The sequence below is a fragment of the Actinoplanes missouriensis 431 genome (assembly GCF_000284295.1).
Taxonomy (GTDB): Bacteria; Actinomycetota; Actinomycetes; order Mycobacteriales; family Micromonosporaceae; genus Actinoplanes; species Actinoplanes missouriensis.
On the sequence record NC_017093.1, the window covers coordinates 8,703,965 to 8,761,635 of the forward strand.

Here is a 57,671-nt window from a genome sequence, read left to right on the forward strand (position 1 = left end):
GTGATCCGGGCCGGAGGCCCGAAACCGACCAGGACCACCGACGGCGACGCCTGGCGTGCCACCGTCACGGCGACCGACCGGGCGGCGACGTGCGGATCCTCGTCCGGCGGTGGCAGCTCGTAACAGGCGCCGAAGTCGACCTCAGGGCCGGAGAGACCGACCACGGCCACGCTGTTCGCCGGGTGATAGCCCAGCAGGAACGGCAGGACCGCGACGAGTTCGGAAGGGGAGCGGACGATGACGGGACAGTCGGTTGTCATGCCGGGCAGCGTCGCCGTGCGCGGATCGCCGCCGAGTGCCAATCACCGGCCTGTGGATGAGTTGTCCACAGGGCTGGCTTCCTCCACAGGGCGCTGGCTTTTTCAGCTGCGGAACGGCAACTCGTGCAACTGCAGGCCTTCCTGCTGCCATGCGTGCTCGTGCCGGTTGAGATCCATGGTCAGCTCGATCGAGGAGACCACGTCGTAGCCGGCGGCGTGCAGACTGCGGATCGCGTCGACGTTGCGCGACTCGGGGGAGATGGTCAGCGACGTCATGTTCCGGTTCTTCGCCTCGGCGGCGACGTGCTGCAGGAGCAGACGGCCGACGCCCTTGTGCCGGTGCGTGATCGTGACGACGACCGGGTCCACCTCACCGGCCCGGCCGCGCATGATCAGCCCGACCATCCCGATCACCCCGTCGTCGGCGTGGTCGGCCACCCAGAGTCCGGAGAGGTCCAGCCGCGTCAGGTACTCCTCGAAGCCGGCCCCGTTGTCGTCGGTGTGTTCCCCATACATCTCGTTGTGCTGCCGGGTGAGCTCCGCCCACAGGTTCCGGCCCGCGGAGTGATCGCTCGGGCGATAAGAACGCACAGCGACAGGGGTCATGTCGTCATCATGCCTTCGAATTGGGATGTTCGTCACCAGAAGCGCAAGATAAGCGGGTGGACATGGTGTACCTGCGCGCGCACCCCCAGCACCTTCCGGCATTTCTCACCCACCAGCGGATCCGGGAGACGCCTGTCGCGGCCGGGGTGTGCACGGCCCGCAGGCTGACCCTCGACGACGGGACGTCACTGTTCGCGAAGAGCTGGCCCAGCGACCCGGCGCCGGACGGCATGTTCGCCGCGGAGGCCGCCTCACTGCGCTGGTTGCGGTCGGCGGGCGCGGTGCCCGTACCGGAAGTGATCGTCGCCCTTCCCGACCTGCTCGCCCTGGAATGGATCACGCCCGGCTCGCCGACCCGCGCTTCCGCTGAAGAGTTCGGCCGGTCGCTGGCGTCGCTGCACCGCGCCGGGGCCGACTCCTTCGGCGCCGCCTGGCCGGGATGGATCGGCCCGCTGCCACTGGACAACACCGTCGGCGACAGGCCGTGGGGCGCCTGGTTCGCGACCCGGCGCCTGCTTCCCTACCTGCGACTCTCCGCTGATCGCGGCGCGCTCTCCGGAGATGACGTCACGGCCGTCGAGCTCATCCTTTCCACCATCGACGAGTACGGGGGTGAGGAGCGTCCCGCCCGCATCCACGGCGACCTGTGGCCGGGCAATCTGCTGTGGGGCGCTGACGGGCGGGGGTGGCTCGTCGATCCCGCCGCCCATGGAGGTCACCGGGAGACCGATCTCGCGACCCTCGCGCTCTTCGGCGGGGTCCCGCATCTCGACGTGATCATCGGGGCGTACCGGGAGGTGTGGCCGTTGCATGACGGGTGGGAGGCTCGGGTGCCGTTGCACCAGCTGCACCTGCTGCTCGTGCACACGGCCGCGTTCGGAAGCGGATATCGCTCGGCGGTGCGGGCGACCGCGGACGCGGTGTTGCGGGCGTGATCCCGCCTCAGTTGCCCATACAGCGATCTGCGTAACGGCAATGCGGCTCCGGAACGGCTAGATTCGATCCGTGAGCCTCTTCGAGAGATCAGCCGAGCGGTGGCTTCCGTGACCGTGCTCGCCGACCGGTTCGGCCGCATCGCGACCGACCTGCGCGTCTCCCTCACCGACCGGTGCAACCTGCGGTGCACCTACTGCATGCCCGCCGAGGTCCTGGCCTGGATGCCGCAGCCCGACCAGCTCACCGACGACGAGGTGAGCAGGCTGGTCCGGATCGCGGTCGAGCAGCTCGGTGTCACCGAGGTCCGCTTCACCGGAGGCGAGCCGCTGATCCGGCGCGGGCTCGTCGGCATCATCGCCGCGGCGGCGAAACTCACGCCCCGCCCCCAGCTCTCCGTGACGACGAACGGCATCGGCCTCGACCGCACCGCCGCCGCGCTCAAGGAGGCCGGGCTCGATCGGGTGAACGTCTCGCTCGACACCCTCGACCCGGCTCGCTTCCACACTCTGACCCGCCGCGACCGGCATGCCGACGTGCTCGCCGGACTCCGCGCGGCAGCCGACGCCGGCCTGACCCCCGTGAAGATCAATACGGTCCTCATGCGCGGCGTCAACGACGACGAGGCGCCGGCGCTGCTGCGATTCGCGTTGGACCATGGGTACCAGTTGCGCTTCATCGAGCAGATGCCACTCGATGCGCAACACCAGTGGGACCGGCACGAGATGGTCACCGCCGAGGAGATCCTCGCCGCGCTCCAGCCGTTCGATCTCCGTCCCGACGATGTTTCACGTGGAACGGCGCCGGCCGAGACGTGGCTCATCCCCGGGTTCGTCGATGCCGCCGGCCAGCCCGCCCGCGTCGGCGTGATCGCCAGCGTGACCCGGCCGTTCTGCGGTGACTGTGACCGGACGCGCCTCACCGCCGACGGCCAGGTCCGCAACTGTCTCTTCGCCACCGACGAGAGCGACCTGCGCAGGCTGCTCCGCGGCGGGGCGAGCGACGCGGAGATCGTCGAGGCGTGGCAGGTGGCGATGCGAGGCAAGCGCGCCGGCCACGGCATCGACGACCCGGCCTTCCTCCAGCCCGCACGTCCCATGTCCGCAATCGGAGGCTGAACAGTGCTGACCGTGCGTTACTTCGCCGGAGCCCGGGCTGCGGCGGGCGGCCTCTCGTCGGAGCCGGTGGAGGCCGAGACGCTGGAGGAGCTCACCTCGTTGCTGGCGGAGCGCCACGGGGAGCGGCTCGCCATGGTGATGAAGGCGGCGAGCTTCCTGGTGGACGGTTTGACGTGTCACGACCGGGCGGCTCCCCTCCCGGCGAACGCCACGATCGACGTCCTTCCGCCCTTCGCCGGCGGCTGAGCAGGGCACCGTTCGCGCGCGCAAGATCGAGGCAGCCCTCGGCCTCGGCCGGTACGGGCGCCACCTGCCAAGATCCGGCCGTGACGGAGCCCGTGACCGCGACTGCGACTGCGACTGCGACTTCGACCATGGCCGTGCCTGCGGCGACGGGCGGGACGGGTCCCAACTGCGCACCCCCGGCCGGATCGCAAGCTGGCTGTCTGTGACGGATCGCTGCGCCTGAGTGGTTGCGACCGGCTGGGAGGCTGGCCGGGTGGAACGGATGTTGAGCCGGAGCGAGGCCTCGGACGCGGTCGGCAAGCAAGGGTGGCGGTTCCTGCTGGGGACGCTGCGAACGTCGGTACGGGTCACCTCACTCACCGACGCCACCACCCTGGCCACCCGAGCCGTCGACACCTGCGGCGCCGACGCCGACGATCACCTCCGGATCGACGTCAGGCCGGATCGTGTCGAGTTCGTGCTGCAGACCCGCAAGTCCGCCGCAGTGACCGACCGAGACGTCGAGCTCGCCCACCGGATCACGGCCGTGACCGAGGACCGCACGACCCCGGCCGTCGACGCCGACCCCCGATCGGTGCAGGAGCTGGAGCTGGCGATCGATGCGATGGACATCGCCGCGATCCGCCCGTTCTGGAAGGCGGTGCTGGGTTACACCGACGAGCCGGGCCGCACCGGACCGACCGACCCGCTCGTGGACCCGGTCGGGCAGGGGCCGGCGATCTGGTTCCAGCAGATGACCGAGCCGCGCCAGCAGCGGAACCGGATCCACCTCGACCTCTGTGTCCCGCACGACGAGGCGTCCGCCCGGATCGCGGAGGCCCTGGTCGTCGGCGGCCGGCTGCTGTCGGACCGGCGTGCCCCGTCGTTCTGGGTTCTCGCCGACGCCGAGGGCAACGAGATCTGCGTAACCACCTGGCAGGGCCGCGACTGAGCAGGGCTGTCGGCCACCCTGCTCAGTCGCGTCAGGGACACTGGTTGCGGCAAGCTGTTGCGGGGGAGGGTTCCGGTTGTTGTTCGTCGCGGTGATCCTGCTGGTCATCGGCCTGATCCACCTGTACCTCTGGAAGCGCCTGGTCCACGACACGCTCCGTCCCGGCACGGCCCGCCGGATCGGGACGGCGATCATCGTCGCGCTGGGTGTGCTGGTTCCGGTCACGCTGATCGGGGTGCGTAACGGGTACGTCCAGTGGCTCTCCTGGCCCGGCTACCTGTGGGTCGCGCTGATGTTCTACCTGCTGGTGACGCTGGCAGCCCTGGAGATCCCGCGCCTGCTGGCCACCCGCCTGTGGGCCCGCCCGAAAGAACCGGAGCCGGAACAGGGACCCGGGACGCAACCGGAGCCGAAGCCGGAACGGGCGCCCGGGACGCAACCGGAGCCGGCACCCGAAACCCCCGCCATCGAGAGGCGGCTCGTTCTGGCCAGGGGCGCCGCCATCTTCGCGGGCCTCACGGCCGCAGGCATCACCGGGTACGGGGTCCGAACCGCAACCGGCCCACCCCGGATCGACCGCTTCACGATGCCGATGCGGAAGCTGCCCCGCGCGATGGACGGCACCCGCATCGCGGTCGTCTCGGACATCCACATCGGCCCGCTGACCGGTGTCGACCACGCCCGCCGCATCACCCGCGTGATCAACTCGGTGAACGCGGATCTGGTCTGCGTCGTCGGTGACATGGTCGACGGCACGGTGGCCCAGCTGGGCCGGTTCGCCGCCCCGCTCGCGGAGATCGAGTCGCGACGGGGCACGTTCTTCGTGACCGGCAACCACGAGTACTACTCCGGGTACGCGGAATGGATCGACGAGGTGGCCGAGCTCGGCATGCGCCCGCTGCGCAACGAACGGGTGGAGATCGCCGGCCTGGACCTCGCCGGTGTGAACGATCTGGGCGGCGCGGAGCACGGTGACGCCCCGGATTTCGCCCGCGCCCTCGGCGACCGGGACCCCGCCCGTCCCGTCGTGCTGATGGCGCACCAGCCGGTGGCCGCGCGGGACGCCGCCCCCTTCGGGGTGGACCTGCAGATCTCCGGGCACACCCACGGCGGCCAGATGGCGCCGTTCAACCTGCTCGTCCGGCTGGAGCAGCCGGTAGTCTCCGGCTTCGGGAACGTGGACGGCGTACCGGTCTACGTGACCAACGGCGCCGGTTACTGGGGTCCGCCGGTCCGGGTCGGCGCTCCTCCGCAAGTCACCGTCATCGAACTGCGGGCAGAGAACTAATCAAGATCGGTAAGTGTGTTTGAGCGTGGCGATTCGTGGCGGCACCGACGGCCGTGACAGGATGCGGGACGTGGAGAGCACCGCGGGAACGTATGTCGCGGACCTTCACATTCACTCGCGATACTCGCGGGCCTGCAGCCGTGACCTGACCCTGCCGAACCTGGCGTGGTGGGCCCGGCGCAAGGGGATCGCCCTGCTCGGCACCGGCGACTTCACCCATCCGGCCTGGTTCGAGCATCTGAAGGAGAGCCTGAAACCGGCCGAGCCGGGCCTGTTCCGCCTGGCCGAGGCCGAGGAGCAGGCGGTGACCAGGCGGCTGCCCGGATCGCTGAGCGGCACCGCGCCGGCCCGCTTCATGCTGAGCGTCGAGATCTCCACGATCTACAAGCGCGACGACCGGACCCGCAAGGTCCACCACCTTTTGTACGCCCCCGACTTCGCCAGCGTGCAGAAGATCAACACGGCGCTGGCCCGGATCGGCAACCTGACCGCGGACGGCCGCCCGATCCTCGGCCTGGACTCCCGCGACCTGCTGGAGATCACCCTCGAGTCCGGCGGCTACCTGATCCCCGCGCACATCTGGACGCCCTGGTTCTCGGCGCTCGGCTCCAAGTCCGGCTTCGACGCGATCGCCGACTGCTACGCCGACCTGGCCGACCACGTCACGGCGGTGGAGACCGGACTCTCCTCGGACCCGGAGATGAACTGGCGGGTCTCCAGCCTCGACCGCTACCGCCTCGTGTCGAACTCCGACGCGCACTCGCCGGCCGCGCTGGCCCGGGAGGCGACGCTCTTCTCCGGTACGCCCGACTACTTCGCGGTGAAGGATGGGGTCGGCCTGGCCGGCACGATCGAGTTCTTCCCGGAGGAGGGCAAGTACCACGCCGACGGGCACCGCGCCTGCGGCGTGAACTGGGAGCCGTCGCGGACCCGCGAGGCGGCCGGCCGCTGCCCCGAGTGCGGCCGCCCGCTGACCATCGGCGTGCAGAGCCGGGTCGAGGACCTGGCGGACCGTCCGGTGGGCTTCCGCAAGGAGCAGCACGTCGAGCACCTGATCCAGCTGCACGAGATCCTCGGCGAGATCAACGGTGTCGGCCCGAAGTCGAAGACCGTCGAGGCCCAGCTGAACCATCTGGTCGCGACGCTCGGCCCGGAACTGGAGATCCTGCGTCACGTGCCGGTCGACGAGATCGGCAAGGCCGGCGGCGAGGAGCTGCGCGAGGCGATCACCCGGCTGCGGCGCGGCGACGTGCGACGCGTCCCCGGGTACGACGGCGAGTACGGCGTGATCACCCTGTTCGAGCCCGGTGAGCTGCGCAACCGCAACAGTGCTCCGCAGGTGGAGACGCTCTTCGACATGCTGCCGGCGTCGGTGCCGAACCCGCCGAAGCCGAAGGCCGCCCCGGAGAAGCCGAAGCCCAAGGCCGCGAAGAAGCCCGCGGAGAAGCCCGCGCCGCCCCCGCTGGCGCCGCCGCCCAGCCCGCACGAGCCGTTCGAGCCGATGCTGGCCGGGATGGAGGAGGTCGGCACCGGCCTGCTGGACCGCCTCGACGCGATGCAGCGCGTGGCCGCGTCCGCGCCCGGCGGCCCGCTGCTGATCGTGGCCGGGCCGGGCACCGGCAAGACCCGCACGCTGACGCACCGGATCGCGTACCTCTGCGCCGAGCTGGGTGTCTTCCCGGAGCGGTGCCTGGCCATCACGTTCACCCGGCGTGCCGCCACCGAGCTGAAGGAGCGGCTGGACGCGCTTCTCGGGGACGTGGCCGAGGACATCACGGTCGGCACGTTCCACTCGCTGGGCCTGACCGTGCTGAAGGAGAACGCCAAGGCGGCCGGGCTCGGCGCCAACTGGCGGATCGCCGACGAGCACGAGCAGGCGCAGGCCCGCGAGCAGGCCGGCACGGACGACGCCGGGTACCGCAAGCTGCTCCGCCAGCAGGATCTGGTCGACCTGGACGATCTGATCAGCCTGCCGGTGACGCTGCTGCGCGAGGACCCCGCGCTTGTCGAGAGGTACCGCCGGCGCTGGCAGTGGATCTTCGTGGACGAGTACCAGGACGTCGACGAGCTGCAGTACGAGCTGCTGCGCCTGCTCAGCCCGCCGGACGGCAACCTGTGCGCGATCGGCGACCCGGACCAGGCGATCTACTCGTTCCGCGGCGCCGACGTCCGGTACTTCCTGCGCTTCAACACCGACTTCGTGGACGCCCGGCTGGTCCGGCTGACCCGCAACTACCGGTCGTCGGCACCGATCCTGGCCGCCGCGGTGCAGGCCATCGCGCCGTCCACGCTCGTCAGCGGCCGCCGGCTGGACCCGGCCCGGCTCGACCCGGAAGCCCCGCTGGTCGGCCGCTATCCGGCGCGCAGCGTCTCCGACGAGGCCGACTTCGTGGTGCGGACCATCGACGAGCTGGTCGGTGGCCTCTCCCACCGTTCGCTGGACTCGGGCCGGGTCGACTCCCGCGCCGCGGTGGCCGGGACCCTGTCCTTCTCGGACGTCGCGGTGCTGTACCGCACCGACGCCCAGTCCGGTCCGATCCTGGACGCGCTGTCCCGCGCCGGCGTGCCGGTCCAGAAGCGCTCGCACAACCGGCTGCGCCACCGGCCGGGCGTCCAGGTGATCGCCCGCGAGCTGCGGCACGCGGACGGCTCTGGCGGACCGCTCGCGGCACGGGTCCGGCTCGCTGCCCAGACGCTCGCCCAGCGGTACGCGACACCGACGCTCGACGGCGACCAGCTGGCCCCCGAGGACGTGTGGTCGGCGGCCGACCTGCTGGCGCCGCTGGCCGAGCGGGTCGGTGACGACCTGCCCCAGTTCCTGCAGCAGCTGGAGACCGGCGCCGAGGTGGACGCGCTGGACCCGCGTGCCGAGGCGGTCAACCTGCTCACCCTGCACGCCGCGAAGGGCCTGGAGTTCCCGGTGGTCTTCCTGGTCGGCTGCGAGGACGGCCTGCTGCCGCTGCGCTGGCCCGGCTCGACGCCGACCGACGACGAGATCGCCGAGGAGCGGCGGCTCTTCTTCGTCGGCCTCACCCGGGCGCAGGACCGGCTCTACGTGAGCTACTCGGCGAAGCGGTCCCGGCACGGCAGCGAGCGGGAGCAGGCGCCCACGCCGTTCCTCGACGTGATCGACTCGGGCCTGTTCGAACGGCTCGGTGAGGCAGCACCGGCAAAACCGAAGGACCGCCAGCTCAGACTGCTGTGAACGGGTCAGGCCCGGGGCGCCGGCTCAGACCGCTGTGATCCCGATCAGGGCGCCGGCCAGCAGCGCCGGGCCGAACGGGAGCGCCCGCTCGCCGCCGGCCCGCCGGGTGATCAGCAGCCAGGCCGCGATCCCGCCGTTGATCGCATGGGCGGCCGCGAAGCCGACGGCCACGGCCGTCCAGCCGCCGAAGCCCAGGACGAACCCGAGGACCGCGCCCAGCTTCACGTCGCCGAGGCCGAGTCCCCGGCCGGGAAGCAGGGCCAGGAACAGGTAGAACGCGCCGACCACCGCGCCCGCGGCGAGCGCCACCGGGAGCCGGGCCGGCACGGCGAGACCCGCACCGGCGACGACCGCGAAGAGAGCCACCAGCGGATCGGGGAGGCGCAGGCAGCGCCGGTCGACGGCGGCCAGCAGCACGCCGAGGACCGTCGCGACGAGCAGGAGCGGGAGTCGCGCAGCCGGACCGGACGTGACGGCCAGCAGACCGGCGGCCGCAGCGCTCACGACGACCGTACCCGGAACTGGATGATCGACCCGACGCCCGGCGTGCGGGCAGACCGCACCGGCCCGGCACCAGCCGGGGAAGCCGGCGGCGAACCGCCTGCCGCACGCGACGCAGGCCGCGCGTGGCGGAACGCCTGCGGCGACCGACAGCCGGTACGCGACGCGGGGCACGAACGCCGCTGAGGCGCCGCCGAAGACGATTGCCATGATCACTAATGGTGATGACACGATCGGGGACGGTAATGTCTGGTCCGCCCCGACGGGGATCGGGTTGCCGACAAAGCCCGCGATTCCGGCAAGGTCCCGATACGTGCCGCACGCTACCGTGTCAGGCAGCCGAGTCCGCTTTCTGGAGGAACCCCGATGTCGCAGAACGGGCCGTTCCCCGGTCAGCCGTGGCCGGGCAAGAACGACGGCCAGAACACCGACGAGCCTTACGCGGAACCGTCCGACCCCTGGAGTGAGCACGAGCAGCCCTGGAGCCCGGCGCCCGCGCCACCGCTTCCGGCCCAGCCGGCGTACGCGCCACAGTGGAACCAGCGGCCGGCCCGGCGAGGCTTTCCGACGACCGTCGTGGTCGCACTGGTGTGCCTGCTGGTCGGGGCCGGGGTCGGGATCGGCGTCTGGTTCCTGGTGGGACGCGACGACCCGCCGCCGCCGATCGCCGCCGAGCCCACCACTCCGGGTGGCACCGGTCCGCGGCCGCAGACCAGCGAGGACGCCCGGTTCGCGACGAAAGGCCAGTGCGTCCGCAACGACGGCAGCAACCTGGAGCCGAAACTTCGCGTGGTGGCGTGTGCCGCGAACACCTATGAGGTGCTGAAACGCATCGACGGGCGGACGACCGGCGACAAGGACGCGATGGGCAAGTGCGCGAAGGTCGAGGGGTACACCAAGTGGTACTACTACGACACCGAATACGACGACGTCGACGTGGTTCTCTGTCTCCGCGAGTATGGGAAGGTCTAGCGATTTTGCTAGACAGCGTTAGACGACTGTCGAGAGTGGTTTCTCGCGGACTCTAGCTTTCTCGCTAGACAGCCCGATACTGTGCTACGGCATGGATCCCGTGCGGAACCCGTACGCTCCGGGTGCCGGCCAGCGCCCACCCGAGCTCGCCGGTCGCGACCGTGAGCTGGACGTCTTCGACGTCGTGCTGGAACGGGTGGCCCGTGGCCGCCCGGAGCGCAGCCTGGTCCTGACCGGCCTGCGTGGCGTCGGCAAGACGGTTCTGCTCAACACGTTGCGCTCCGCGGCGATCGGCCGGCTCTGGGGCACCGGCAAGATCGAGGCCCGGCCGGATCAGTCGCTGCGCCGCCCGGTCTCCGGCGCGCTGCACATGGCGATCCGCGAGCTGGCGCCGCACCACCGTGATCCGGACCGGGTCGACGAGGTGCTCGGCGTGCTCAAGGCGTTCGCGCTGCGGGCCAACGACGGCAACGCCAAGCTGCGAGACCGCTGGGCGCCCGGCATCGACGTGCCACCGGCCCGCGGCCGCGCCGACTCCGGCGACATCGAGATCGACCTGGTCGAGCTCTTCACCGACGCGGCCTCGCTCGCCACCGACGTCGGCACCGGGATCGCCCTGTTCATCGACGAGATGCAGGACCTCAGCGCCACCGACGTGTCGGCGCTCTGCGCGGCCTGCCACGAGCTGTCCCAGCTCGGCGCGCCGCTGATCGTGGTCGGTGCCGGCCTGCCTCACCTGCCGGCCGTGCTCTCGGCCGCCAAGTCGTACTCGGAGCGGCTCTTCCGGTACGCGCGGATCGACCGGCTGGACCGCGACGCCGCCGACCTGGCGCTGGGTGTGCCGGCCGAGCGGGAGGGCGTGGAGTACGAGCAGGACGCGCTCGACCTGCTCTACGAGAAGTCCGGCGGCTATCCGTACTTCGTGCAGGCGTACGGGAAGGCGACCTGGGACCACGCGCCGCAGACCCCGATCACTGCGAACGACGTGCAGGTGGCGGCGCCGGAGGCGGAGGGCGAGCTGGCGGTCGGCTTCTTCGGCTCCCGGTTCGAGCGGGCCACCCCGGCCGAGCGGGAGTACATGCGGGCCATGGCGGTGCTCTCCGGCGACCCCGGCAACGACATGGATGCGGCGGTCCCGACGTCGGACATCGCCACGTCGCTGGGCCGCAAGCCGGCCAGCCTCTCCCCGGCCCGCGACGCGCTGATCAAAAAGGGACTCATCTACTCGGGTGAACGGGGCACTGTCGCGTTCACCGTCCCGCACTTCGGTCGCTACCTCAGAACGCAGCCGGTATGACTCGGTCGCTACGGGTATAACGAAGTTCATGAAGCCCGTACGCACCGCTGCCCGAGCCATGCTCGCCTCGATCTTCGTGATCAGCGGGGTCCGCGTGCTTCTCCAGCCCGGTGAGGATCGGGTCGCGGCGGCCCGGCGTTTCACCCCGCTGCTGGAGAAGGCGGATCCGCGCCTGCCCACCGACCCCGCGACCCTGGTCCGGGCGAAGGCCGCCACCGATGTGGTGGCCGGCCTCGCCCTCGCGACAGGTCGTTTCACCCGCCCGGCCGCCGCGGTTCTCGCCGCCGGTCTGCTGCCGACCACGTTCGCCGGCCACCCGTTCTGGACCGCGCCCAAGGAGGAGCGGGCCAACCAGCAGAACCACTTCCTCAAGAACCTGGGTCTGCTCGGCGGTCTGCTGCTCGCGGCCGCGGACACCGAGGGCAAGCCGGGTCTGCTCTACCGCACGTCGCACGCCGTCGATCGCGGCCAGCGCTCGATGAGCCACGCGGTCGGCCGGTCGCGGCGCGAGGTCCGGCGAGCCATGCGCACCGCGAAGCGGGAGGCCCGCATCGCCGCCCTCTCCGCGACCGCCGCGCGCAAGCTGCCCGGCTGAGCGCGATCCACTCGTCCGGCTGAACGTCACACGTAGTGTGCGCGGGAGGCCGGACTAGTTTGTCCGGATAACAACCTCTACGCGGCCTTTGCGTTAAAGCCGACGAGGGGCCGCACGGTCGGTCTGCGCACTCTGAGCTCACTTCCGCCCGGCTACACACTGCCGCCCGCACTCCTCCAGTCTGCCCTGCTCACGGGCGTGGAAGAGGCGGGCGACAGCTGTGCCGTGCCCGGAGGACGAGACGGGGGTCGCCACCATGCCGGCAATCGAGATGGCGGAACGCTGCGCTGCGCGCCGAAGGTCCGTGCGGCTTGCGCTGGGCGGTCTGGCGACGCTTCTGCTGCTCACCCTCTGTTTTCAGAGGTACGGCCTGAGCACCCTCGACGTCGAACTGGCGGCGATCCGCTCGTGGATCGTCGGGGACGGGCTCTACGCGTACCGGGAAAGTGGCACCCAAGCCGGCGCCGCGCTCTCCCCGGCCCTGGCCCTGCTGATCGCGCCCCTTGCCGTCGTCCCGCTGCCGGTCGCCGGCTGGCTGCTCGCGCTCGCCGGCCTCGGCGCGCTGCTCGTGTCACTGATGGTGCTGACCGGTCCGATCGCCCGTCGCTTCGGCCGGGCACGCGCCCCGATGGTCCTCGCACTCGCCGCCGCGGCCCTGCTCACCGGCCCGGTCCGCGCCACGATCGGACTGGGCCGGGTCGACCTGCTGCTGTTCGCCCTGATCATGGCGGATCTGGTCGCCCTGCGCCGGGCCGCGTGGGCGCGCAGCCGCTGGCGGGCCGGCCGCCCGGTCCGGGGCATCTGGTGGCCCGGCCACGCCTGGAGCAACGGTCCCCCGGACTCGTTCGCCGGACGGGCCCGCCGGATTTGGCGCACCGGATCCTGGGCCGGCGCCGGCATCGGACTGGCCACCGCGCTGGCCCCCGGGCCGGTCCTGCTGATCGTTTACCTGCTCGTCTCCCGGCAGCGGCGAGCCGCGTTCACTGCCCTCGCCACCGCCGTCGTGGTCACCCTCTGCGCCGCCGTCTCGGCCCCCGGCGAGACCATGACCTGGTACGGGTCGACACTCTGGGAACTCGACCGGACCGTCCCGATCAGCGACCCCGGCAACCAGTCACTGGCCGGCGCGCTGGCCCGGCTCTACGGCTTCACCGCGCCGCCCGTGCTGGTCTGGGCGTCGTTCGGAGTGCTGCTGCTGGCGGTCGGCCTGGTCCGGGCCCGCTCGGCGCACGGCGACGGCGACGAGACGGCCGCGTTCGCCCTGGTCGGTCTCGCGGGCGCGGCGGCCGGGCCGGTCACCGCCCCGGGTGAGGCGATCTGGTTGCTCCCGGCCGTCCTGATCCTCGCCGACGAGGTGCTGCGGCGGCGGTGGGGCGGGCGGCTGCCACGGTCCCGCTTCACCGGCGCGGGGTTCGCCGTGCTGGGCGTGATCGGCTGTGCGCTGCTCGTGGCGGACCCGTTCGGCGCCGTCACCTGGAACGGGTACGCCCTGCTGCTGATCCTGCTGGTCAACGCCCTTCCGTGGCGGCACGACAGCCGGCCCGCGCTGCCGAGCGCTCCGGCCCGCCGGCTGGCCGCGATTCCGGTGCCCCGAGGCGCGCCCCGACCCACCTGCTGAGCCCGGCGCCCCCGAACCCGAACTCGGCAACCCGCCTGTGTGGACTTGGGGCGCGCTCCGCACCCGAACTCCCCGCACAGCGCGAAAACCCGCTGCGTGCACGCGGGACTCGGGGTGAGCGTGCGCGCCGTCGCCGGGGCCGGCGGCGGGGCGCGCCGGGGCATGGACGTCAGTGCCGGAGTGGGCGGGACTTCGGTCCGTGCGTACCTTTCAAGGGCAGTTGACCCATTCTTCGGCGCCGTCCTTGAAGACCTGGCGCTTCCAGATCGGCAGGCGGGCCTTGGCCTCGTCGACCAGGCGGGCGCAGGCCTCGAACGCGGCGGCCCGGTGCGCGGTGCTGACCGACGCGACGAGAGCGACGTCGCCGATCTGGAGGGTGCCGATCCGGTGCGAGACCGCGACGGCGAAGACGGCCGGGTCCGCAGCGATCTCCTCGGCCACCTCGCGCAGGATCTTGGCGGCGGTGGGGTGGCCCTCGTATTCCAGCAGGGTCACGCCGCGGCCGTGGTCGTGGTCGCGGACCACGCCCTGGAAGGAGACCACCGCACCGGCGCGCGGATCGGCGACCGCTGCCTCGTGTGCGGCCAGGTCCAATGGCTCGTCGACGACCTCGGCGTGGGTCACCACACCAACCGTGTCAGTCATCAGCGCTCCCCGGGAGTCAGCGGAAGGGGCAGGAAGGGCACCAGGTCACCGGCATCGGCCTTGGTACCGGGACGGACCACGGCGAAACCGTGCGCGTTGGCGAGACCCCGCAGCATCGCCGAGCCGACGTGGCCGACCGGCGTCGCGGTGCGGCCGGTCGGATCGAGCGCCGCGAGCGCCAGGTGCGTGAAGTTTCCGCGGCCGGGCACGGCAGCGCCCGCCTCGACCGACGGCAGCGGCGGCATCGGACGGCCACGGAGGCCGGCCAGCAGCGGCGCGACGAGCGTGACCAGGGCGATCACCGCGGACTGCGGGTTGCCGGGGAGGCCGGCGATGAATTTCGGACGGCCGTCGGCACCGGTCACCCGGGCCAGCAGCATCGGGAACCCGGGGCGGACCGCCACCGTGTTCACCACGTAGTCCGCGCCGAGCTCGGCCAGCGCGGGGTGCAGGTGGTCGACCGGGCCGTGCATGGTGCCGCCGGTCGTGCAGACCAGGTCGGCCTCCTCGAGGCCGGTGCGGATCGCGTCGAGGTGGGCGGCGAGGGTGTCCTTGACCGGACCTGTCACGCCGATCGGCGTCGCGCCGTAACGCCGCAGCCAGCCGGGCACCTGCGGGCCGAGCGAGTCGCGGACCCGGCCGGCGCCGGGCGTGCCCTCGGTCAGCAGCTCGTCGCCGAAGACCAGCAGCGCGGCGCGCGGCTCGGCCCAGACCGTCAGCTCCGCATAGCCGCAGGTGGCGGCGACACCGATGACGGCGGGGTCGACGGGGGTGCCGGCCGGCAGCAACTCCTCGCCGAGGTGCGCCTCCTCGCCCGGCAGTCGCCAGTCGGGGATCGGTCGCGGCTCACCGCTGACCAGTCCCTCGTCGCTCGTCGCGGAGTCCTCGACACGGATCAGCGCGGTCGCTCCGGCGGGGACCATCGCCCCGGTGGCGATCTCGACGCACGCGCCGTCGGCACTCAGCGGCTGCGGGGTGCCACCCGCCAGCACCCGGCCCTCCGGGCGCCACGGCCCGGCGCCGCGAACCGCCCAGCCGTCGATGCTCGACGTGGGGAACGCCGGCAGGTCGGTGAGGGCGCGCAGCGGCTCCGCGAGGGTCCGGCCGTCGGCGTCGGCGAGCGCAACCGTCTCCGTGCGGCCGGCCACGGCGGCACCCGCCGCATAGGCCAGGGCACGTGCCTGTTCCCAATCCACGGGGGTCGTCTCGGTCACCCGCAGAGCCTATCCGTCAATGGTCGCCGCCGCGGATCTGGTCGACGGTGTGCTTCAGGATCGGGCCGAGCACGGCCAGCCCGTCCTTCGCCCCGCCGGTCGACCCGGGCAGGTTGACGATGAGCGTGCGGCCGGCCACGCCGGCCAGGCCGCGGGAGAGGGCGGCCGCGGGGACACGGTCCCGGCTGTACGCGCGGATCGCCTCGGCGATGCCGGGGATCTCGAAGTCGAGCAGCCCGCGGGTCGCCTCCGGGGTGCGGTCGGTCGGGGTCACCCCGGTGCCGCCGCTGGTCAGCACCACGTCGACGCCGTCGGTCACCGCTTCGCGCAGCGCCTGCGTCACCGGATCGCCGTCCGGCACCACGACCGGATCGCCGACCTCACAGCCGAGCTCGCGCAGACCGGCCACCAGGCGCGGGCCGCTGGTGTCCGCGTAGACGCCGGCCGACGCCCGGTTGGAGGCGACGATCACGCGGGCTCTCACGGGCGCTCCCACAGGCCGGTCTTTCCGCCCTCCTTGCGCAGCACCCGCACCTCGTCGAGGCTGGCGGCCGGGTCCACCGCCTTGATCATGTCGATCATCGCGAGGCCCGCGGTGGCGACAGCGGTGAGAGCCTCCATCTCGACGCCGGTCCGGTCGGCGGTCTTGGTGGTCACCAGGATCTCCACTGTGGTGTCCGTGGGGGTCAACTCCACGGTGACACCGTGCAGCCCGATCGGGTGACACAGCGGGATCAGATCCGGGGTCCGCTTGGCGCCCATGATGCCGGCGAGGCGGGCCACCGCGAGCGCGTCACCCTTCGGCAGGCCGTCCCGTCGGAGCAGGTCGATCACCTCGGCGGTGGTGCGAACCCGGCCGGCGGCGACGGCTCGGCGGGCGCTGACGTCCTTGGCCGACACGTCGACCATCCGCGCCGCACCTGTCTCGTCGACGTGGGTGAGCTGGAATTCCTGGGGCATACCGGGAGCTTATAGAGCGCCGGCGGCTGTGACGTTCGCATCACCGCTGTATTGGCTTCACACTTTGTCCATAACGGGAGGTCATGCTTCCGCCACTGGTCAGACAGTCCCGGCACCGGACGAAAATGAAACCCGGAATGCGATTCTCATTGCATTGAGTTGCCATTCCAAAACTGTCGGTGACGAAGCGTCGTCCTATTCTCGCATTCTGCGCATACTGACACGATCCACTTGAAACCGACATGACCGAGTCCCTAAGTTCTCTCGTGTCGCGACAAGACAAGTGCCAGATCCCCGTCACCGGGACACGTTTCCGGCGGCGCCCGCCCAGAATGAGGAGAAAGCCATGCGCGGCAGCAACGACTGGAGCTGAAGACAGGTGCGCGAAAAGGCGTACAGAAATAGCCTGGGAGCCTGGAGCGACGAGAAGCTCACGCTCGGCTACGAGGCGACATGACTGAGACCAGCACCAACGACGACGTGACCGATCGGCAGCTCCGGCTGCTCATCGGTCTCGTCGTCGTTGGTGCGTCGATCGCGACGATCGGCTGGGTGCTGTTCCTTCTGCGCAACCCGCAGCCGTTTCCGCCGATCTGGGCGCCGGCCCTGCTCAGCATCGCGGTGGTGGCGGCCAACCGGCTCAAGGTATCGGTCCGCATCCGGTCCAGTCTGGACGGTACGACCTGGGGCGAGGTCCCGGTCCTGGTCGGCTTGATCCTGCTCCCGGCGCCATGGGTGGTCCTCTGCTCGGTCGCCGGAGTCACCGCTCTCAAGATCTTCGCCCGTCAGGGCAGCCGGAAAACGATCTTCGCGGCCGCCAAGGAGGCGCTCACCGCCAGCGCGGCCGGGCTCGTGTTCCTCGCCTGTGGAGTGACACCGAGCCTGCTCCACCCGTCCTTCGCGCCGCTGGCCATCGTGCTGGCGCTCACCGCGTTCACCCTGGTCGACAACGTGGTCTTCGTGCCGGTGATGGCGGCGAACACCCGGACCAGCCTCAAACGGGCGGCGCTCACCAACAGCAAGCGCAAGATCCTCGGCTTCCTCGGTCAGCTCGCCGCCACCCTTCTCGTGGCCGGGCTGCTCGCCGCCGAGGCGAACATGCTGCTCCTGCTGGTCGTCCCGCTCGTTGTGGCTTGCATGCACCTCTGGCAGTCCCGCAGTGCCCGCACCCGCGAGGAGCGGGAGTCGTGGCAGCGTCTGGCGAAAGCCACCGACGAGCTGAACGCGGTCGACCTCACCCAGGTCCTGCATGCGGCGACGACCCGCGCGGCGCAGATCTTCTCGGCGGCCGAGGCCACCATCGACGTGACGGCCGGAGGCGCCGGCCGAACCGTCCGGGCCACCGAGTCCGGCGTGCTCACCGACGGCCCGCTGGTTCCCGCCCCGGTGCAGCGGGACGAGGAACGGGTCGACCTGGTCGCCCACGACGGCGGTGTCCGGGTCGGCATCCTGCGTCTCGGGTTCGGCGGCGCGGTCCGGCTCACCGAGGTCGAGCAGTACAAACTGCGCACTTTCGCGTCGGCCGTGTGCACCGCGATCCGCAACGCCCAGGCGTACGCGGAGCTCGCCCGGATCGCCGCCGAGAACGAGCACGCCGCCACCCACGACCCGCTCACCGGCCTGGCCAACCGCCGCCGGCTGTACGAGCACGCCGGCGGCCTCTACCAGAGCACCGCCCAGTCCGGGCTGTTCGCGCTGCTGCTGATCGACCTGAACCACTTCAAGGAGGTCAACGACACGCTCGGGCACGCCGCCGGCGACGACGTCCTTCGCGAGGTGGCCGGGCGGCTCAGCGCGGCGGCCGTCCCCGGGGATCTGGTGGCCCGGCTCGGCGGCGACGAGTTCGCGGTGCTGATGAGCGGGCTGCCCACGCCGGCGCTCGCCACCCACCGCGCCACCACGATGCTCAGCGCCCTCGACGCGAGCATCGAGGTGGAGGGCATGCAGATCACCGTGGACGCGGCCGGTGGCATCGCGCTCGCGGCCGGCAGCGGCGGTGTCGAGGAGCTCATGCGCCGGGCCGACATCGCGATGTACCAGGCGAAACGCACGGGCGAGCCAACCGCGATCTACGTGCACGCGCGGGACACCGCCGATCTGGAGCGGCTCATGCTCACCGGCGACCTGCGCCGGGCGGTGGCCGAGCACGAGTTCACCGTGGAGTTCCAGCCGATCGTCGACCTGGGCAGCGGCGAGGTCGTCTCCGCCGAGGCGCTGGCCCGCTGGCGGCACCCGGCCCAGGGCAGCCTCACCCCGGTGCAGTTCCTGGAGACGGTGGAACGCTCCGGGCAGCTGCCCGCGTTCGCCGACGCCGTGCTGGAACAGTCGCTGATCGCCCTGCAGAGCTGGCGGGAAGCCGGATTCGACCTGCCGGTCGCGGTCAACGTGTCGCCGCGCAGCCTGCTCGACCCGAAATTCCCGAGCGCCGTGCTGGCCCGGCTCACCCGGCACGAGATACCGCCGGACCAGCTCACCCTGGAGCTCACCGAGACCCTGACGATCAGCCAGCTCGACGTGGTGGAACGCGCCCTGGCCGAGCTGCGCGACGCCGGTGTCCGGCTCGCGATCGACGACTTCGGCACCGGGATCTCCTCGCTCTCCGTGCTCTCCCGCATCCCGGTGCACCAACTGAAGATCGACAGCGCGTTCGTCGCGGCGGTGGAGACGTCGGCCGAGGCGGCCGCGGTCATCCGGACCACCGTCGACCTGGCGCGGAACCTGCATCTCACGGTCGTGGCCGAGGGCGTGGAGAGCGAGCCGCAGCGGCGGGCGTTGTGGGAGCTGGGCTGTCTCGCCGGGCAGGGTCATCTGTTCGCCCGGCCGTACTCGGCGGCGCGGTTCCTCGCCGCGCTGCAACGCGGGTCGGGTGGGCGGCCCGGTGTGCTGGCGGCAGCGCTGCACGACGCCGGGGCGGTGGTGCGGATGCCGGTGCGCCGCAGTGGGAGATCGTCTCTGCCACACTTGCCCGCGTGACTGAGCTGCTCAGACGGGTCGATCGGGCTGCCGGGGGACTTGCTGTCGACCTGGGGCTATACGTGGTCGCGGCGGTTTTCGCGGGAATCACCGCTGTTACGTCGACATTGCTGCCGCATCGTGCCTGGGGCGCGGTGGCGGCGTGGGGCTATGCGGCCGCGGCGCTGGCGGTGCTGGTGCTGTGGCTGCTCCGGCGTCGGGATCCCGGAACTTCGGCTCGAAGTCTGATCGCCTGGATCACCTGGGCCGCCGTCGCCGGTCTGCCGCTGATCATCCAGGCCGTGCAGCGGGCCTCCGGGCGCACCGACCGCGCCCAGGAAGAGGTGGTCGTCGTCGAGCACATGGGTGAATCCCTGCTGCACACCGGCACGCCCTACCTGAGCCGCTCCGAGATCGCCGCGATCCCGCTCGACGAGCGTCTGCTCGGCTACCGCCCGTACCAGCCAGGCATGTCCATTTTCGGTCTCCCGCGAGCGATCGCCGGTGATCACTGGTGGACCGACGCCCGGATCTGGTTCGCGATCACGACGGTCCTCGCTCTCGCTGCGGCCGTCACCCTTCTGCGTCCTTCCGCATCCCGGGTACGGGCGATCCAGGCCGCCACGGTCCTCCCGGTGACGGCGCTGACCCTGGCGACCGGAGGCGACGACATTCCGGTTCTCGCCCTGTGCCTGCTCGCACTGGCGCTCGCCGCCACCGGCCGTTACGGCTGGTCCGGCGCCGCCGTGGGAGCAGCCGCCGCCTGCAAACTGTTCGCCCTGCCGGTCGTCGCCGTGCTCGCCGTCCTCGCCATCCGGAACGGCCGGTGGCGCCGGTTCCTGCCACCGGCGATCGGCCTGCCACTGATCGCCCTGCTGCCGCCGCTGCTGGTGAACCCGGACGCGCTGATCGAGAACGTGCTGCGCTTCCCGCTCGGCCACGGCCTGGTCACCAGCCCGGCGCAGTCGCCGTTCCCCGGGTACCTGATCTCGCAGTCCCTGCCCGGCGGGCGCCTCGTCGCGGCCGGCCTGCTGGTGGCCGCCGCCGCGATGATCGGTCTGCTTCTCCTGCGCAGGTCACCGCGCACGGCAGGCACCGCGGCCCTGTTCTGCGGGTGGGGTCTGCTCGCCGCGATCCTGCTGATGCCGACGACCCGTTTCGGGTACCTGCTGTACCCCGCCGCTCTGCTGCTCTGGGCCCCGGCGCTCAGGAAGGACACAGCTACAACGGCCCCACGGAATGACACGGCCTTGTACCGTCAATGAAATGATGACCTGTCCCAAGTGTCATGGCGAGATGCGGGTCTACGAGCGCAGCGGCGTGACGATCGACCAGTGCACCGAGTGCCGCGGGATCTTCCTGGACCGCGGTGAGCTGGAGAAGCTCTTCGCCGCCGAGCAGTCGTACAACACCCGCCCGGGCGCTCCGGGGCAAGTTCCGCCCCCGCCCGCTCCGCACCAGACCCACCAGCCCGGTTACCCGCCGCCTCCGCCGCCCCCGCCGGCCTACGGCGCCCCGGCCGGCTACCCGCCGCCGGCGCCCGCCTACGGCCGCCCCGCTGCCTATGGTCACCACGGCCACTACCGGCAGCAGCAGCACCACGGGCACTACCGGCGCCGGAGCTTCCTCCACAACCTGTTCGACTGAGGTTCGCCGTTACAGGGCCGATCCAGCCGTGACTCCCTCCCGGGGTCGCGGCAGGGTCGGCCCTGTGCCGTTCAGCCCCTGAGCCGTTCAGCCCTCCGCGCCGCTCAGCCCTCTGCGCCGTTCGGCTCTGCTCTTCGGTCTGGACCGCTGGCCCTATTGCCAGCCTGTCGCGGCGCAGCCCTCCCTGGCCCTCGGGCGCTCCAACCTCAGCCGCCGCTCGCCATCGGCGGCCCCGCCGCTTCGCCATCGGCGGGCCGCCACTCGACCCGGCCTCGTCCGCCGGCCTCGTCCGCCGGCCTCGTCCGCCGGCCTCGTCCGACGCTTGGGATGAGCGGTCTTTTCTTCTGCGCCCCAGAACCGATCGTCCACCTCGGCCGGAGCGATCACGCCCCGTCATCCGGGCGATCCCCTATCGCCGCCGATCGCCGATATCGGAATTTGGTGACGTGCTTTTGATCACTCACGGTGACCACCAAATGGAGTCGGTTCGTCACTTTAGAGCGAACTATTTCGATAAGCCTCTCTTTTCGTGTGCGTTACGAAGTCGCTAGGAATACGCACCGTCGCTGATCTTGGGTATTGTCACGTCGCCCCCTGTCGCGGCGAGCGGAGGAACAACCGTGACTGAAACCCTGCGATCCGACCTCGAAGACGTTTACGGCCGATACGAAGAACTTCGCTCCGGAGTGGACGAGTTACAGCGCAGCATCGCCACGATGCAGGTGAGCGCCGAGTCCCCGGACGGCGCCGTGCGCGCCACTGTGGACGCCGACGGCCGCCTCGTCGATCTGATGCTCCACCCCACGGCCTGCCGCGATTGGGACGTCAACACCCTCGCCCGGGTGATCGTGGAAACCGTGCAGAGCGCGTCCGCCGGCAAGTACGAGCAGATCGAGCACCTGGTGACCCACCACCGCCCGGCCTGAAGCGACGCCTGACCCCTGCCGTGCACGCCGGACGGGGGCCGCGGCCGACGCCGCGACCCGGCGCGCACGGGCTCGGACCCTAGATCGCCATGTCGACGAAGCGGGACAGGTGCAGCTGCGCCGCCACGGTGACCGTGTCGGTCGGGCCGTTACGGTGCTTGGCCACGATGAAGTCGGCCTCACCCGCGCGCGGCGACTCCTTGTCGTAGTAGTCGTCGCGGTGCAGCAGGATCACCACGTCGGCGTCCTGCTCGATCGAGCCAGACTCACGCAGGTCGGACAGCTGCGGCCGCTTGTCGGTGCGCTGCTCGGGACCACGGTTCAGCTGACTGACCGCGATCACCGGGCACTCGATCTCCTTGGCCAGCAGTTTCAGGCCACGGGAGAGCTCCGAGACCTCCTGCTGCCGGCTCTCGGTCTTCTTCGGTGAGCTCATCAGCTGGAGATAGTCGATCACCAGGAGACGCAGGTTGTGGCGCTGCTTGAGCCGTCGCGCCTTCGCCCGGATCTCCATCAGGTTCATGTTGGGCGTGTCGTCCACGAAGATCGGCGCCTGGCTGATCTCGCCCATCCGGCGGGCCAGTTTCGTCCAGTCGTCGTCGGAGAGCTGCCCCGATCGAAGGGTGTGCAGCGGCACCCGCGCTTCCGCGGAGAGCAGTCGCATCACCATTTCGATCTTGCTCATTTCCAGCGAGAAGATGGCGCTGGCGTGGCCGCTCTGGATCGCCGCGTTCCGGGCGAAGTCCATGCTGACCGTCGACTTACCGAGACCGGGACGGCCGGCCACGATGATCAGCTGGCCGGCGTGCAGACCGTTCAGCAGACGGTCGAGGTCCTGGAAGCCGGTGGGGACACCGGTCATCACACCGCCGGCCGCGCCGACCGCCTCGATCTCGTCGAGCGTCGGCTGCAGCATGTCGCCGAGGGCCGCGAAGTCCTCGCTGACCCGTTTCTCGGTCACGTCGTAGATCGCCTGCTGGGCGAGGTCGACGATGTCGTCGACGTCCCGCCCGCCGTTGCCGCCGGTGCCGTAACCGAGCTGCACGATCTTCGTCCCGGCCTCGACCAGGCGGCGCAGGATGGCCCGCTCCGAGACGATGCGCGCGTAGTAGGAGGCGTTGGCCGCGGTCGGCACGCTCTCGATCAGCGTGTGCAGGTAGGGCACGCCGCCGATCCGCTGCAGGTCACCGGAGTCGGCCAGGGCCGCCGCCACGGTCAGGGCGTCGGCCGGCTCACCTCGCCCGTACAGATCGAGGATGACGTCGTAGATGGTCGCGTGCACCGGGCGGTAGAAGTCACCGACCTTGAGGATCTCGACCACATCGGCGATCGCGTCCTTGGAGAGCAGCATGCCGCCGAGCACACCCTGCTCGGCCGCGACGTCCTGCGGCGGCGCCTTGTCGAAGCCACCGCCCGACCCGCCCCCGGAACCGCTGCTGAAATTCGAGCCGCCACTGCCACCGTTACCGCCGGCGCCACCGCCAGGCTGCGACGGTGGTCGAGACTCCGGCCTTGCGTCATCGGTGATCGACACCCGGAGACTCCTTCCGCTGGCCATGCCCGCTGCCACGATCGAACAGCCTGGGTACGACACTTTCGGTTGAACCTCGGGACGAGTTCAGAAGAACTCTCCGATCAATTTCGGCAGCCGAGGCTGGACCACTCTACGAATCCAGGCACCACCTGCCCAACTACGCCCGGTGGACAAGCCTCGGGACAACCTGTGGACATCTGCCTTTTGCCTGTGCACAGCATGTGGACAACTCCTGGGGACACAGCTGTCACCCCGTACCCGAACTGGGGTTTTGTCATCCCCACCTGTGGAAGGCAGAAAAGAGCAGGATCAGGGGAAACAGTGTGCCGGTGAGCAAGCCGTCGCGCTGAGGCGTTGCGGTTCCGTCCCGAGCACGTCACCCTTTGCACGTGGACCAACGGGAGTGGGACTACGGCGCCCGCATGCCGCGCGACAGGCGCGCTGCGGAGGCTTGGCCCACCCGGGAACCGGATGAAGATCCAGAACCCCGATGGGCCTCGCTCACCGACACCGGCAGCATGGCGCCGAGCGCAGAGGCGCTGACCTGGCAGCGCCGCGCTGACGCGTGGGCTCAGCAGGCCGACGGCCAGGGTCAGACCCAGGGCGAGGTCGAGGTGTACGGCGGTGGCGGTCACGCCGTGGAGCCGACCACCAACCGCTGGTCAGACGTCGCGTCCACCGGCCGCACCGCGTTTCCCGCCGACGGCACCGGCTGGCGCACCGAGACCGCCGAGTGGCGGGCCACCGGCGCGCGCTGGCGGCAGACCACCGAGTGGCGCTCGTCCACCGGATCGCACGTGTGGCGGTCCACCACCGAGGCCTGGCAGACCGACGAGGAAATCGCCGCGGCCGCCGAGAAATCCGCCATCCCCGGCACCGCCTGGCCCACCACCACCGACGCGGAGGAGACCAGCGACGGCCCGGCGTCCTGGCAGCGCCGCGCCACCACCCCGGTCGAGCAGACCCCGTCATGGCAGCGCCCGTCCACACAGACCCCGTCCTGGCAGCAGCCGTCCGCGTCCACTCCCTCGTGGCGGCAGCCCGCCGAGACCCCTTCCTGGCAGCAACCAGCTGACACCCCGTCATGGCAGCAACCAGCGGAAACGCCGTCCTGGCGGCAGTCCGCGGAGACGCCTGCGTGGCAGCAGCCCGCGGAGACGCCTGCGTGGCAGCAGCCCGCGGAGACGCCCTCGTGGCGGCGTTCCGGCGAATCATGGAACAGCCGGGGGGCCGAGCAGCCGCCTGGGGAGAACACCACGGGCCTGGAGCGCTGGGGACGCACCGACGCGCCGGGCTGGCAGACGTCGCCCGCCGTTGACGCTCAGCACCTGGTTCGCGAGGACGACCGGGCTGCTTGGCGACGCGATGCCGCGTACCGGGATCAGCCTCCCCGCCGCGGCCGCCGCCGCGCCCCCGAACCGGACCCGGCCCCGTCCGGCGGCACCGGCTGGTCTACAGGATCAGATTCGGACAGCTGGGAGCGTCACACCGACACCGGAAACATCTCCCCGTGGGGCGCGCGCGCCGAGCCGCCCGCCTTCGAGGAGCCTCCACGGCGCACCCGCAGAAGATCTTCAGAGCCGATGGGGTACGGGGAGACGCCCGCCGACCCGGGTTTCCGCGAGACATCGGGTTACGGGACGCCGGAGCCGGAGCCCGGTTACCAGCAGACGGGCTATCCGGCGGGACCCATCCCGCCGAGTTACCGGGACGATGCGGGCTATCCCGGGGGACCGGGCACCTCGGCTTACCGGGGTGACGCGGCCGGAACGGCCGCCGCAGGCTATCGGGACGATTCGGGTTACCGGGACGAATCGGGTTACCGTGCGGCTCCGGCCGGCCCGGGTCACGATGCGGCCATTCCCGCCGCCGACACTTCCAGGGCCGCGCGCCCGCGCCGTTACAACCAGGGCTCCACCGACTGGCGTGAGGACACCGCGTCGTGGACCGCCGAGCCGGACACCAGCAACTGGACCCGCGACCCGGACACCGGCCAGTGGAGCCGCGCCGAGGACGACCCCCGCGTGCTCGCCTGGCGCGCCGAAGCCGCCCGTCGCGAGGCCGACAAGGGAGGGTCAGTCTCGGGTGCGGACGACGCCCCGGACACTCGTTCCGGTCGACGCGCCCGCCGCGGCCCGACCTTGGACGGCCCGTCCGGCGGTGTGCCCGGTGGTCCGCTGCCGAGCAGTGGGGTGCCCGGTCCCGACGCGGCCTGGCCGACGAGTTCCGTGCCCGACGACCCGGAACCCCCCGCCCCCCGTGGAACCGCCCTGCTCCCGGCCCCGCGCAGCGGCATGCCGAGCAGGCGAGCCCTGCCGGGCCCGTCCAGCGCCGCCCCCGGCAGCGCCATCCCCGGTCCTTCCAGCGCCGCACCGCGCAGCGGCATCCCCGGCCCCACCAGCGCCACACCCCGCAGCGGCATCCCCGGATCTCGCGGTGCCGGACCTGGCGGCCCGTTCCCCGGCGGCTCCGGGCCTCGTGACGCCGACGCCGAACCGCGTGGTGCCGGCTTCGAGCCTCGCGGCGCCGGCTTCGAGCCTCGTGGCGCCGGCTTTGGCAGCCCTCCGTGGAGCGGCGCCGCAGCTCCCGGCCCCGACCCGAACGCCGGCTACAGCACCGGCCAGTTCCGCGCCGGCACCGGCGATCCGCGCGCAGCCGCTGCGGGTGAGCCGCGTGCCGCAGGCGAGCCCCGCCCCACCGGCTCCGGCCGAGTCCGCCACGGCGACACCGGCGCCATCCGCCGCGACGAATCCGGCCGTCTCCGCCCCGGCGACACCGGCGCGATCCGTCGCGGCGACGCCGCCCCGAGCCGCCCTGGTGACACCGGTGCCGTCCGTCGCGGCGACACCGGCCCGATCCGTCGGGGCGACACCGGTGCGATCCGTTCTGGCGAGGGCAGCCAGTTCGGCCGGGGTGGCGAGTACAGCCCCGAGGAGTCCGGTCAGTTCCGCTCCGGTGGGTTCCCGCCCCCTGAGCAGACCGGCCGCCGTTACCGGGACGAGAACCCCGCAGACGGATACGCCGTGACCCCTCCCGGCGGTCGCCGTCGTGCCGCCGAACCCGAGCCCACCGCGGAACCCTGGCAGCAACGTGCCCTCCCCGGCGGATCAGACTGGTCCCCCGAGCCGGCCCGTCCCGACCGCACCTGGGACACCTCGGGCGACGCCCCTTCTCCGAACCGTCCCTGGCCCGGCACCACCCGTCCCGAGCAGCGCCGGCCCGATTCCTGGCGCGATTCTCCGGGGTACGCCAGCGGCAGCCCTCGAGAGCTGCCCGAAGGTGGCCCGTCCCGCACCGGCGGATCCGCCCCCTGGCAGGACCCGTCAAGCAGCGCCGAGTCCTGGCAGGACACCTCCCGCGGCACCCCGTCCTGGCAGGATCAGTCACGAAGCACCCCGTCGTGGGACGACCGCTCCCGCAGCACCCCGTCATGGGACGACCGCTCCCGCAGCACCCCAGCCAGGGAGGACCAGCCCCGCGACACCCCGTCGTGGCAGGGCGACCCCCGCGACAACCCGGCTCGGCCTGCGAGAGGCGCCGCCAGCGCTCCGCCGTGGCGTGACCCCGCCCTGGACGAGCCGCGCGGCCGTCGTGCCCTCCCCAGCCAGCGTGATGCAACAGGCGACTCCGACAGGTACCCCCGCCGGCAAGCTCCCCAACCCGACGACCGTGGCCCGGGCGGCACCCCCCGCTGGCAGGACACCCCGCGCGACGACCGCAACGGCTGGCAGGACCAGCCCCGCGACGACCGCGGCCCGGGTAACTGGCAGGACCCTCGCGGCTCCGGCGACTGGCAGGGCTCCGGCGCTGACAGTGGCACCGGCGGACGCGGGACCGCCTGGCCGGACTCCCCCCGTGAGCAGCCGAACCGCCCCGCCTACGGCACCCCGCGCGAACTCCCCGCCGGCAGCGACCCCCGCCGGCCCACCGGTTCGGGCCTCGCGCTGCCCGCCGGCGGCGCCTCTTGGCCGGATCCGCTGAGCGACCCGCCGCGCCGGGCGAGCGTCCCGCCCTACGGTGCCACCGAACCGTGGAACCCCCGCGGCCCCAGGAACGACACGCCGCCCGGCAACGGGTACGGCGAACCCCGTGAACCCGCCGACTGGCTCGCTGCTGAGCGTGCCACCGGGGTTCGGGGTGCTGACTACCGCGACGGCGCCGGGCAGGGTGGTGAGACCGACTGGCGCCAGTCGCTAGCGCAGCAGAGCGACCTCGCCGAGGGAGAGTCCCGCCGGTACGACACGTCGGACTTTCCCCCCTTTCGGCCAAGTGGCTCCGCGCAGGTCGCCGGAACCGCGAACCTGGCACTGAGCACCACGTCCGTCATCTCCACGGACCCGGACAGCATCCCGGGGCCGGCAGCACGGGTAACCGCCGAGGACGACGCCGACCTGGACACCTCCTGGCCGCCGCGCCGCAGCACCACCGGCGCGTTCCAGGGAACCGGCTCCTACGAGCGGCGCCCGGTGACGAGCGGTCTCGTGGCGGGCCAGCCCGCCGACCTGCTGGATCCGGACGATGACGAGGAGGCCGAGGAGACCCCCGGCGGCCCGCTGGCGGCGGTCGGTTACACGGTCGTCTGGTACGGCGTACCCGTGATCCTCTTCGTCGGCGGCATGTTCCTGCTCAACAGTGGGCAGCGCACGCACGCTCTGCAGACCCTCGCCGACGCGGCCCCCGAGTTCGCGATCAGTCTCGCCCTGAGCATGCTCGTCGCGCTGGCCCTGCGCCGCGCCACCACCGCCTGGAAGGCCGCAAGCGTGGGCCTGGCCGCCGCGGTGGTGGGCGGCGGCCTCGCCACGGTCCTGAGCTCCGCCATCACCGGCAACAGCCTCAGCTAGACGGTCGCGCCCGCCGTCGCCGGGCGCGCCCAAACCCAGGAACGCAAGGCGCCGGACCACCAGCCCGGGAACACGACAGGCGCGCCGGACCACCAGCCCCGGAACGCAGAAGGCGCGCCGGGCGGATGCCCAGCGCGCCTTCCGTGCAGCTGAATTACTTGGCGGCGACGACGTTCACCGGGAACGTCGCGGTCACCTCGGGGTGCAGCTTGACCGACACGTTGTACGAGCCCGTGGTCTTGATGTGACCGGGGAGCTCGAGACGACGACGGTCGAGAGCCGGGCCGCCGGCGGCCTTGACCGCGTCGACAATCTCGGCCGGGGTGATCGAGCCGAACAGGCGGCCACCGTTGCCGGAGCGCGCGCTCAGCGTGACCTTGAGGCCGGCCAGCTGGCCCTTGACCTCGTTGGCCTGACCGAGGTCACGGATCTCGCGGGCCTCGCGGGCCCGCTTGATGACCACGACCTGCTTCTCAGCGCCCTTGGTCCACTGGATCGCGAAACCCTGGGGCAGCAGGTAGTTGCGGCCGTAGCCGTTCTTGACCTCGACGATGTCGCCGGGGGTGCCGAGGCCGGAAACCTCCTGCGTGAGGATGATCTTCATCGCGGTGCCCCCTCTCAGCGAGCCGTGGCCGTGTACGGCAGGAGCGCCATCTCACGGGCGTTCTTGACCGCGCGGGCGATCTGCCGCTGCTGCTGGGAGGTCACACCGGTGACGCGGCGGGCACGGATCTTGCCGCGGTCGGAGATGAACTTCCGCAGGAGCGCGGTGTCCTTGTAATCGATGTAGGTGATCCCGTCCTTGTCGAGCGGGTTCACCTTCTTCTTCGGCTTGCGAAGCGCAGCAGCCTTAGCCATTGCTCTTAACTCCTGACCTGAACTCAAGAAAGCCCGAAGGCTTAGAAGGGAGGCTCGTCGTCGAACGAGGAGTTGCCGCCGCCGGAGGAGCGGCCGCCACCACTGGAGGCGGGCGCAGCGGTGGCCCAGGGGTCGTCGAAGTCGCGGTTTCCGCCGCCGCCTCCGCCGTTCCCACCGGACTGCCGGTTGCCACCACCGGAGGCGCCGAAGCCACCTCCGCCGCCACCGGACCGGTTCATCTTCTGCACCTTCGCCGTGGCGTAGCGCAGGGACGGGCCGATCTCGTCGACCTCGAGCTCGTAAACGGTGCGCTTCTCGCCCTCGCGCGTCTCGTAAGACCTCTGACGCAGACGGCCCTGCACGATCACCCGAGCGCCGCGCTGCAGCGACTCGGCGACGTGCTCAGCGGCGTCACGCCAGATGTTGCACGCGAGGAATAGTGGCTCGCCGTCTTTCCACTCGCCCGACTGCCGGTCCAAGGTCCGCGGCGTGGAAGCGATGCGGAACTTGGCGACCGCCGCACCCGAAGGGGTGAAGCGCAGCTCAGGGTCATCGGTGAGGTTACCGATGACCGTGATGGTGGTTTCTCCTGCCATGACTTCTCCTCGCCGCTTCAATCGTTGTGGCAAAGGGTCTCAGGACCCTCTGACAAAAACGTCTCAGCGGGTCTCGGGACGGATGACCTTGGTACGCAGGATGGACTCGTTGAGGCGGAGCTGACGGTCCAGCTCGGCCACGGCCTCAGGCGTCGCCTGCAGGTCGACGACCGCGTAGATGCCCTCGGCCTTCTTGTTGATCTCGAACGAGAGCCGGCGACGGCCCCAGACGTCGAGCTTCTCCACCGAGCCACCCGCGGTCCTGATGACGTTCAGGTACTGGTCGAGCGACGGAGCAACGGTGCGCTCCTCGAGCGAAGGATCGAGGATCACCATGAGTTCGTAATGACGCAAGACATTCACCTCCTGTGGGCTAAGCGGCCACGGTCTCTCCGTGGCAGGAGGTCTTGTGTCGTACGCAGAAGAAAGCCGTGGGAGTCAGATGCCCACGGCGAACACACTGCGAACCGAGCCAGCATACCCAGGGAAGGCGCTTGACCCAAAAGCGACGACCCCGTCCGGGGACGGGGTCGTCGCTGGGGGAGAAGCCGCGGGGCGTCCGGCCCGATTCGTTGGGTGGGACCTGGGGAGGAACGACCACACCGATGAGGTTGGACGCGTACGCCCCGCGGAGCTTTCAAGGAAGAGCTTACGCCATATTCGCACGAGATGCACGTTGTGACACGATTGCCCGAATCGTGGCGATTGAAACACCGAGAACGCAGACCATGGCGATCAGTCCGAGCAGCCCGATCGGCCGCCCCTCACGGATCGTGCCGACCGCCACGGGCTCGGTCCCCGCCACGTCGGACGGCTCCGCGGTCTCCGGCGCCGGCGCCTCGGCGCTCTCCGAGGCGGGCGGAACGGAACTGCTCAACGGCGTTTCCGCGGCCGCCGTCGTGGACTTCGCCGGAGGCTTGGCGGGCAGCATTCCGGCGATCGCGGGCGCGCCCACATCCCCCGTACCCGGAAGGGGTGTGGTGCGCAGATGCCGGCCGGTGTCGCCCTGCGGCATGGCGCCGGACGCCGGGGCCGCGCTGCTCGCCGCGGCCTGCGGCCGGGCGGCGGACAACTGGCGCACGCCGGGGCGAGAGGGTTTCGGTCCGCGGACCGGACGCTGCGCGGAGAGGGCCTGGCCGGATTTGGCAGAGCTGATCCTGGTACGCATCGGCGCGCCCCCGCCGGACGACTGGGCATGCGTGGTGACCCCGGCACCGGGCGCCGCCGCCACCGGATCGGGCCTGGTGTAGGCCGGGGAGGGCGCCGCCGTGATCGTCATCGGCACCGCGTCGTTCCCGTGGTCGCACTCCGGCGTGAGCATCACCGACGTGGTGCCGCGACGGAAGACGACCTCGGCGGATCCGTTCTCCGGAATCATCCCCTTCGGCGCGCCACCGAGCCTGAGCTGCGCGTCGTGGCCGGTCCGGTTCCGCACCTGGACGACGCTGTCCGCGGGAACCGTCATCGACTCGACGCTCGGCTTGGACTCGCAGGTCAGCCCGAGGACTCCGGAGTTGGTGAAACTCACCCGGCGGTCGTTCGGATCGAGCTGTTCGGCGCTCGCCGTGCCGTTGACCAGCAGCGGCGCGCCGAAGATCAGCCCGCACAGACCTACTGCCGCCACCCGGTATCGGACCTGCCGCGACATGCACCATCTCCCAAATTCGCCACCGGACACGCCAAGATCAGTCAAACCGTGACCAATGCAGACAACGAGGGCAACCCGACGCCGGTGACGCGTGCGGACAGCGTCGTACCCGCGTCGTAGGCTCGTCCCATGCGCATCGGAGCCCACGTCGATTCCGCCGAACCGCTGGTCGAGGCCGCCGCCCGCGGCGCCGACGCGGTGCAGTTCTTCCTCACCGACCCGCAGGGTTACAAATCGCCCGTTCCACGCGACGACGCGGAGCAGCTGCGGGCGTCCGAGGTGGACATCTACATCCACGCGCCCTACATCGTGAACGTCGCCTCGCCGAACAACCGGATCCGGATCCCCAGCCGCAAACTGCTCATGGCACACGCCAAGGCCGCCGCCGAGATCGGGGGGAAAGGGCTGATCGTGCACGGCGGTCACGTCGGATCCGGCGCCGACCTCGCCGACGGTTTCACCAATTGGCGAAAGGCTTTTGAGTACGCGGCGAAGGACGGCGGCCTGCCGCTGCCGGTTCTGATCGAGAACACGGCAGGCGGTGACAACGCCTGCGCCCGCCGCTTCGACGACCTCGCCCGGCTGTGGGACGCGGTCGGCGAGTTCGGGGCGGGCTTCTGCCTGGACACCTGTCACGCCTTCGCCGGCGGGGAGGACCTGACCGGCATCGTCGACCGAGTCAAGTCCATCACCGGCCGCATCGATCTGATCCACGCCAACGATTCGAAGGGCGGATTCGACTCGGGCCAGGACCGGCACGACAACCTGGGCAATGGGAAGATCGACCCCGAGTTGGTGGTGGCCGCGATCCGGGCCGCCGGGGCCCCCGCCATCGTGGAGACCCCGGGCGGGGCGGACGGGCAGACCGCCGACATCGCCCTGCTGCGCGAGCGCACGGGCGGCTGACCGAAACGGCACGGGAGGGGCCATGTCCGAGCAGGAGGAACCGACCTCGCCGGCCGGCGGGGTCGCGCCCGCCGGCAAGACCACGGCCGCCGAGAAACCCGCCGGCAAGGCGGCGCTCGCCGAGAAGCCGACCGAAAAGGCGCCCACGGAACCGGCCGGGAAGACGCCCGCGAAGCCGGCGGACAAGGCCGGTGAAAAGCCGGCGGACAAGGCCGGTGAGAAGCCGGCCGGCAAAGCGGCTGAGCCGCGGCGTCGATTCGGGCTCTTCGGCGGCAAGGCGAAACCCGCCGACCCTGCTCCGGCGATCCCCGCCCCGCGCACCGGCGAGCCCACCACCGAAGCCGACAAATCAGCCTCCAAAAACGACAAGCCTGCCGCGGATCCCGGCAAACCGGCCACAAAGGACGAGAAGCCGAAACCCGGCCAGCGTCCACCCGGCGCCCCGCCTGACCCGTGGACGGTCTTCGCCGCCATCGGAGAGCAGCCGCCCGGCCGGATCCGCCGCGGCCTCCGGGCAGCCGGTCGCGCTCTCACCCACGAGTACCCGCTTGCCACGTACGCCAGCGTGCTCCTCGCCGTCCTGATGACCTGGCCGACCCTGCGCTACCCCCTGAACACGCTGCCGCAGGACCTCGCCGACCCGGCCCGCCAGGCGTGGCAGATCGCCTGGGGCGGCAACGTTCTGATCGCCGACCCGGTCCGGCTCTGGCAGTCCAACGCGTACTTCCCGCTCGTCAACACGTACGCGTACGGCGACAGCCTGCTCGGCTACACCCCGTTCGCCCTGCTCGGTGACGGCCCGGTCGCCGCCGTGCTGCGCTACAACCTGCTCTTCGTCGCCGCACACGCGCTGCTCGCCCTCGGCGCCTACGCGCTGGTCCGCCAACTGGGTGCCCGGCCGACCGGCGCGGCGGTCGCGGCCGTCGCGTTCGCCTACGCCCCCTGGCGGCTCGCGCAGGAGGGCCACCTCGACATCGTCTCGGCCGGCGCCATCCCGCTCGCGCTCGCGATGCTGGCCCGCGGGCACGGCTGGTCCCTGCGGTACGGGATGCGCCCGAAACACCGCAGCGCCGGTTGGGCAGCTGCCGGGTGGATGGTCGCGACGTGGCAGATCACCCTCGGCTTCGCACTGGGCATCCCGTTCGCGTACGTCCTGGGCCTGATCCTGGTGGCCCTGGAGATCGCGGGCCTGATCCATCGTGTCCGGCGACCCGAGCACAAGCTGCTGGACAGGTTCCTGCGCGCGCCGGTCAAGCCGCTGCTCGGCTGGCAGCTGATGGCCACCAACACGATCGGCGCCTCGCTCTTCCTCGCCGTCGGGATGGTCATCGCGGTGCCGTACCTGCGGCAGCCGGACAACCCGACCCGGCTGCAGGAGATCGACTTCTTCTCGCCGCCGTTGCAGAGCCTGCTGATCGGCCCGGCCGAGTCCGGCATCTGGGGCGCCGCCCACGAGACGCCCCGCGCTTCACTGGGCTGGCCCGCCGAGATGTCCCTGCTGCCCGGCTTCGCGCTGTACGCGCTGGCCCTGGCCGGGCTCGCGTTCTCAGTCTGGAAACTGCGGCACCGGATGATGCTGATGGTCGCCGTCACGCTCGCCGTGGTGCTCACGCTCGGGACCAACTACCTCGGCGGGCATTACACCTATCTGCCGCTCTTCGGTCATTTCCCGGCCGCGTTCGATCAGCGCATCCCGGGCCGGCTGATGCTCTGGGTGACGCTGCTGCTGGCGATCCTCGCGGCCGGCGCGGTCGACGACTTCGTCCGGCGCGCCCGGCACCTCGCCGCGCAGCGGGTCCCACCCTGGCCCGGCCCGTGGCTGCGGCTCGCCATGCTCACCCCGCTGCTCCTGGTCGCCGTGGAGGGCTGGAACAACACCGCCCACCCGACCGTCCCGCAGCAGCCGGCCGCGATGCGCACCGTGAACGGCCCGATGCTCGTGCTGCCGACGGCCGAGCTCAGCGACCAGACCGTGCAGCTCTGGTCCACGTCGAAGTTCCAGCAGCTCGCCAACGGCGGCGGCAGGTTCGCGGCGGCCCGGCAGGCCGAGCTGCGCAGCAGGGTGGCCTCGTTCCCGGACGCCGGCAGCATCGAGTACCTGCGGTCGATCGGGGTGGGCACCGTGCTGCTGCTGCGCGACCAGGTTGCCGGCACGTCGTGGGAGCGGGCCGGCGACATCCCGGTCGACGCCCTCAACATCCAGCGCGAGGACCTACCCGACGCGGTCGTGTTCCGGCTCGGTTAGAGCCGGTGCGGACGAAGCCGGCAGGGCCGGGGCCTCCTCCGACGGCCCGAAGCCGAAGGCCCGCCGGAAACGGGTGACCCAGGGGGCCTCGGGACCGTCCAGCGGCCCCGCCTCCGGGTCGATCCCGTCGTAGGACTGCCGGACCACGTCCAGCTCGGGACGCCACACCTCGCGGGCCACCAGCACGAACATCAGGCCGACGGTGACGATCCGGGCGGTGGAGGCGAGCACGAACGTACCCTCCGGGATGACCGTCTTGCCGCCGGCGCCGATCAGCTCGGCGTAGAAGGCGGCGAGGTATCCCACCTCGGCGATGCTCCAGGCGATGACCACGCCCCACTTCGGCCGGGCCAGCACGATCAGCGGCAGGAGCCAGAGCACGTACTGCTGCGACCACACCTTGCTGAAGATCAGGAACGCGGCGACGACCAGGAACACCAGCTGGGACAGCCGCGGGCGCCGGGGCGCGAGCATGCCGAGGAGCAGGATGCCGAGGCAGGCGAGGCCGAAAAGCGCGTAGGACACGTAGTTCAGCGTCGGGATGTGGTTGCTCAGCCACTGGAACGGGCCCTGGTCACCGGCGTTGCCGCTGGCCCATTTGCCGTCCAGGTACCGCCCGATGTACCAGAAGGTGCCCCAGTCGATCGGCCGTTCCGAGTTGAGCCGGAAGAACCGCAGCCAGCTCTCGTGGTGCCAGTAGAAGACCGGGAAGTTGACCACGGCCCAGGTGACGCCGGTCGCGAGGAACGAGCTGACGAACGGGCGCAGCCGCCCGGTGCGCAGCGCGAGGATCAGGATCGGGCCGAGGATGAAGAGTGGCCACAGTTTCGCCGCGGCGCCCAGGCCCAGGAAGATGCCCGCCCAGACCGGCTTGCGCTTCACCCAGAGCCAGAGGCCGAAGGCGGCCATGCCGATCGCCAGGAAGTCCCAGTTGATCGTCGCGGTGAGCAGCAGGATCGGCGAGAGCGCGAAGATCGCCGCGTCCCATGGCCGGCGTCGCCGCAGCGCCAGGATGATCGCTGCGGTGGCGACCGCGAGCAGCGAGAGCACCAGCGCGTTGGCGTTGTAGAACCAGCTGCCCTGGTTGATGTCGGGATGGTCCTTGCCGTACCAGTGCACCGGGAGTCCGAGCGCGCCCATGAAGTAGCCGGTGACGACCGGGTACTCCACCGGGTGGTCGACGTAGGGGACCTTGCCCTCGTTCAGCCCCTCGGCGTAGTAGAGCGCCAGCACGTCGGTGTAGCAATACCGGGTGTACTGGACGTTCTTCTGCCAGTTCCCGTCCATGCAGGGCGATTTCTGCACCCAGGAGAGCGCCAGCACCAGACAGGTCAGCGCCAGCACGAGCCGTGGCGCGGTCCAGAACCGCCCGGGCCGGGCGTCCGGGCGGACCGCGTGCGATCCGAGCGGACCACCGATGAACTGGGACAGTCCCCGTACGAAACCATCCGAGGTCGGTGCGGAGACGTCCGGCTGATCGGTGGGCGGTTGCGCGCTCATGGTTTGGCATCATGCCGCATCCGGCGCTCGTCGCGGGGACGGGCCGCTGGACACACACCGATCAGGACAGCCGGCATGACCGAAAAAGCGGCGCCCACCCCGGTCGGGGGTGGGCGCCGCTCATGGATTCGGAACGTCAACCGTTGCCGTTGCCGTTGCCATTTCCGTTTCCGTTGTTGTTGCCGTTGCCGTTCGTGTTGCCCGTCGTCCCGCCCGTGTTCTGACCGTTGTTCTGGCCGGTGTTGTCCTGGCCGGTGTTGTTCTGGCCGGTGTTCTGACCACCGGGGCAGAGGGCCGGGAGCAGCTGGCAGGTCTGGCTCTGGTTCGGGTCCTGGACCGGCTCCTGGATGACCGGCGGCGGGTCCTGACCGTTCGCGTACTCGCTGTCGGGGTTACCCGTCTCGATCCGGTTCGGGAACTCTTCCTTCTTCCAGTCGAGTTCCTCGACCACCGTCTCGATGAACTCCTCCCAGATCGCGGCCGGGGTGCCGGAGCCGAACATCTTGCCGCCGTCGGACTCCTTGAGCTGGACCTTGTCCTTCGCGCCACCGACCCAGACGGTCACCGCCATCTGCGGGATGCCGCCGACGAACCAGGTGTCGCCGTTACCCTTCTTGTACTCCCAGGTACCGGACTTGGCGACCGACTGGCGACCGTCCGAGATCCGGTTCTTCGCGGCCTTCGGGATCTCCGACATGACACCGAGCAGGTTGGACATCTGCGCGGCGTCGAAGACCTGCTTGCCCTTGAGGTTCTCGCTCTTGACCGTCGTCTGCTTGCCGGTGTTCGAGTCGCGCTTCTTCACCGTCTTGATGAAGTGCACGTCGTGCCGGACACCGCCGTTGACGATGGTGGCGACGCCCTGCGCGTGGTCCAGCGGGACGACGCGGTACTGGCCGAACGCGACCTCGTTGTCGAAGTATCCGCCGCTCTTCCAGGTAGCGGCCTTGGTCTTGGTCAGGTCGACCATCTTGCCCTTGTCGGTCCACATGTAGCGGATGCCGGCGTCCCGGGCGGCCGCGATGACCTTCTCCCGGCCGATGCTGTCGGCGATCCAGTAGAACGGGAAGTTGTACGACTTGACCGTCGACGTCTCCAGGTCGCAATACTTGATCTTGCCGCCACAGACCTCACCCGGGTCGGCACCAGCGTTGCTGATCTTGCTTCCGTTCGGACGCGTGAGCGAACCGTCCCAGGTCGTCTTGAAGGAGATGTCCTCCTTCAGACCGGCGGCCAAGGTGTAGATCTTGAACGTCGAGCCCGGCGACTGGCCGCCGTAGTTGAGAACACCGCTGCCGTCACCGGCCATGTAACCGGCGTAGTCGGTGCCGTTCGGGTCGTCACCGCCGTAGTAGCCGAGCACCTGACCGGTGTCCGGGTCGACGCCGATCACCGCGGACTGGTAGCTCTTCGGGCGCTTGTACAGAGGCGACGTCTTGCTCAGACGCGAGCCGGCGGCCTCGGCCGCGGCCTGGATCTTCGGGTTGATCGTCGTGGTGACCTGGTAGCCACCCTTCTTGTACTCGTCCTCGCTGATGCCCATCTCGTTCAGCTCGAACTTCACGTGCCGCATGATCATGCCGACCGGCTTGCCGTCGGCACAGGTCTTGCACGAGGTGCCCTTGTTGATCGGGTTGACCTTGGGGTACTGCCGCTTGTCGTACTGCTCCTGGGTCATCCAACCCATCTCGAGCATGTTCTTGAGCGTGTACTCCCAGCGGTCCTTGGCATCCGTGGGGTTGTAGTTCGGGTCGTAGCCCTGGTGCGTGTCGGTCGGGTAGGGCTGCTTGATGATCGAAGCGATGACCGCCGCCTGATAGACGTTGATCTCGTTCTTCGCGCCCTTCTGGACCGACGCGTTGAAGTAGCCGTTCGCTGCGGCCTCCGCGCCGTACCGTCCCTCACCGAGGTCGATGTAGTTCAGGTACATGCCCATGATCTGGTGCTTGTCGTACTTCGACTCGAGCTTGCGGGCGATCACGGCCTCGCGCAGTTTCCGGCTGTAGCTGATCTCCTTGAGCTCAGCGACGTGCCGGGCGTACTGCTGGGTGATCGTCGAGGCGCCCTGCTTGTCGCCGCCGGTGAAGTTGTTCCACGCGGCGCGGGCGATGCCCTTCATGTCGATGCCGTTGTGCTTGTAGAAGTTCTTGTCCTCAGCGGCGGCGACGGCGTTCTGCATCACTTCGCTGATGTTCTGGTAGGGGATGTTGATGCGCGGCGAGCCATCTTTCGCCAGCACGTTCCCCTTCACGTCGTAGATGACGTTCATCTGCGCCTCCGCCTCCGGCGTGGGCAGATCGACGTCATCGAAGAAGTAGGTGCCACCGACGATGCCGACACCGAGCATGATCACCAGCACGGCCGCCGCGGCGGTCAGGATGTTGGCACGGCGGTGCTTCTTGTCCGCCTTGCTCCGGCCGCCGCGCCCGGGACCACCCGGGCCGCTGGGACCGCCGGGGCCACCCGGTCCGCCGGGACCACCCGGCCCACCGGTCGCGGGGACCGGCCGGACCGCGGCACGGGCCACCGAGGCGCGGCCACCGGCCGGCGGCACGGCAGCCGCAGCACGGGCCTGGCCCACCGAGGCGGCGCCCACTGAGGCGGCGCCGACCGAGGCTCGGCCCGCTGGGCCGCCCACCGAAGCCGAGCCGACCGAGGCCGAGCCGACCGAGGCCGACCCCACCGACGCCCGGCCTGCTGAAGCGCCGCCCACTGACGCACGCCCGGCCGGACCACCCACCGAGGCGGATCCCGAAGGACGCCCTGCTGGCTCGTCGTCAGGCGTGGAAGCAGCGGACGGCCCGGGCACTCGGGCCCGGGCTCGTGCGGACTGCGGATCGCCGTACGCGTTCATTTCTTCACACCTACCGGTCGCGGGGGCGCGGCCGACCGACCCGGCGGGGCCGTTCTTCCGTTGCGCCTCGAGCGGACGTTCTCGGAGTTAAAAGCTGTAATCAGAACTTCGGTCCCAAACCTGTACACGGTAACGAGATCGAACCGGTTCACCGACGCCCCTCCCCGCTCTGTGAGGCGCGTGGCGCGTCCTCGTCGAGTTCGGGGAGGCCGTCACGGCCGAGCACGTAACGCTCGATCAGGTGGTTCCACGCGCAGGAGCGGCACACCTCGACCACGAAGACCTGGAACTCACGGAGCGTCATCGCCAGAACCGGCAACTCGGCGAGTTTCCGAGCCTGCCCCGCGGACTGCTTGAGCTCTTCGCCATAGACGTAGTGCACAAGTGTCAGGTTGTCCCGCCGGCAGATCGGGCATCGTTCGTCGGTCGGCTCGCCGTGGTATGTAGCCGCGTTTCTCAAGTAAGGAGACGCGTCACAGACCTCAAGCGCCGTGACCCGGCCGCTCCGCACGTCACGCAGGACTGCTCGCCTCTGTAGCGAGTAGTCGATGACCTGCCGCTGCGTGCGCATGGCGAAGAGAGTACGCGGTTGCCGCATCCCCGGCGACCGCCATCACACAGCGTGGCGACACAACTGCGGAGCATGTCCGAGTTGCGCGCTAGAACGCGCCGATCTACGGTTGCGATGTATCGGGCCGATACATCGGGCGGACTCCAGGGAGGGTCGAGTTGCTGGAGCTGGCGATCCTCGGTCTCCTGCAGGAGGCGCCGATGCACGGTTACGAGCTCCGCAAGGAACTCGCCACCAAGCTCGGCACGCTTCGCGCCGCGATCAGTTACGGCACGCTGTACCCGACACTGAAGCGGCTCAAGCTGGCCGGCTGGATCAGTGAAGCCGAGACGAACAGCGACATCATTCCCCCGATGACCAGCAAACGGGGGCGGGTTGTCTACAAGATCACGGCCGAAGGCAAGGAACGTTTCGCGGATCTGCTGACCCAGACCGGTCCGGAGACGTATGACGACACCGGCTTCGGCGTTCACTTCACGTTCTTCTCGCGTACCGACCGGGCGACCCGGCTGCGGATCCTGGAAGGCCGCCGGCGCCGCGTCGAGGAGCGGCGCGAGGGTTTACGTGAAGTTCTCGCCCGGGCTGCCGATCGTCTGGACGCATACACCCTTGAACTCCAGCGTCACGGGCTCGACGCGTGCGAACGCGAGGTCCGCTGGCTGGAAGAGCTGATCACCAACGAACGCTCGGGCAGAGCACCCAGCCACAGCCGTCTTGGCTCGGCCGGAGCGTCAAGCAGTGAGCCGACCGCCAAACCGGCGGCCGGCGTGGAAACACCCCCGGAACCACCGCGTCCGCACCTGGACCGGCCGTGATGAACAACAAGGAGGCAAACGCGATGGGCTCCGTCCGCGTCGCCATCGTCGGTGTGGGTAACTGCGCCTCGTCCCTCGTGCAGGGCGTGGAGTACTACAAGAACGCCGACCCCAACGACCGCGTCCCGGGTCTCATGCACGTGACCTTCGGCGACTACCACGTATCCGACGTGAAGTTCGTCGCGGCGTTCGATGTGGACGCCAAGAAGGTCGGCATGGACCTGAGCGAAGCGATCGTCGCCAGCGAGAACAACACGATCAAGCTGACCGACGTCCCGCCGGCCGGCGTGACCGTGCAGCGTGGTCCGACCTTCGACGGTCTGGGCACCTACTACCGCGAGATCATCGAGGAGTCCTCGGCCGAGGTCGTCGATGTGGCGCAGGCTCTGCGTGACGCCGAGGTCGACGTGGTCGTCTCCTACCTCCCGGTGGGTTCCGAGGAGGCCGACAAGTTCTACGCCCAGGCCGCGATCGACGCCGGCTGCGCGTTCGTGAACGCCCTGCCGGTCTTCATCGCCTCCGACCCGGTCTGGGCGCAGAAGTTCACCGACGCCGGTCTGCCGATCGTCGGTGACGACATCAAGAGCCAGGTCGGCGCCACCATCGTGCACCGCGCGCTGGCGAAGCTCTTCGAAGACCGCGGTGTTGAGCTGCTGCGCACGTACCAGCTGAACTTCGGCGGCAACATGGACTTCATGAACATGCTGGAGCGCAACCGCCTGGTCTCCAAGAAGATCTCGAAGACCCAGTCGGTGACCTCCCAGATCCCGCACGAGATGGTCAAGAGCGACGTGCACATCGGCCCGTCGGACCACGTGCCGTGGCTGGACGACCGCAAGTGGGCGTACATCCGCCTCGAGGGCCGCTCCTTCGGCGACACCCCGCTCAACGCCGAGCTCAAGCTCGAGGTGTGGGACTCCCCGAACTCGGCCGGCGTGATCATCGACGCGGTCCGCGCCGCGAAGATCGCCAAGGACCGCGGCATCGGTGGCCCGATCCTCTCCGCGTCGTCCTACTTCATGAAGTCCCCGCCCGTGCAGTACAGCGACCACGACGCCCACGCGGCCGTCGAGGCCTTCATCAAGGGTGACATCGAGCGCTGACAAGCCCGATGTGAGCGAGGCGCAAGCTGAGCGAAAAGGCCGGCCCACGTCGTGGGCCGGCCTTTTCACAACCACGATCCGGTACGCCCTGAGCACCCACCCGCTTTACCCGGAGCGACTGCGTCCGTTCCCCCGGCGCGTTCCGCCGCCGGCCCCGGCGTGCCCCTCGCGCTAACCCCATGACCTGGTCAGCGCCACCCGCGCCTCCAGCTCCAGCAGCCGCCGTTTGCGGTCGAGGCCGCCACCGAAGCCGACCATCTTGCCGCCGGCGCCGACCACCCGATGACACGGCACGATCACCGGGATCGGGTTGTGGTTGCAGGCCGTGCCGACCGCCCGGGCCGCCCCGGGATCACCCAGCGCCGTGGCGATCGCTCCATAAGTGATCATCTCGCCATAGGGGATCTTGGCGATCTCGCCCCAGACCGCCCGCTCGAACTCCGAGCCGCCGCGCATCTCGACCGGCACCGTGAAGTCGGTCAGCTCACCGGCGAAGTAGGCCCTGAGCTCCCGCGCCGCCGGATGCTCGGCATCCGGGCCGGGCCGCGCGCCGAACCGCACCCCCACCACGAGGTCGCCCTCGGCGACGACGCCGAGCGGCCCGATCGGTGAATCGACGACGAACATGCCCCGATTCTCCCTCGGGGGTCCGACAGTTTCATCGCCCCCGGCGTGCAAAGCCCGGCAACCGATCGGCGTACTTCTCAGCGGGAGGTGACCGTGACTCAGTCGATCGAGGCGGAATTCACCGCGTTCGTCGCCGCGCGGGGACCGGCGCTCGTGGGCATCGCGTACGCGCTCACCGGCAGCCAGCAGAACGCCGAGGATCTCGTGCAGGCCGCGCTGGCGAAGGCGTTCGCCCGATGGACCCGGATCAGCGGCGATCCCGAGCCGTACGTGCGCCGGATCATCTACAACGACCGCGTCTCGTTCTGGCGCCGGCAGAGCCGCCGGCCGGAGCTGCTGATGGCCGACCTCCCGGAGTCCGGCCACCCCGGCGCGCACGATCACGACACCACTCTGCGCCTGGCGCTGCGGCAGGCCCTGCTCGCGCTGCCGCCCCGGCAACGGGCCGTCCTGGTGCTGCGCTATCTGGAGGACCGCTCGGTCGAGGAGACCGCGGAGGTGCTCGGCTGCCGGCCGGGCACGGTGGCGAGCCAGTCCGCCCGGGCGCTGGCCAAGCTGCGCGCGATGGTGCCCGAGCTCGACGAGATGAACTCCGCGGAGGCGCTGCGATGATCGACGACCTGTTGCGTTCCGCCGTCCGCGACATGGCGGACGAGTCCTACACCCCGTCCGGCATCGCGTCCCGGGCGATGGCGCAGGGTCACCGGATCCGCCGCGCCCGGCGCACCGCGACGGTGGCCGCCGCTCTCGCCGCGGTGCTGGCCGTGACCGTCCCGTTCGTGCTGCTCCGCGATCCCTCGGTCCGCCCGCGGCCGCTGCCGGCCGCCTCTCCGGTGATCGTCCACCCGACCTTCGACCGGGCAGAGGTGTTCCGCGGGCCCGGCGGCGCCCGGCTGCTCGGCTTCAGCAAGAGCGTCGACAGCTTCGTGCTGGACGCCGGGAACGGATACCGGCAGCTTCCCGCGACCGACACCAATGTCCTCCCGTCCCCGGACGGGCGTCACGTCGCGGTCCAGCGGCCGGGTCATGAGTCGGTCCAGATCCTCGACCTGCGGACCGGCGACTACTGGAAACCACCGGTGCCCAGCCAGTCCTTCCTGGTCTGGTCGGACGACGGCAGCCGGCTTCTGCTCACCCAGGTCGACGGGTACTCGATCGTCGAGCCGGCCACCCGCTGGTCCGTCACCCACCGGCTCGCCGCCGCGCGGCTGCCGTGCCTCGGCATCTGCCCGTTCACGTGGTCCGGCGGCACGACCGAGGTGGCGTCGCCGCAGGTCTGGACGCGCGGTGACGACGACACTCAGATCAACGGCCTGGCGATCTTCGACGCGAAGAGCGGCGAACTCCTCCGCGAACTGCCGATCAAAGGCGCGCCGCGCGACACGAACTCCTGGTCGGCGGACGGCAGGTGGGTGCTGGTCAGCGAGAGTCTCCGGTCCCTCGGGCAGAAGCGGGTCGTCGAGGTCGCGTCGCGCCGGGAGAGCGCCCGGTTCACCGCGGAGTGGGCCGGTTTCCTCCCGGACGGCACCGTGCTGGCCCAGAGCGGCGGCGTCCTGACCCGGTACGGCACCGACGGCGCCGTGCTGGAGAAGGCGGAGCTGCCGGCCGAGCTGCGCGGCCAGAACCTCACGTTCGGTTTCTGAGACCGATGCGGGAGGCCATGCAAGCTTTCCGATCGACCGCGCGTCTGACCCGGTGGAGGTGACCGGTGAAGCAGCCGCTCGAAGACGAGTTCACCGCGTTCGTCGCGGAACGAGGGCAGGCGTTGCTCCGGATCGCGCACGCTATGACAGGGGATCGGGAAGCCGCGCAGGACCTGGTGCAGGGAGCGCTGGCGAAGGCGTACTCGCACTGGCCGCGAATACACGGGGACGCGGAGGCGTACGTCCGCAAGATCTTGTACAACGACCGGGTCTCGGCCTGGCGCAAAGCCGGCAACCGCAACGAGGTGTCCGTCGCGGACGTGCCGGAACGCATGTCCGCCGCCCGGCACGACGACGACGTCGCCGAGCGTCTCGCGCTGCGCGAGGCGCTGCTGTCGCTGCCCGCCCGCCAGCGCGCCGTGCTGGTGATGCGCTACCTGGAGGACCGGTCCGTCGAGGAGACCGCCGAGGCGCTCGGCTGCCGGCCGGGAACCGTGGTCAGCCAGGCGTCCCGGGCCCTCGCCAAGCTCCGTGATCTGGTCGGACGCGTGACCCCGCTGGAGGCATCCCGATGAGGAACCTGGAGGACAACCTGCGCGACGCCGTTCTCGACCTCGCCGACGACGCGCCGCCGCCGCACGACCTCGCGGCGGTCGCCCGCTCCCGTGGCCGCCGCATCCGCCGCCGCCGGCACGCCACCTACAGTGCCCTCGCGGTGGCGCTCGTCGCGGTCACCGTGACGCCCTACACCGTGCTGCGCAAGGACACGACGGCACCGGCGCCGGCCACGATCGTGAGCCAGTCACCTTCGCCGGCGCCGTCCCCGACGACCCGCACACTCGCCGCTCTGGAGGCGCGAAAGCCCTACAAGCTTCTCGGCGGCGCGGTGCTCACCGCGATGAGCCGCACCGAGAACGTCGAGGTGACACCGGGCGAGCTCACCGAGGGTGACACCTACCACGTGCTGCTCGACCCGGCGACCGGGCACTACGAACAATTGGTCGACGACTATCGCGACGTGGTCCCCGGACCGCGCGGGCTGTTCGCGGTCTCCGGCGGCACGGACGCCGAGAAACAGGTCAACATCGTGACCGCTCGGGGCGAGGTGCGGCGCCGGATCCCCTACCGGCCGGTCGGCGACGAGCCACAGTGGTCGCCGGACGGCTCGCGGCTGCTCATACCCACCCTGGCCGGCTTCCAGATCGTCAGCCTGGCCGGCGGGACGGAGCCGGCGAGTCAGGACGTCTCCGGCTGCCCGGACTACTGCTCCTACTCCTGGCTGCCGAACGGCACGGAGATCGCCGTTCCGCGACGGGAGGATCTGCCGCGCTCCGAGGCCGAGCCGGACCGGATGCAGGTGCTGCTCATCTACTCGGCCACGACCGGCAAACTGTCGCGGAGCCTGCCGCTGACGGCGCGGCCGATCGGCACCCGTGGCTGGTCACCGGACGAGCGTCTGGTGCTCACCCAGCCTCTCGACGGCGGATCGATCACGCTGACCAGCACCGCCGACGGCTCGCCGATCGCCGAACTGGCCGGCTCGGACGGCATGTTCCTGCCCGACGGCCGGATCCTGACGATCGACGACGAGTTCGTGATGCTCTACGACGGGCAGGGCCGGGTGCTGGAGGAGGCCGCCCTGCCCGCGGTCTTCCGGAACCTGACACTCGAGGCGGGCCTGCCCTAGGAGATGTGCCCCTGCTCGCGGGCCCACTTGAACAGCTCCGCCTCGGCCTCGTCGCGATCCAGCGGCCCCCGGTCGAGGCGGAGCTCCTTCAGGAAGCGCCACGCCTGGCCGACGATCGGACCCGGCGGGACGCCGAGCAACTCCATGATCGCGTTGCCGTCCAGGTCGGGGCGGACCTTGGCCAGGTCCTCCTCGGCCGCGATCCGGGCGATCCGGTCCTCCAGCGCGTCGTAGTCGGCGGCCAGCTGAGCGGCCTTGCGACGGTTGCGCGTGGTGACGTCCGACCGGGTGAGCTTGTGCAGCCGGGAGAGCAGTGGTCCGGCGTCGGTGACGTAGCGGCGCACCGCCGAATCCGTCCACTCGCCCCGGCCGTACCCATAGAAACGCAGGTGAAGGGCGACCAGACCGACCACCTCGGAGGTCACGTCCTTGGGGTATTTCATCGCCTTCATGCGCTGCTTGGTGAGCCGGGCGCCGACCACCTCGTGGTGGTGGAAGCTGACCCGGCCGTCCCGGCCGACGGCCTTGGTGGCCGGCTTGCCGACGTCGTGCATCAGCGCGGCCATCCGGAGCACGAAGTCGGGGCCGCCGTCGCCCTCCAGCCGCATCGCGTTCATCACCACGATCAGCGTGTGCTCGTAGACGTCCTTGTGCTGGGCGTGCTCGTCGATCTCCAGCTTGAGTCCGGAGATCTCCGGGAGGAAGCGGTCGGCCAGGCCGGTGTCGACGAGCAGGCGCAGGCCGCTGATCGGGTCGGCGGCGATCATCAGCTTGGTGAACTCGTCCCGGATCCGTTCCGCGGTGATCCGGTCCAGGTCCGCCGCCATGTCCCGCATCGCCGCGATCACCGGCTCGTCCACAGTGAACCGCAGCTTCGCCGCGAACCGGGCGGCCCGCAGCATCCGAAGTGGATCGTCACCGAACGAGATCTGCGGCGCGGCCGGCGTCCGGATCAGCTTCGCGGAGAGGTCGCGCAGGCCCCCGAACGGGTCGGTGAACTCGTGTCCCGGCACCGAAACGGCCATCGCGTTGATCGTGAAGTCGCGCCGGGACAGGTCGTCCAGCAGCGACGTCCCGTAGGAGACCACCGGATTGCGGGTCACCCCGTCGTAGGCCTCGGCCCGGAACGTGGTGATCTCAATCCGCAGACCGTTCTTCTGGATGCCGATCGTGCCGAACTCCCGGCCGGTCTCCCAGATCGCGTCCGCCCAGCCCTGCACGACGGCGAGCGTCTGCTCCGGCCGCGCGTCGGTGCAGAAGTCGAGGTCGTCGCCGAGGGTGCCGAGCAACGCGTCGCGCACCGAGCCGCCGACGAGGTGCAGCTCGTGGCCCGCGGCGGCGAACCGGTGACCGAGCTCGTCGGCGAGGGGGGACACGCGGAGCAGCTCGGCTACCGCTTTCTGCTGGGCGGAGTTGAGAACAGACATGGGATGACCAGGTTATCTGTCTTTGGTCCGATGAAGGGCAGGGGGTGGGGCGGTCGGATCGTTGCTGTGGCGGATGGAAGAGTCGCCGGGCAGGATGGCGTGGTGCCCGTTCCCGAGGCGCTGCTTCCCCTGACTCAGGACCCCGGGTTCTGGACGGGACAGATCAGCGACACCGATGACCTCCCGCCCCTGCTCCGCGTGTCGTTTCCCGTGGTCGACGGCTATGCGCTGGTGCTGGAGATCGAGCTCCCGTCCGGCGAGCGGACGCTCGGTCTGCGCCGGCCGGCGTCGAGCGAGCCGGTCCAGCTGGGCTGGGCGCCGGCCACCGGTCCCTTCCCGGCATCGCTGCACTGGTGGGAGCTGGAGTCCTTCGCCCGGGTGATCGCCCTGGACGATCCGCTGCTGCCCCATCCGGGTCTGGTGGTGGCCCTGCTGTCGCCGTTCGCCCCGGCGACAGCCGACGACGACCTGGCGACGATCGCCGCGGTGCGCGAGGCGGCGTACCGGTCGCTGCGCCGCGAGGTGCCGGCCGCCGTCGCGTGCGGGCCCGAGCAGGCCCCGCTTCCGCTCTTCACCGACGACCGCTGGTGGCCCGCGCCGCCGGCTCTCTCGCCCCAGGTGCTCGACGAGGCCGCTGTCGCGGCCCTGAGCGCCCCGGCCTGGGCGACACTCCAGGTGCGTGCCGGGAGTCGCTTCCCGCACGAGGACCTTTTCGATCTGGTACGCCGATCGGGTGCCCGCCTGCGCCGTCTGCCCGAGCAGGAGTGGTACGCACAGACCCGCCCCTTGGCCCGCCGGATCGTCGACGCCGCGGACCTGTCCCTGGTCCCGGCCCTGCTCGGCGCGCTGACCGAGGCGGGCTGCGACCACCCCACGGTTCTGGATGCGCTGAGTGAGCCGCTGGCGCCCCTCGAAGCGTGCTGGATGGTGGAGACGCTGGCCGGGGCCGAGCCCGGCACCCTCCTGCGTCACCACGTGTGACCGCAGCCTCTATCGTGACTTCAATATCGGCACGTGTGGAGAATATTCGCCACGCGTGGAGGAGGAGGCTCGGGTGAACGGCGGTCTCTACCGGAGCACGCACGCGACGCCGGATCGGGAGCCGCCGGCGGAGGACGGCGTCACCGTGATCTCGGTGGACGACCAGATCCCCGGCGGAGATCAGGCGCTTCCCCCGGAGAAGGTGCCACCGGCCCCGGGCACCGCCTCGGGTGACGGCGGCACCACCGGACAGAGCGCGATCATGGCGATCGGCAGCCTGGTCAGCCGGATCATCGGCTTCGTCCGGAACGCGCTGATCGGCATGGCGCTCGGTTCGGGTGTCGGTGACGCGTACACCAGCGCTCAGTTCCTCCCCGGCCAGATCTACGAGCTGCTGCTCGGCGGCATCCTCTCCAGCGTGCTGATCCCGCTGCTGGTCCGCCGGCGCAAGGCGGACCCGGACGGCGGCCAGGAGTTCACCCAGAAGCTGCTCACCTTCGCGGTCGCCACGCTCGGAATCGCCACGGTGCTCGTGGTGATCGCCGCGCCGGTCATCACGGCGATCCAGGCCAGTGACGGGAACACCGACGAATACAAGAACCTGGTCACCAACTTCGCGTACCTGATCCTGCCGATCATCTTCTTCACCGGTCTGTCCGCGCTGATCGGCGCGGTGCTGAACGTGCGCGGCCACTTCGCCGCCCCGATGTGGGCGCCGATCCTGAACAACATCGTGGTGATCGCGACCTGCGGCGTCTTCCTCGCCGCGTTCAGCTCCGACGGCAAGCTCACGCCGGAGACGGTCACCCCGGCCCAGATCCTGCTGATCGGCGGCGGCACGCTGCTCGGCATGGTGGTGCAGGCCGCCGGGCTGCTGCCGGCCCTGCGCAAGGTGGGTTTCCGGTGGAAATTCCGGTGGGACCCGCGCGCGCTCGGCCTGCGGGAGATCGGCAGCCTGGCCGGCTGGATGCTCTGTTACGTCGCGGCGAACCAGGTCGCCGTCTTCGTCGTGGTGCGCATCCTGAACGAGGTGGCCGGCAAGGGCAGCGCCAGCGTGCTCGCCTTCAACAACGTCTACCTGCTGACCATGATGGCGCACGGCATCATCGGCGTGTCGGTGATGACCGCGCTGCTGCCGAAGATGAGCGCCGCCGCGGCCGACGGCCGGTACGCCGAGGTCAGCGCCGACCTGACCCGCGGCATCAAGCTGGTCAGCGCGGCGCTCGCCCCGATCGCGGTGGTCTACGGCGTGCTCGGCGCGCCGATCTCGGTCTTCCTCTTCCAGGGCGGCAACTACACCAACGACGCGGCCTTGGACACCGGCACCGTGCTGACCGTGTCGGCGTTCGCGGTGCTGCCGCTGTCGATCAGCTACCTCTGCACCTATGCCTTCTACTCCCTGCAGGGCAACAAGACCGTCGCGCTGATCAACCTGCCGGTGGTGGCGGTCCGGATCGGCGCGTACTTCCTGCTCGCCGCCGTGCTCAGCGAGTCGCTCTCGGCGGCCGGCATGACCGCCGCGAACGCCGTCTCGTACGTGATCTCCGCGGTGATCTCGCTGGCCGTGCTGCGGCGCCGGATCGGCCGGCTGAACCTCGGCTCGGTCGCGGTGTCACTGATCAAGGTGGCGGTCGCCGCCGCGGTCGCCGCCGCGCTCGGTGTGCTGGTGGTGAGCCTGCTGCCGGGGTCCGGCGAGCCGGACGGCCGGGTCGAGGCGCTGGTGCAGCTGATCGCCGGGGGCGCGGTGATTCTCGTCGCCTACCTGGGAGCGGCCCTGGCCCTGCGCGTCTCCGAGGTCAGCCAGGTCGTCGGGATGGTCCGCCGGAAACTCGGTCGCTGATCGTGAGGGTGGACGTCCTGAACAGGGCTTTCTGAGACGCCCCCGCCCTGAATATCCCGGTTCGAGGGCGTAGTTGGCGATGCCGCGCCGGGGGGACGACCTGCCCGACCCTGGCCCTGTACGGGTATGGTCGGTGTCGGCATGTGCGCGGGAGCACGTCGGCCTGAGCACTCAGTCATGAATTACCGGCGCCTGGAGCGCCGAGTCATGCAACACGAGGCATGCACCACCGAGGGAGGACTGGTGACCCAGGTCGGCGAAGGCCACGAGACCGCGGCCGACGAGGCCGGACCGGTCTTGACCTTCGGTGCGCCCACCGCCGGTGAGATTCTTGCCGAGCGTTACCAGCTTGAGCAGCACGTCAACAACGACAGTGCGGGCCGGCAGGTCTGGCGCGGCATCGACGTGATCCTCCGGCGTCCGGTCGCCGTCGTCCTGCGACACCCCGGTGGCGCCTCCGCCACCGAGATGCTGCAGGCCGCGGTCGCCGCGAGCCGGGTGATCCACCCCAATCTGGTCGGCGTCTACGACGCGATCGACGAGCAGTCCCGGGCCTACGTGGTCCGCGAGTGGGTCGACGGCGAGTCGCTGCGCGACCTGGTCGCCGCCGAGGGCCCGCTGGACCCGGCTCGCGCCATCGCCATCGCGCACGCGGTGGCCGACGCGCTGACCGCGGTCCACGCCACCGGCATGGTCCACGGCAACGTGCACCCCGGCACCACCCTGATCGCCGACGACGGCCGCGTCGTGCTCGCCGACGCCCGGGCCGACTCGGCCGACAGCGTCGAGTCCGACATCCGCTCGGTGGGTGGCCTTCTCTACTTCGCGCTCACCGGCCACTGGCCGCACGCCGAGGTCGGCCGGTCCGCCCTGCCCGATGCGAACCGCGACAGCTCCGGCAATCCGGCGGCGCCGCGGCAGGTCCGCGCGGGCGTCCCGGCATACCTGGACGATCTGACCATGGACCTGCTGGACCGGCGGGTCGCCGCTCCGGCCGCCGACGCGCTCACCGCCGAGCTGGGCCGCCTCGACGCCGCGTCCGAGGACGAGGAGTACGAGGATGTCGGCCCGCTGCGCTTCGTGCAGAGCTCGTCGTCGTCCGCCGAGCCGATCAAGAGCACGCCGAAAATCCTGCTCGGCGTCGGCGCGCTCGTCCTGATCGCGATCATCGGCCTGGTCTTCGGCATCCGCGCGATCAACGACTCCAGCGACCCGGAAACCGGGGCCAACCCGCCGGTCACCGCCGGCGCCGGCCAGAACCCGGAGACGCCGGCCGGCGGGGAGACGCCGACCACGGAGCCGAAGAAGATCGCGCTCACCGCCGACCAGGTCCGCATCGTGGACCCGCCGCCCGGCGACCGGGACGACACGGGTGAGGCCGCCTACGTCGTCGACGGCGATCGGGAGACCGCCTGGGACCTGGCCACGTACACCCGGCCGAACTTCGGCAACCGCAAAGAGGGCATGGGCGTCCTGATCAACCTGGGCACCCCCCGGGCCCTCGCCGAGGTGCGGGTCTCGACCTCCGCGCCCGGCGTCACCATGGACGTGCGCTACGGGACGAACGACCCGGGCGACACGTCGAACGGCGACAAGAAACTCCTCAAGGAGTACAAGAAGGTCGCGGACGACGACTCCGAGAAGAGCACCGGCACGAACTGGCTCTTCTCCGGCTTCGAGCCCGACCAGAAATACCAGTACGTGCTGGTCTTCCTCACCGAGCTGCCGAAGAACGAGGACGGCGCCGGCTACGAGGTCAAGGTCAACGAGATCGAGTTGTACGGGTACTGATCCATCCCCGCCAGGACGCAGACGAGGGCCGAATCCTTCCGGATTCGGCCCTCGTCCTTCACCGTGGATCAGGCGTAGATCGTGAAGCCGGAGCGCCCGCACAAGGCTGGACGGTCGATGCCAGACGTGAGGGCAATACACATTCTTGGCATAACCGTAAGTGGCCGAACCCACTACGGAAACGTCTCGACCGAGGCGTCAAATGTGGTCTAGTGGCCTTCATGGCATAGATTGCGGGCGTGACTTTCGCGGGCTCACCAGACGGTGTGACCGGTGCGGGCGGAACCGCACCGGGTGACGCCGATCTGATCCGTGCGCATGTCGCGGGTGATCCGGACGCCTTCGCCGAGATCGTCCGCCGCCATCGGGACCGGCTCTGGGCGGTTGCCGTGCGGACGGTCGGCGACCGCGAGGAGGCCGCCGACGCGCTGCAGGACGCTCTGCTGAACGCGCATCGCAACGCGGCCCGGTTCCGCGGCGACTCGGCCGTGACGACGTGGCTGCACCGGATCGTGGTGAACGCGTGCCTGGACCGTCTGCGGCGGCGTCAGGCCCATCCGACGGTCCCGCTGCCCGACGGCAGTCGCGGTGACGACCGTCCGTCCGCACCGGAACCCGCCGCGCCGGCCGCCGACCACGACACCGCGCTCGTGGTCCGCGACGCGCTGGCTGCGCTTCCGGCCGAGCAGCGGGCCGCGATCGTGCTGGTCGACGTGCAGGGCTACCCGGTGTCCGAGGCAGCCGAGATGCTCGGTGTGGCGGAGGGCACGATCAAGAGCCGGTGCGCTCGGGGCCGCGCCAGAATGGCTGTCGCCCTGGGGTTCCTGCGGGGTGAGGGGAACCGGGCGGCCGGTGGAAACGTCCCATCCGGGTCCGGGTCGGTCACTCCCCTGCCGGCCGGACACGATCGGAGGGATCAGCCGTGACGGGCGCCGGGTTCGACGGGGTCGACCTCGATCTGCTGGCCGACTACATCGGCGGCGCTCTGATCGGCACGCCCGACGACGAGCGGATCGGCGCTCTGGTCGCCGAGGACCCGGTGTGGCGGGAGGCCTATCAGCGCCTCGCCCCGGGCATGGCGACCGTCGGCACGACGCTGCGTGACCTGCCCGCCGAGCCGATGCCGGGCGATCTCGCCGCCCGGCTGGACTCGTTGTTCGTCCCGGCGCCGGGCGCTGTCCCGGATTCCACGGTGACGGAGTCGGATGCGGTTGGGGAGGGCGTCAATCCCGTACCCACAAAGGTTGTTGATCTTGCCGAGGCGAAGCGTGAGCGCGCCGCCGCAGCCCGGCCACGACGGCGCGTGCGCTGGGCCGCGCCCATCTCGGTGGCCGCCGGTGTGGTGATCTTCGCCGGGTTCGGGCTGAGCCGGCTGTCCGGCAACGACGCGTCGGACTCGGGGGCGGCGGAGAGCTCGGCCGACGGTTCGGTGCCGATGATCGCGATGGCGCCCGAGATCCTGCGGAGCGGGTTCGACTACGACGCGGCGACGCTGGGCCGGCCACCGGTGGGCGCCGGTGGGAGCGAGGCTGCGCAGCCCGGCGAGGCCAGCACGAAAACTGACGCGTTCAGCACGCCGAGAAGCGCGCTCGACCGGCTTCTCGATCCCGGCGTGCTCGCCGACTGCCTGGAGGCGATCACCCGGGAGAACGCCGGTGGGGAGCTCAGCGTGAGCTCGGTCGACTACGCCAGCTACACCGGTGTGCCGGCCCTCGTCGTGCGATTCACGGCGGTCAACGGCGGATGGGCCTGGGCGGTCGGCGCGGACTGCGGCGCACCCGGTGGTGACGCGGACGCGCTGCAGAAAGTGCCGGTACGCTGATCCGAATCCCCGGTGAGGTCCGACACGGGCCGCGCCCGGGGAATGGCGGATGCCTAGCATGACGTTCTAGCGTGCAGTGTCGCCGCCGTTCTGTGCGGCGAAAAACAGACTGAGGAGTCGGCAGTGGACGAGGTCCGCAATCTGATCATCATCGGTTCGGGGCCGTCCGGCTACACCGCGGCGCTCTATGCGGCCCGCGCGAACCTCAAACCGCTGGTGATCGAGGGCGTGCAGTCCGGCGGCGCGCTGATGACCACCACCGAGGTGGAGAACTTCCCGGGTCACCGCGACGGCATCATGGGCCCCGAGCTCATGGACAACATGCGCGCGCAGGCCGAGAAGTTCGGCGCCGAGTTCATCACCGACGACGTCACCCGCGTCGAGCTGGGCGACCGTCCGACCGAGCCCGGCACCGAGGGCCTCAAGACCGTCTGGGTCGGCGAGAAGGAGTACTTCGCTCGCGCCGTGATCCTGGCGACCGGTTCCGCGTGGCGTCCGATCGGTGTTCCCGGCGAGCAGGAACTGCTCGGCCGCGGCGTCTCGTCGTGTGCCACCTGTGACGGCTTCTTCTTCCGCAATCAGCACATCGTGGTGGTCGGCGGCGGTGACTCCGCGATGGAGGAGGCGACCTTCCTCACCCGCTTCGCCGAGACCGTGACCATCGTGCACCGGCGTGACACCTTCCGGGCCAGCAAGGTCATGCAGAAGCGCGCCCTCGACAACGAGAAGATCAAGGTCGAGTGGAATTCGGTGGTCGAGGAGATCCTCGGCGCCGACGGCAAGGTCAGCGGCGCCCGGATCCGCAACGTACAGACCGGTGAGACCAAGGTTCTCGACGTCACCGGCGTCTTCGTGGCGATCGGCCACGACCCGCGCAGCGAGCTCTTCAAGGGTCAGGTCGAGCTGGACGACGAGGGCTATGTGAAGGTCCAGTCGCCGAGCACCCGGACCAACGTCGCCGGCGTGTTCGCCGCCGGTGACCTGGTCGACCACACGTACCGGCAGGCCATCACCGCGTCCGGCACGGGCTGTGCCGCGGCGCTGGACGCCGAGCGCTTCATCGCTTCATTCGTAGAGCTGTAAGACCGGGAGGGTCCCTGTGAAGGTCGTCACCGAACAGACATTCGCCGCCGACGTGCTGCAGTCCGACAAGCCGGTGCTTGTCGACTTCTGGGCCGAGTGGTGTGTGCCGTGCAAGAAGGTCGACCCGCTGCTGGCCGAGATCGCCGACTCGGAGCTGGGCTCGCAGGTGGAGATCGTCAAGGTCAACATCGACGAGAACCCGCAGATCGCCATGCAGTACCAGGTGATGTCGGTGCCGACGCTGACCATCTTCAAGGGTGGCGAGCGGGTCAACTCGGTGGCCGGTGCGAAGCCGAAGAGCTTCCTGGTCAACTTCATCGAGTCGGCTCTCTGACGTTTCGCCTCTGCGCCCCGCGTCCGTTCTGGGACGCGGGGCGTACGCTTCTTCCGGTCGTTCTTCCCCCCGCCCCCTAGGGAGTTCTGAGTGCGGTCCATCCGACGCGGTGACACCGGCCCGGCCGTTTCCGAGATCAGGTCGATCCTGGTCGGTCTGGAGTTGCTCGAAGGCGCTGAACCGGACGTCTTCGACGAGGCGCTGGAGGACGCGGTCCGCGCGTTCCAGCAGGGCCGTGGGCTCGGCATCGACGGCATGGTCGGCGACGAGACGTGGGGCGCCCTCGACGCGGCCCGCTGGCGGCTCGGCTCCCGGGCGCTGTTCCACTCCGTGCCCGACGCGCTCGTCGGTGAGGACGTGCGGGCCCTCCAGGAGCGTCTGCTGGAGATGGGGTACGACACCGGCCGCCCGGACGCGATCTACGGCGCCCGCACCGCCCGTGCGGTGGCGCAGTTCCAGCGCGAGGTCGGCCTCTCCCCGGACGGCTCCTGCGGCCCGCAGACCATGAAGGCGTTGCAGCGGCTCGGCCGCAAGGTCGTCGGTGGCCGTCCGCAGTGGCTGCGCGAGGCCGAGGCGTTCCGCCAGTCCGGCCCGAACCTGGTCGGCAAGACCATCGTGATCGACCCGGGTCACGGCGGTGGCGACGACACCGGCGTGCTGGTGCCCGACGGCCCGCTCCGGTGGAACGAGGCGGACCTCGTCTTCGACCTGGCGTCCCGTCTGGAGGGTCGGCTCGCCGCGGCCGGCATGCGCGTGCACCTGACCCGCGGCCCGTCGCCGGCCGCGCCGATGAGCGGCTCCGAGCGGGCCGCGCTCGCCAACAGCCTCGGCGCCGACCTGCTGATCTCGCTGCACCTCGACGGGCACTCCTCAGCCTCCGCCGAGGGCGTCGCGACGTACCACTACGGCACCGGGAACGGTCTGAGCTCCACGGTCGGCGAGCGGCTGGCCAACCTGGTGCAGCGCGAGATCGTGGTGCGCACCGGGATGCACGACTGCCGCACCCACGCGAAGACCTGGGACCTGCTGCGGCTGACCCGCATGCCCACGGTACGGGTGGATCTCGGTTACCTGACCTCCCCGCGGGACCGGGAGCGCCTGATCGACCCGATGTTCCGGGAGCAGATCGTCGAGGCGCTGCTCGCCGCCGTGCAGCGGATGTACTTCCCGGTGGAGCGGGACGTGCCGACCGGCTCGATCGACGTGCGCCAGCTGCGGCTCGCGCTGGCCGACCGGAGCTGAACTAGTTCTCCAGGCTGCTGGTGGCCGGCATCGGCCGCAGCAGCTTCTCCGGGCTCATCGAGCCGAGCAGTTTCTCCAGCGCGTACTCCACGTCGGACTTCCAGGACAGGGCCGTCCGCAGCTCCAGCCGCAGACGCGGGTAACGGAAATGCGGGCGGACCGTCTTGAAGCCCACCGACAGGAAGAAGTCGACGGGCGCGACGCAGACGCCCTCGCGCTCCTCGTCGGCCTCACCGGCTTTCGCGTCGCCGAACGCCTCGATCGCCTTGATCCCGCGTTTCGTCAGGTCGCGGGCGACACCCTGCACCAGCATCCGGCCCAGGCCGCCACCGGCGAACGCGGGCACCACCTTCGCCGTGGTGAGCAGGGCGGCGTCGGCGCTCACCGGTGACGTGGGGAATGCCATCGAGCGGGGCACGTATGCGGGCGGGGCATACATCACGAAGCCGGCCGGCATGCCGTCCACATATGCCAGCTTTCCGCAGGAGCCCCATTCGAGGAGGGTCTGCGAGACCCAGGCCTCTTTTTCCAGACCGGGGTCGCCGGTGGCATGGGCACGCTCGGCGGAGACCGGATCGAGCTCCCAATAAACGCACTGCCGACAGGGCCGGGGCAGGTCCTCGAGGGTGTCGAGGGTGAGGTTGACCAGGCGCCGCGACATTCGCGAACCCCCCTGTGCAGAGGCGGGACAAATCGGAAACGCCAGCCCGCGCCCCCCGCCGAATCCTACGCCGGAATCACCATGAACGGGACCAGGTCGGGCAACGGCTGAATGGGACGGCAGAGCTGACGGTGGTTTCCCCGTTTAGTATCGATGACGTCTCGACCACCGATTCAACGAGGTGAGAGCCGCATGACCGGCACAACTCAGGACGATTACACCGATCGGTACGCGCGACGGGTCCGCGGGATGACCACATCCGAGATCCGCGCACTGTTCGCCGTCACCAGCCGCCCGGAGGTGGTGTCGCTGGCCGGTGGCTCGCCGTACATCGCTGCCCTCCCCCTGGACGCGGTCGGCGAGATGCTCAACCGTCTCGGCGCGGAGCAGGGCGCCAGCAGCCTTCAGTACGGCATCGGGCAGGGCACCATCGAGCTGCGGGAGCGCATCTGCGAGGTGATGAGCCTGTCCGGCATCACCGGCGCGTCCCCCGACGACGTGGTGGTCACGGTCGGCGGACAGCAGGCCCTCGACCTCCTGGCCCGTCTCTTCCTCGACCCGGGCGACGTGGTGCTCGCCGAGGGGCCGACATACGTCGGCGCACTCGGCGTCTTCCAGGCCGCCCAGGCACAGGTGCAGCACGTGGCAATGGATGCCGAGGGCCTGATCCCGGCAGCACTGGAGGAGGCGATCGCCGCGACCGCCGCCGCCGGCCGTCGCGCCAAGTTCCTCTACACGATCCCCACCTTCCAGAACCCGGCCGGCGTGACCCTCTCCGAGGAGCGACGCGAGCAGGTGCTCGACATCTGCGAGCGGGCCGGTCTGCTGGTGATCGAGGACGACCCGTACGGGATGTTGTCCTTCGAAAGCGACGCCCCGCGCCCGTTGCGTGCCCGTCGCCGGGATGGCGTCTTCTACGTCAGCACCTTCTCCAAGACGTTCGCGCCCGGCCTGCGGGTCGGCTGGATCCTCGCGCCGCACGCCGTCCGGGAGAAACTCGTCATGATGAGCGAGGCCAACGTGCTCTGCCCGAGTGCGTTCGCGCAGGGCGCCGTCACGCAGTACCTGACGACGATGCCGTGGCAGCAGCAGATCAAGGTCTACCGCGAGATCTACCGCGAGCGCCGCGACACCCTCCTCGACGCCCT

General features: G+C 70.5%; 51 protein-coding genes (2 of these 51 running past the window's edge). 32 read left to right on the plus strand and 19 right to left on the minus strand.

Annotated elements, in window-relative coordinates; translation table 11 throughout:
* Both AMIS_RS39830 and AMIS_RS39835 read right to left on the minus strand, forming a co-directional pair.
* Positions 1 to 260: the start of a DUF4192 domain-containing protein gene (locus AMIS_RS39830; protein ID WP_014448166.1), read on the minus strand. The gene continues 757 nt to the left of window position 1, outside the view; 260 of the gene's 1,017 nt are visible here — the first part of the coding sequence; its start codon is at positions 258 to 260; its stop codon lies beyond the left edge, outside the window.
* Positions 261 to 362: 102 nt separating this feature from the next.
* On the minus strand, positions 363 to 866 hold the full coding sequence (locus tag AMIS_RS39835) for a GNAT family N-acetyltransferase (RefSeq protein ID WP_014448167.1): 504 nt from the start codon (positions 864 to 866) through the stop codon (positions 363 to 365).
* A 56-nt stretch (positions 867 to 922) separates the two neighbouring features.
* On the opposite strand from AMIS_RS39835, the gene AMIS_RS39840 reads away from it, so the two are divergent.
* The 6 genes from AMIS_RS39840 to AMIS_RS39865 all read left to right on the plus strand — a co-directional run bounded on the left by AMIS_RS39840 (position 923) and on the right by AMIS_RS39865 (position 8,587).
* Positions 923 to 1,801: a fructosamine kinase family protein gene (locus tag AMIS_RS39840; RefSeq protein ID WP_014448168.1), complete on the plus strand. Its 879-nt coding sequence runs from the start codon at positions 923 to 925 to the stop codon at positions 1,799 to 1,801.
* 99 nt (positions 1,802 to 1,900) lie between these two features.
* A complete protein-coding gene (gene moaA, locus AMIS_RS39845) occupies positions 1,901 to 2,917 on the plus strand; it encodes a GTP 3',8-cyclase MoaA (RefSeq protein WP_014448169.1) in 1,017 nt (338 codons plus the stop codon).
* A 3-nt stretch (positions 2,918 to 2,920) separates the two neighbouring features.
* On the plus strand, positions 2,921 to 3,163 hold the full coding sequence (locus AMIS_RS39850) for a MoaD/ThiS family protein (protein ID WP_014448170.1): 243 nt from the start codon (positions 2,921 to 2,923) through the stop codon (positions 3,161 to 3,163).
* Positions 3,164 to 3,425: 262 nt separating this feature from the next.
* Positions 3,426 to 4,094 carry a VOC family protein gene (locus AMIS_RS39855; protein WP_014448171.1) on the plus strand — a complete coding sequence of 223 codons (669 nt, stop codon included), beginning with the start codon at positions 3,426 to 3,428 and terminating at the stop codon, positions 4,092 to 4,094.
* Positions 4,095 to 4,170: 76 nt separating this feature from the next.
* Complete coding sequence (locus AMIS_RS39860) at positions 4,171 to 5,382, plus strand: metallophosphoesterase (RefSeq protein ID WP_014448172.1); 1,212 nt, start codon at positions 4,171 to 4,173, stop codon at positions 5,380 to 5,382.
* Between the two features lie 61 nt (positions 5,383 to 5,443).
* The gene (locus tag AMIS_RS39865) at positions 5,444 to 8,587 is read left to right on the plus strand and encodes a UvrD-helicase domain-containing protein (RefSeq protein ID WP_014448173.1); all 3,144 of its coding nucleotides are present in this window, start codon (positions 5,444 to 5,446) and stop codon (positions 8,585 to 8,587) included.
* Positions 8,588 to 8,611: 24 nt separating this feature from the next.
* Here the strand turns inward: AMIS_RS39865 and AMIS_RS39870 are convergent, their stop codons facing one another.
* Entirely contained in the window at positions 8,612 to 9,298 is a 687-nt protein-coding gene (locus AMIS_RS39870) for an A24 family peptidase (protein ID WP_014448174.1), read from the minus strand.
* Between the two features lie 156 nt (positions 9,299 to 9,454).
* Here AMIS_RS39870 and AMIS_RS39875 point away from each other — a divergent pair, with 156 nt between their 5' ends.
* The 4 genes from AMIS_RS39875 to AMIS_RS39890 all read left to right on the plus strand — a co-directional run bounded on the left by AMIS_RS39875 (position 9,455) and on the right by AMIS_RS39890 (position 13,570).
* Positions 9,455 to 10,060: an LppU/SCO3897 family protein gene (locus AMIS_RS39875; protein ID WP_014448175.1), complete on the plus strand. Its 606-nt coding sequence runs from the start codon at positions 9,455 to 9,457 to the stop codon at positions 10,058 to 10,060.
* Positions 10,061 to 10,151: 91 nt separating this feature from the next.
* Positions 10,152 to 11,357, plus strand: coding sequence for an ATP-binding protein (locus AMIS_RS39880; RefSeq protein ID WP_014448176.1), 1,206 nt, complete (start codon positions 10,152 to 10,154; stop codon positions 11,355 to 11,357).
* 28 nt (positions 11,358 to 11,385) lie between these two features.
* Positions 11,386 to 11,952 carry a DoxX family protein gene (locus AMIS_RS39885; protein ID WP_014448177.1) on the plus strand — a complete coding sequence of 189 codons (567 nt, stop codon included), beginning with the start codon at positions 11,386 to 11,388 and terminating at the stop codon, positions 11,950 to 11,952.
* 304 nt (positions 11,953 to 12,256) lie between these two features.
* On the plus strand, positions 12,257 to 13,570 hold the full coding sequence (locus AMIS_RS39890) for a glycosyltransferase family 87 protein (protein WP_172666652.1): 1,314 nt from the start codon (positions 12,257 to 12,259) through the stop codon (positions 13,568 to 13,570).
* Positions 13,571 to 13,780: 210 nt separating this feature from the next.
* Here the strand turns inward: AMIS_RS39890 and AMIS_RS39895 are convergent, their stop codons facing one another.
* Genes AMIS_RS39895 through moaC form a run of 4 tightly spaced genes read right to left on the minus strand, consistent with a single transcriptional unit; the run spans position 13,781 to position 16,389 of the window.
* A complete protein-coding gene (locus tag AMIS_RS39895) occupies positions 13,781 to 14,215 on the minus strand; it encodes a molybdenum cofactor biosynthesis protein MoaE (protein ID WP_014448179.1) in 435 nt (144 codons plus the stop codon).
* The gene (locus AMIS_RS39900) at positions 14,215 to 15,429 is read right to left on the minus strand and encodes a molybdopterin molybdotransferase MoeA (protein ID WP_014448180.1); all 1,215 of its coding nucleotides are present in this window, start codon (positions 15,427 to 15,429) and stop codon (positions 14,215 to 14,217) included. The genes AMIS_RS39895 and AMIS_RS39900 overlap by 1 nt, the downstream gene beginning before the upstream one ends.
* Positions 15,430 to 15,445: 16 nt before the next feature.
* A complete protein-coding gene (locus tag AMIS_RS39905) occupies positions 15,446 to 15,925 on the minus strand; it encodes a MogA/MoaB family molybdenum cofactor biosynthesis protein (RefSeq protein ID WP_172666653.1) in 480 nt (159 codons plus the stop codon).
* Positions 15,910 to 16,389 (minus strand): cyclic pyranopterin monophosphate synthase MoaC, encoded by a 480-nt coding sequence (gene moaC, locus AMIS_RS39910; protein WP_014448182.1) that lies wholly within the window; start codon positions 16,387 to 16,389, stop codon positions 15,910 to 15,912. The genes AMIS_RS39905 and moaC overlap by 16 nt, the downstream gene beginning before the upstream one ends.
* Before the next feature lie 453 nt (positions 16,390 to 16,842).
* Here moaC and AMIS_RS39915 point away from each other — a divergent pair, with 453 nt between their 5' ends.
* From AMIS_RS39915 to AMIS_RS39930, 4 genes are all read left to right on the plus strand, one after another.
* The gene (locus tag AMIS_RS39915) at positions 16,843 to 19,362 is read left to right on the plus strand and encodes a putative bifunctional diguanylate cyclase/phosphodiesterase (protein ID WP_014448183.1); all 2,520 of its coding nucleotides are present in this window, start codon (positions 16,843 to 16,845) and stop codon (positions 19,360 to 19,362) included.
* Positions 19,359 to 20,606 carry a glycosyltransferase 87 family protein gene (locus AMIS_RS39920; RefSeq protein WP_014448184.1) on the plus strand — a complete coding sequence of 416 codons (1,248 nt, stop codon included), beginning with the start codon at positions 19,359 to 19,361 and terminating at the stop codon, positions 20,604 to 20,606. Before AMIS_RS39915 ends, AMIS_RS39920 begins: the two co-directional genes overlap by 4 nt.
* Position 20,607: 1 nt before the next feature.
* Positions 20,608 to 20,988 (plus strand): TFIIB-type zinc ribbon-containing protein, encoded by a 381-nt coding sequence (locus tag AMIS_RS39925; RefSeq protein WP_014448185.1) that lies wholly within the window; start codon positions 20,608 to 20,610, stop codon positions 20,986 to 20,988.
* 620 nt (positions 20,989 to 21,608) lie between these two features.
* Complete coding sequence (locus AMIS_RS39930) at positions 21,609 to 21,914, plus strand: YbaB/EbfC family nucleoid-associated protein (RefSeq protein WP_014448186.1); 306 nt, start codon at positions 21,609 to 21,611, stop codon at positions 21,912 to 21,914.
* 79 nt (positions 21,915 to 21,993) lie between these two features.
* On the opposite strand, the gene dnaB is transcribed toward AMIS_RS39930, so the two are convergent.
* The gene (gene dnaB, locus AMIS_RS39935) at positions 21,994 to 23,448 is read right to left on the minus strand and encodes a replicative DNA helicase (RefSeq protein WP_014448187.1); all 1,455 of its coding nucleotides are present in this window, start codon (positions 23,446 to 23,448) and stop codon (positions 21,994 to 21,996) included.
* A gap of 518 nt (positions 23,449 to 23,966) precedes the next feature.
* Here dnaB and AMIS_RS39940 point away from each other — a divergent pair.
* Positions 23,967 to 28,289 carry a hypothetical protein gene (locus tag AMIS_RS39940; RefSeq protein WP_041830362.1) on the plus strand — a complete coding sequence of 1,441 codons (4,323 nt, stop codon included), beginning with the start codon at positions 23,967 to 23,969 and terminating at the stop codon, positions 28,287 to 28,289.
* Between the two features lie 154 nt (positions 28,290 to 28,443).
* Here AMIS_RS39940 and rplI read toward each other — a convergent pair whose 3' ends face one another.
* From rplI to AMIS_RS39965, 5 genes are all read right to left on the minus strand, one after another.
* A complete protein-coding gene (rplI, locus tag AMIS_RS39945; protein WP_014448190.1) occupies positions 28,444 to 28,893 on the minus strand; it encodes a 50S ribosomal protein L9 in 450 nt (149 codons plus the stop codon).
* A 14-nt stretch (positions 28,894 to 28,907) separates the two neighbouring features.
* Positions 28,908 to 29,147: a 30S ribosomal protein S18 gene (rpsR, locus tag AMIS_RS39950; protein WP_007073789.1), complete on the minus strand. Its 240-nt coding sequence runs from the start codon at positions 29,145 to 29,147 to the stop codon at positions 28,908 to 28,910.
* A 41-nt stretch (positions 29,148 to 29,188) separates the two neighbouring features.
* Complete coding sequence (locus tag AMIS_RS39955) at positions 29,189 to 29,743, minus strand: single-stranded DNA-binding protein (RefSeq protein ID WP_014448191.1); 555 nt, start codon at positions 29,741 to 29,743, stop codon at positions 29,189 to 29,191.
* A gap of 63 nt (positions 29,744 to 29,806) precedes the next feature.
* On the minus strand, positions 29,807 to 30,097 hold the full coding sequence (rpsF, locus tag AMIS_RS39960; protein WP_014448192.1) for a 30S ribosomal protein S6: 291 nt from the start codon (positions 30,095 to 30,097) through the stop codon (positions 29,807 to 29,809).
* Positions 30,098 to 30,392: 295 nt separating this feature from the next.
* Entirely contained in the window at positions 30,393 to 31,391 is a 999-nt protein-coding gene (locus tag AMIS_RS39965) for a hypothetical protein (protein ID WP_014448193.1), read from the minus strand.
* Between the two features lie 129 nt (positions 31,392 to 31,520).
* On the opposite strand from AMIS_RS39965, the gene AMIS_RS39970 reads away from it, so the two are divergent.
* Both AMIS_RS39970 and AMIS_RS39975 read left to right on the plus strand, forming a co-directional pair.
* Complete coding sequence (locus tag AMIS_RS39970) at positions 31,521 to 32,297, plus strand: deoxyribonuclease IV (RefSeq protein ID WP_014448194.1); 777 nt, start codon at positions 31,521 to 31,523, stop codon at positions 32,295 to 32,297.
* Positions 32,298 to 32,319: 22 nt separating this feature from the next.
* Positions 32,320 to 34,542, plus strand: a complete 2,223-nt coding sequence (locus AMIS_RS39975; RefSeq protein WP_014448195.1) for a hypothetical protein — start codon at positions 32,320 to 32,322, stop codon at positions 34,540 to 34,542.
* On the opposite strand, the gene AMIS_RS39980 is transcribed toward AMIS_RS39975, so the two are convergent.
* The 3 genes from AMIS_RS39980 to AMIS_RS39990 form a co-directional block, all read right to left on the minus strand.
* On the minus strand, positions 34,510 to 36,042 hold the full coding sequence (locus AMIS_RS39980) for a glycosyltransferase family 87 protein (protein ID WP_014448196.1): 1,533 nt from the start codon (positions 36,040 to 36,042) through the stop codon (positions 34,510 to 34,512). The genes AMIS_RS39975 and AMIS_RS39980 overlap by 33 nt on opposite strands.
* A gap of 136 nt (positions 36,043 to 36,178) precedes the next feature.
* A complete protein-coding gene (locus AMIS_RS39985; protein ID WP_231859191.1) occupies positions 36,179 to 38,680 on the minus strand; it encodes a transglycosylase domain-containing protein in 2,502 nt (833 codons plus the stop codon).
* Between the two features lie 364 nt (positions 38,681 to 39,044).
* Positions 39,045 to 39,467 (minus strand): DUF5318 domain-containing protein, encoded by a 423-nt coding sequence (locus tag AMIS_RS39990; protein WP_014448198.1) that lies wholly within the window; start codon positions 39,465 to 39,467, stop codon positions 39,045 to 39,047.
* A gap of 158 nt (positions 39,468 to 39,625) precedes the next feature.
* Between AMIS_RS39990 and AMIS_RS39995 the strand changes: the two genes are divergently transcribed.
* Complete coding sequence (locus tag AMIS_RS39995; protein ID WP_014448199.1) at positions 39,626 to 40,282, plus strand: PadR family transcriptional regulator; 657 nt, start codon at positions 39,626 to 39,628, stop codon at positions 40,280 to 40,282.
* Between the two features lie 23 nt (positions 40,283 to 40,305).
* Positions 40,306 to 41,385, plus strand: a complete 1,080-nt coding sequence (locus tag AMIS_RS40000) for an inositol-3-phosphate synthase (protein ID WP_041831727.1) — start codon at positions 40,306 to 40,308, stop codon at positions 41,383 to 41,385.
* A gap of 171 nt (positions 41,386 to 41,556) precedes the next feature.
* Here the strand turns inward: AMIS_RS40000 and AMIS_RS40005 are convergent, their stop codons facing one another.
* A complete protein-coding gene (locus tag AMIS_RS40005; protein WP_014448201.1) occupies positions 41,557 to 42,012 on the minus strand; it encodes a methylated-DNA--[protein]-cysteine S-methyltransferase in 456 nt (151 codons plus the stop codon).
* A gap of 93 nt (positions 42,013 to 42,105) precedes the next feature.
* Between AMIS_RS40005 and AMIS_RS40010 the strand changes: the two genes are divergently transcribed.
* The 4 genes from AMIS_RS40010 (at position 42,106) to AMIS_RS40025 (ending at position 45,342) form a co-directional block, all read left to right on the plus strand.
* Complete coding sequence (locus tag AMIS_RS40010) at positions 42,106 to 42,624, plus strand: SigE family RNA polymerase sigma factor (protein WP_041831728.1); 519 nt, start codon at positions 42,106 to 42,108, stop codon at positions 42,622 to 42,624.
* On the plus strand, positions 42,621 to 43,655 hold the full coding sequence (locus AMIS_RS40015; protein WP_014448203.1) for a WD40 repeat domain-containing protein: 1,035 nt from the start codon (positions 42,621 to 42,623) through the stop codon (positions 43,653 to 43,655). The genes AMIS_RS40010 and AMIS_RS40015 overlap by 4 nt, the downstream gene beginning before the upstream one ends.
* A 65-nt stretch (positions 43,656 to 43,720) precedes the next feature.
* Complete coding sequence (locus AMIS_RS40020; RefSeq protein WP_014448204.1) at positions 43,721 to 44,230, plus strand: SigE family RNA polymerase sigma factor; 510 nt, start codon at positions 43,721 to 43,723, stop codon at positions 44,228 to 44,230.
* Entirely contained in the window at positions 44,227 to 45,342 is a 1,116-nt protein-coding gene (locus AMIS_RS40025) for a TolB-like translocation protein (protein ID WP_014448205.1), read from the plus strand. The genes AMIS_RS40020 and AMIS_RS40025 overlap by 4 nt, the downstream gene beginning before the upstream one ends.
* Here AMIS_RS40025 and AMIS_RS40030 read toward each other — a convergent pair.
* Positions 45,339 to 46,769 (minus strand): CCA tRNA nucleotidyltransferase, encoded by a 1,431-nt coding sequence (locus AMIS_RS40030; protein ID WP_014448206.1) that lies wholly within the window; start codon positions 46,767 to 46,769, stop codon positions 45,339 to 45,341. The genes AMIS_RS40025 and AMIS_RS40030 overlap by 4 nt on opposite strands.
* A 102-nt stretch (positions 46,770 to 46,871) precedes the next feature.
* Between AMIS_RS40030 and AMIS_RS40035 the strand changes: the two genes are divergently transcribed.
* The 8 genes from AMIS_RS40035 to AMIS_RS40070 all read left to right on the plus strand — a co-directional run bounded on the left by AMIS_RS40035 (position 46,872) and on the right by AMIS_RS40070 (position 55,862).
* Complete coding sequence (locus AMIS_RS40035; protein ID WP_172666654.1) at positions 46,872 to 47,750, plus strand: hypothetical protein; 879 nt, start codon at positions 46,872 to 46,874, stop codon at positions 47,748 to 47,750.
* 73 nt (positions 47,751 to 47,823) lie between these two features.
* Positions 47,824 to 49,590 carry a murein biosynthesis integral membrane protein MurJ gene (gene murJ / locus AMIS_RS40040; protein WP_051042653.1) on the plus strand — a complete coding sequence of 589 codons (1,767 nt, stop codon included), beginning with the start codon at positions 47,824 to 47,826 and terminating at the stop codon, positions 49,588 to 49,590.
* A 243-nt stretch (positions 49,591 to 49,833) separates the two neighbouring features.
* Positions 49,834 to 51,381, plus strand: coding sequence for a protein kinase domain-containing protein (locus AMIS_RS40045; RefSeq protein ID WP_041831729.1), 1,548 nt, complete (start codon positions 49,834 to 49,836; stop codon positions 51,379 to 51,381).
* A gap of 266 nt (positions 51,382 to 51,647) precedes the next feature.
* The gene (sigM, locus tag AMIS_RS40050) at positions 51,648 to 52,307 is read left to right on the plus strand and encodes an RNA polymerase sigma factor SigM (protein WP_014448210.1); all 660 of its coding nucleotides are present in this window, start codon (positions 51,648 to 51,650) and stop codon (positions 52,305 to 52,307) included.
* Positions 52,304 to 53,203 (plus strand): hypothetical protein, encoded by a 900-nt coding sequence (locus tag AMIS_RS40055; protein ID WP_014448211.1) that lies wholly within the window; start codon positions 52,304 to 52,306, stop codon positions 53,201 to 53,203. Before sigM ends, AMIS_RS40055 begins: the two co-directional genes overlap by 4 nt.
* 123 nt (positions 53,204 to 53,326) lie before the next feature.
* Positions 53,327 to 54,286, plus strand: coding sequence for a thioredoxin-disulfide reductase (trxB, locus tag AMIS_RS40060; protein ID WP_014448212.1), 960 nt, complete (start codon positions 53,327 to 53,329; stop codon positions 54,284 to 54,286).
* A gap of 16 nt (positions 54,287 to 54,302) precedes the next feature.
* Positions 54,303 to 54,620 (plus strand): thioredoxin, encoded by a 318-nt coding sequence (gene trxA, locus AMIS_RS40065; protein WP_014448213.1) that lies wholly within the window; start codon positions 54,303 to 54,305, stop codon positions 54,618 to 54,620.
* Positions 54,621 to 54,710: 90 nt separating this feature from the next.
* On the plus strand, positions 54,711 to 55,862 hold the full coding sequence (locus AMIS_RS40070; RefSeq protein ID WP_014448214.1) for an N-acetylmuramoyl-L-alanine amidase: 1,152 nt from the start codon (positions 54,711 to 54,713) through the stop codon (positions 55,860 to 55,862).
* A gap of 1 nt (position 55,863) precedes the next feature.
* Here the strand turns inward: AMIS_RS40070 and AMIS_RS40075 are convergent, their stop codons facing one another.
* Positions 55,864 to 56,523 (minus strand): GNAT family N-acetyltransferase, encoded by a 660-nt coding sequence (locus AMIS_RS40075; RefSeq protein WP_014448215.1) that lies wholly within the window; start codon positions 56,521 to 56,523, stop codon positions 55,864 to 55,866.
* 192 nt (positions 56,524 to 56,715) lie between these two features.
* Between AMIS_RS40075 and AMIS_RS40080 the strand changes: the two genes are divergently transcribed.
* Positions 56,716 to 57,671: the 5' portion of an aminotransferase-like domain-containing protein gene (locus AMIS_RS40080; RefSeq protein WP_014448216.1), read on the plus strand. The gene runs 355 nt beyond the window's last position; 956 of the gene's 1,311 nt are visible here — the first part of the coding sequence; the start codon lies at positions 56,716 to 56,718; its stop codon lies beyond the right edge, outside the window.

Coding starts and splice junctions, on each gene's coding strand:
- AMIS_RS39835 (WP_014448167.1), bottom strand. CDS start 866: ATGACCCCTGTCGCTGTGCGTTCTTATCGCCCGAGCGATCACTCCGCG.
- AMIS_RS39855 (WP_014448171.1), top strand. CDS start 3,426: ATGTTGAGCCGGAGCGAGGCCTCGGACGCGGTCGGCAAGCAAGGGTGG.
- AMIS_RS39865 (WP_014448173.1), top strand. CDS start 5,444: ATGCGGGACGTGGAGAGCACCGCGGGAACGTATGTCGCGGACCTTCAC.
- AMIS_RS39870 (WP_014448174.1), bottom strand. CDS start 9,298: ATGGCAATCGTCTTCGGCGGCGCCTCAGCGGCGTTCGTGCCCCGCGTC.
- AMIS_RS39875 (WP_014448175.1), top strand. CDS start 9,455: ATGTCGCAGAACGGGCCGTTCCCCGGTCAGCCGTGGCCGGGCAAGAAC.
- AMIS_RS39880 (WP_014448176.1), top strand. CDS start 10,152: ATGGATCCCGTGCGGAACCCGTACGCTCCGGGTGCCGGCCAGCGCCCA.
- AMIS_RS39885 (WP_014448177.1), top strand. CDS start 11,386: ATGAAGCCCGTACGCACCGCTGCCCGAGCCATGCTCGCCTCGATCTTC.
- AMIS_RS39895 (WP_014448179.1), bottom strand. CDS start 14,215: ATGACTGACACGGTTGGTGTGGTGACCCACGCCGAGGTCGTCGACGAG.
- moaC (WP_014448182.1), bottom strand. CDS start 16,389: ATGCCCCAGGAATTCCAGCTCACCCACGTCGACGAGACAGGTGCGGCG.
- AMIS_RS39915 (WP_014448183.1), top strand. CDS start 16,843: ATGACTGAGACCAGCACCAACGACGACGTGACCGATCGGCAGCTCCGG.
- AMIS_RS39925 (WP_014448185.1), top strand. CDS start 20,608: ATGATGACCTGTCCCAAGTGTCATGGCGAGATGCGGGTCTACGAGCGC.
- AMIS_RS39940 (WP_041830362.1), top strand. CDS start 23,967: ATGGCGCCGAGCGCAGAGGCGCTGACCTGGCAGCGCCGCGCTGACGCG.
- rplI (WP_014448190.1), bottom strand. CDS start 28,893: ATGAAGATCATCCTCACGCAGGAGGTTTCCGGCCTCGGCACCCCCGGC.
- rpsR (WP_007073789.1), bottom strand. CDS start 29,147: ATGGCTAAGGCTGCTGCGCTTCGCAAGCCGAAGAAGAAGGTGAACCCG.
- AMIS_RS39955 (WP_014448191.1), bottom strand. CDS start 29,743: ATGGCAGGAGAAACCACCATCACGGTCATCGGTAACCTCACCGATGAC.
- AMIS_RS39965 (WP_014448193.1), bottom strand. CDS start 31,391: ATGTCGCGGCAGGTCCGATACCGGGTGGCGGCAGTAGGTCTGTGCGGG.
- AMIS_RS39970 (WP_014448194.1), top strand. CDS start 31,521: ATGCGCATCGGAGCCCACGTCGATTCCGCCGAACCGCTGGTCGAGGCC.
- AMIS_RS39975 (WP_014448195.1), top strand. CDS start 32,320: ATGTCCGAGCAGGAGGAACCGACCTCGCCGGCCGGCGGGGTCGCGCCC.
- AMIS_RS39980 (WP_014448196.1), bottom strand. CDS start 36,042: ATGAGCGCGCAACCGCCCACCGATCAGCCGGACGTCTCCGCACCGACC.
- AMIS_RS39990 (WP_014448198.1), bottom strand. CDS start 39,467: ATGCGCACGCAGCGGCAGGTCATCGACTACTCGCTACAGAGGCGAGCA.
- AMIS_RS40000 (WP_041831727.1), top strand. CDS start 40,306: ATGGGCTCCGTCCGCGTCGCCATCGTCGGTGTGGGTAACTGCGCCTCG.
- AMIS_RS40005 (WP_014448201.1), bottom strand. CDS start 42,012: ATGTTCGTCGTCGATTCACCGATCGGGCCGCTCGGCGTCGTCGCCGAG.
- AMIS_RS40015 (WP_014448203.1), top strand. CDS start 42,621: ATGATCGACGACCTGTTGCGTTCCGCCGTCCGCGACATGGCGGACGAG.
- AMIS_RS40025 (WP_014448205.1), top strand. CDS start 44,227: ATGAGGAACCTGGAGGACAACCTGCGCGACGCCGTTCTCGACCTCGCC.
- AMIS_RS40030 (WP_014448206.1), bottom strand. CDS start 46,769: ATGTCTGTTCTCAACTCCGCCCAGCAGAAAGCGGTAGCCGAGCTGCTC.
- AMIS_RS40075 (WP_014448215.1), bottom strand. CDS start 56,523: ATGTCGCGGCGCCTGGTCAACCTCACCCTCGACACCCTCGAGGACCTG.